The sequence below is a fragment of the Limnohabitans sp. genome, assembly GCF_040401495.1.
Lineage (GTDB): Bacteria > Pseudomonadota > Gammaproteobacteria > Burkholderiales > Burkholderiaceae_C > Limnohabitans.
Map to the genome: position 1 here is coordinate 1 of NZ_JBBAOI010000018.1, position 48,084 is coordinate 48,084.

Consider the following 48,084-nt stretch of genomic DNA (forward strand, 5'->3'; position numbering starts at 1 on the left):
TCAAGCCTTATCTAACCGCTTCACACTTAATCCACAGCCAACAACCTGACATCTTTCAGCGCATCCTTCATCTCAATTTGCGCCAGCTTCAAGTCGTAGGCAGTTTGCAGGTTCAGCCAATATTGGGGGGTTTGCCCAAGGGAGCGGCCTATGCGCAATGCCAATTCGGCGGTTACAGGTCGGTCACCTTTCAGCAGATGAGACACACGCATCGCCGACACGCCGATGGCGTCCGCAAAAGCGACCTGGGTCAAGGCCAGTTCTTCCAACGTTTCGCGAAGAAATTCGCCGGGGTGAATAGCCGGCAGGCCATTCTTTGGTTTGGGGCTGGTCATCTTCATTGCTCCTCAGTGGTAGTCCACAATTTCAACTTCAAAGGCATCTCCGCTGGAGAATCGAAAACACAGACGCCAGCGGTCATTGATGCGAATACTCCATTTACCGGCCAAGTCGCCAACCAGTGCTTCAAGCCTGTTGGAGGGCGGCATACGTAAGTCATCAATATCAGTTGCCGCATGAAGTTGGGTCAACCTCATCAGCGCTCGCTTGAGAATTTCTGGCGGAAAGCGACGCGACTTGCCCGTGGCAAACAAGCTTTCGGTTTCATCGCTGGCAAAGCTTTCAATCATGACTGAATCATAAACAATTTGTTTATAAAAAACAATCAATGATTCAACTGCCCCCAAGCCTTCTCCAACCGCTTCACACTCACAGGCTGCGGGGTTCTCAGCTCTTGCGCGAAAAAGCTCACCCGCAATTCTTCCAGTAGCCACCGAAATTCCAGCATACGCGCGTCCGTCTGGCCTTTGCGATCGGCCACCAAGCGCCAGTACTTTTGCTCCAAGGGTTTGAGTTCTGCCAAGCGCAGAGCATCTCGGGCGGGATCGGCTCGCACTTTGTCCAGCCGCAGGGTGATGGCTTTCAGGTAGCGCGCGCAATGCTGCAACTGCGGCCACGGGGTGGCAACAAGAAAGTTTTTAGGCAACAAGCGTTGCAGCTGCTGGGTGCAGTCTGCGGTGGTGTCGGGGGCGTTTTTGGTGTCTTTGATTTTTCGGGTGGCCGTGCCAAACTCCAGCAACACGCCGCCTGCCAACCGTGCCACCTCGTTGGCAATCAGCGTGAGCCGTCCCCGTCCCTCGTCCACACGGCGTTTGAAGCTGACCTCGTCATTAGGCAGGGGTTCCACCAAAAAGGCGCGCTCCAGCGCCACATCCAGTATTTGCTGCTTCAGTTCTTCCGATGTGCCCAGGCTCATATAGGCCACCGCCATTTTTTGCAGATCGGGGATGTTTTTCTCAAGGTACTTCAGTGCGTCTTTGATTTGCAGCGCAAACAGCCTGCGCAGACCAGCGCGGTGCTTGGTGGCGGCGACGTCGGGTTCGTCAAACACCTCGATGCTCACACCGTCGCCCAAGTCCACCAGCGCGGGGAAACCCACCAAGGTCTGGCCGCCTTTGCTGATTTCCATCAACTCAGGCAGCTCGCCGAAGGACCACGTAGCGTGTTTGACATTCTTCAGCGAAGAGCGAGGGGGGACTTTAAGGCCAGCAATCTTGGGGTCAGCTCCAGAGTTTTGCTTCGCAAAATTGGGGTCTGACCCCAATTTCTCGGTATCGGTATCTGACCCCAATTTCACCTTCAGGCCAGCCAGCGCCTGAAACGCACCCCGCGCCTGAGCGCCGAGTTCAGCTTTCAGCGCACCAAGGTTGCGGCCCATGCCCAGTTGCCGCCCGTGCTCGTCCACCACTTTGAAGTTCATGAAAAAGTGGGCACTGAGCATGTCTAGCTTGAAATCGTTGCGCTTGACGTCCAAGCTGGTCTCGTCCCGCACTTTTTTCAACAGCACGTCGGTCAAACCGCCCGCGCCAAACACCTCGGGGGCAGACAACTCGTCTGCCAAACGCTTGGCGCTCTCCGGCAAGGGCACAAAGCGAGAACGGGGTTTTTGCGGCAGGCTTTTCAAAAGCGCTTGAATTTTGTCTTTCAACATCCCCTGAACCAACCACTCGGCGCGGTCATCGCTGACTTGATTAAGCACAAACAAGGGCACGGTCACGGTGATGCCGTCTTTGGCGTCGCCAGGGTCATGCAGATACGTGGCTTGGCAGTCGGTGCCGCCCAAACGCACCATCTTGGGAAAGGCTTGCGCGGTAATGCCCACCGCCTCGTGGCGCATCAGGCTATCCCGAGTCATTAACAACGGCTCGGTCGTGTCCCCAGCAGCCGAGCGACGGCGCAGCTCTTCGCGGTGCCAACGCTCCAGCGTTTTGCAGCTACACACATCGTCTGGCAAATGCTGCTCGTAAAACGCCTGAATCATGGCCTCGTCCACCAGCACGTCTTGGCGGCGAGATTTGTGTTCCAACTCCATCACTTGGCTGATCAGCTTTTTGTTTGCGGCCATGAAGGCCAAAGGCGTTTGCCACTGTGCCTCCACCAGCGCTTCGCGAATGAAAATTTGCCGCGCCAGCACAGGGTCGGCCTTGGCAAATGGCACCCTTCGCCCGCTGTAAACCACCAAGCCGTAGAGCGTGGCACGCTCGAAGGCCACCACGTCGCCGTGGCGTGCTTCCCAGTGGGGGTCTAGCAGTTGCTTTTTCAGCAGATGCGAGCCCACCTGCTCTAGCCAAGTGGGCTCGATATTCGCAATGCCGCGCCCAAAAAGTCGGGTGGTTTCCACCAACTCGGCGCATACCAGCCACTTGCCAGGTTTTTTGCGCAAATGCGCGCCCGGATGGCGGTGAAACTTGATGCCCCGCGCACCGAGGTAGATGTCTTCCTCGTCTTGCTTCCAACCGATGTTGCCCAACAAGCCACTCAGCATGGCCAAGTGCAGTTGCTCGTAACTGGCAGGTTTGTCATTCAGTACCCAACGCTGCTCTTTCACCACTGTCAACAGTTGACTGTGCACATCGCGCCATTCCCGCCAGCGGCGGATGTTGATGAAGTTTTGCCGCAGCAAGTTATCGTGTTGGCGGTTGCTGAGTTTGTGGGTTTCACCATCGCCGCCTCTTGAAGCCTGCAGCCAATCCCACAAACGCAAATAGCCGCTGAACTCGCTTTTATCGTCCTTGAACTTGGCGTGGGCTTGGTCGGCTTGAGTTTGAGCTGCCAATGGACGGTCTCGCACATCTTGCACACTCAGCGCCGAGGCGATGATGAGAGCCTCGTTCAAAGCCTGTTGCTCGCGAGCGGCCAAAATCATGCGCCCCACCCGTGGGTCTAGCGGCAATTTGGACAGCTCTTTGCCCATGGGCGTTAAGCTGTTGTCCTCAGTGACCGCGCCGAGCTCATTCAGCAGTTGAAACCCGTCTGAGATGGCCTTGGGCCGCGGCGCTTCCAAAAACGCAAAGTCCGCCACATCCCCCAACCGCAGCGACATCATGCGCAAAATGACGCCCGCCAAGGAGCTGCGCAAAATTTCCGGTTCGGTAAAACGTGGGCGTGCGTTGAAGTCTTTCTCGTCGAACAGGCGTATGCAAATGCCATCGGCCACACGGCCACAACGACCCGCACGTTGGTTAGCTGCGGCTTGGCTGATGGGCTCCACCAGAAGCTGTTCGACCTTGCTGCGAAAGCTATAGCGCTTGACCCGCGCCAAACCGGCATCGACCACATAGCGGATGCCCGGCACGGTGAGCGAGGTTTCCGCCACGTTGGTGGCCAGCACGATACGCGGTGCGCCGCCGGTTTCAAACACCTGTTCTTGCTCGGCTTGCGACAACCGAGCAAAGAGCGGCAGCACCTCCACATGGCGGGTGTAGGCGTTGTGGGCCAAGTGGCCTCGCAGGTGTTCGGCAGCATCACGGATTTCCCGCTCGCCTGGCAAAAACACCAAGATGTCGCCGCGCGGTGCGCCTGTCCACAACTCGTCCACTGCGTCTGAAATCGCGTTGCCTAAGTCATACTCGCGGCTTTCTTCCCAAGGGCGGTAGCGCATCTCCACCGGGAAGGTGCGCCCCGACACCATCAGCACTGGCGCGGGGCCGTGCCTGCTGGCGAAATGCTGGGCGAAGCGGTCAGCGTCGATGGTGGCCGAGGTGACGATGATCTTCAGGTCGGGGCGGCGCGGTAGTATTTGCTTGAGGTAGCCCAAAAGGAAATCAATATTCAAGCTGCGCTCATGCGCCTCGTCGATGATGAGGGTGTCGTAAGCCTGCAGCAGCGGGTCTGTTTGGGTCTCGGCCAGCAAAATGCCGTCGGTCATCAGCTTGACCGAGGCGTCACGCGACAGCTTGTCTTGAAAACGCACCTTAAAGCCCACCACCTCGCCCAGCGGGGTTTTCAGCTCCTCGGCAATGCGCTTGGCAACCGATGTGGCAGCAATGCGGCGCGGCTGGGTGTGGCCAATGATTTTCTTGCCACCTCGCCCAAGCGACAAAGCCATTTTGGGTAACTGGGTGGTTTTGCCCGAACCGGTTTCGCCGCAAACGATGACCACCTGATGCGCCTCGATGGCCGCCATGATGTCCTCGCGCCGCTCGCTGACGGGCAGGTTCTCGGGAAAGTCAATGACCAAGGGCTTTAGTGGGGTGGGCAATGTCACGCGGCAAATTATCCCACGACACAGTTTCACGTGCTACACTTGTTTATGTGAAACCGTGTTGAAGGAGCCCCTTATGGCCAATCTCACCATTTCGTTGGACGAAAACCTCATCAAACAAGCCCGCATCAAGGCTATTCAAGAAGGCACATCGCTCAGCGCGAAAGTGCGCGAAATGCTGGCGGCCTATGTGCGGCAAGACCTGCCCACTGCGCCGGCTGTCATCCCCAAGTTGCCCACGGGTGGCAGTGGCGGTTTGATGCCAGGCATCGACCCCAGCAGCAACCGTTCCTTCTATGAAGCCATGGACGCCGACATGGACATCCTCAAACTCAGATGACACCTGATGTCAATTTGCTTGTGGCGGCCATGAGGCTGGATCATCCGCATCACGCCATGGCCTTCAACCATTTGCAAGCGCAATTGAAACTGGCTTCAGAGCGGCCAAACCAATCGTCCATCATGCTGTTTGGTGTGGTTGTGGCAGGCTTTATTCGTATCGTTACCAATCGCAGAATTTTCCAACTGCCCAGCAGTTTGCTGCAGGCCATTGATTTTGTGGAAGCGCTGCTGAGCGCACCCGGCGTGGTGTTTCAGGGTGCAGGCAGTGACTGGCCGAGCTTCAGAGACCTGAGCCTGCAAACGGACGTGAACCCAGATTCATCAACCGATGTGTGGATCGCCGCCTGTGCTTTGCAATGGGGTCAAATACTGCACACCTTTGATCGTGATTTCAAAAAAATCTTGCCCGCTGAAAACCTTTACCTTGTGAGCCGATAAACCATGTCCACTGTCTTCAATTTCACCTTCGTCCCTTGGTTCCGCTCGGTCGCGCCCTACATCCATATGCACCGCGGCAAAACCTTTGTGGTGGCCATTGCAGGCGAAGCCATTGCTGCGGGCAAGTTGCCCAGCTTGGTGCAAGACTTGGCGCTGATCCAAAGCATGGGCGTGAAGGTGGTGTTGGTGCATGGCTTTCGCCCACAGGTGAATGAACAACTGCTGGCCAAAGGCCATGCGCCCAAATACTCGCACGGTATGCGCATTACCGACAGCGTGGCGCTGGACTGCGCCCAAGAGGCAGCGGGTCAACTGCGCTATGAAATTGAAGCCGCTTTCAGCCAAGGCCTGCCCAACACGCCCATGGCGGGTGCCCCCATCCGCGTCATCTCGGGTAATTTCATCACCGCACGCCCCGTGGGCATTGTGGATGGCGTGGACTTCCAACACTCGGGCTTGGTGCGCAAGGTGGATGTGGCGGGCATTGTGCAAACCCTCAACCTTGGTTCGATGGTGTTGCTCTCGCCCTTTGGCTTTTCGCCCACAGGGGAAGCGTTCAACCTGACCATGGAAGAGGTAGCCACCTCGGTAGCCTCCGCACTGCTTGCTGACAAGCTGATTTTTGTCACCGAGGTAGCGGGCATTCGCAGCAATCCCACGGAACCTGCCAGCGAAGACAACCCCATCGACACCGAAATGCCTTTGGATGAAGCAGAAAAACTGCTGGCCCGTCTGCCCATGGCTACCCAGCCTACCGACATCGGTTTTTACTTGCAGCATTGTGTGAAAGCTTGCAAGTCCGGCGTTGAGCGCAGCCACATCTTGCCCTTCACAGTCGACGGCGTTCTTTTGCTAGAAATTTATGTGCATGACGGCATTGGCACCATGGTGGTGGATGAGCGGCTTGAGAGTTTGCGCGAAGCCACCTCGGACGACTTGGGCGGCGTGCTGCAACTCATCGAGCCGTTTGAGAACGACGGCACCTTGGTACGCAGAGAACGCACTGAGATGGAACGCGACATTGGCGAGTACACCGTCATCGAACACGATGGCGTTATTTTTGGTTGCGCCGCCCTTTATGCCTACCCCGAAAACCGCACCGGTGAGATGGCCGCCCTCACTGTTTCGCCCCATTCGCAAGGTCAAGGTGACGGCGAAAAAATTCTGCGCCGCATCGAGCAACGTGCCAAAAGCAAAGGGCTGGAGAGCATTTTTGTGCTGACCACCCGAACCATGCACTGGTTTTTAAAACGCGGCTTTGTGCAAGCGACCATCGACTGGTTGCCCGAAGCGCGTCAGCGCAAATACAACCTCGACCGTAGAAGTGTGGTCTTGGTTAAAAAACTGACTTAACTTAACCCCAAGCCTCGTCATTAAGTCTTCATATAGATGAACTAACACTCTAAGGGTCAGTTAACTCAACCCATCCAAGGAGTCATCACATGGAAGCCACACAGCCAGAAGAATTTGCGCAATTGGTTGATGAATATCAAGAAGAGTTTGAAACGCCTGATGAGTGCCACCGAATGGCGGCCTACCACCTGACCCAAGCAGCCAAACACCATGAAATTGCGGCTGAAGCCTATGCCAATGACGACCAAGTGAGCTGTGATCTCCATGCCCACCGTGCTTACAAGCACCAACTCAATGGCCAACAATATGCCGAAATGGCAGCGATGGATACGAGCGATATCGACGATATTGAAGTCAGCACAGCAGAGTGATCAGTGCAGGATCTCCCGAAAACGCTGTTTCATACCGTTAACTCGGGCAGCTCCTCACGTCGAATAGCCTATACCCAGCAGGGTGAACTCAGCGCCAAGCATGTTTTTTTGTGTCTGCCGGGGCTACTCGAAACTGGCTCGAGTTTTTATTCGCTTTTTGACCATGCCGTTAATCTAGATGATTGCTGTTGGTTGGCGGTGGATTACTGTGGCAGAGGCAAGTCGGATCCATTGCCAATCCATGAAAATTATTCAACCTCCGTATACCTAGCGGATACGCAAGACTTGATTGCAACTCTTTTCAGGTCGATTCATCCAAGTTCAAGCAGAAAGTTGCACCTGATAGGAACCAGCATGGGGGGCATCTTGTCCATGCATTTGGCAAAGCACTTGAATGGACAGGTTGACAGCTTGGTCCTCAACGATATCGGAATGAGCCTGCACTGGTCTGCATTGATTGACCTCTACCGTCAATTGAATGCGACGTCATCTGTATTCGATGATATTCAAATTGATCCTCGTGCCATTGAGGCGGTCAGCGCTGCAACCCACTTTGACTTGCCTTATGACTTTGATTTAATCAGCATGCAATTTCACCCACTGCTAAAAAATCACTCTGGCAAAGTTGCTTTGCTGCACAACGAAAACAGCACAATTTGTCCAACAGGGATTGCAGAGCAAGCAAAACGCCGAATTCCTCATTTGAAAATATGGACCCAAGCCGGCGATAGCCATCCAGCCGTGTGGACTTCTTCATCGGTCAACAAGTTGAGCCAATTACTAAAATTAAAGTCCAAGACCACTGAGGTCACCCAGTTGATTGTCGATAAAGCTTCATCTGCTGACACGACAGAGCTTGCACCATCAGACCCAAGTTTTGTTCCTTCTTTTTTGCGAACAAGCGAGGCCTACCTGACAAGCACCCGCAAACCCAGCCATGGTCTATTAAGTTCATTGAGACATTGGCTCAGGGGAGCAAGCCGCAGTTTCTCTTGACAGTCACACCTGATTTCAATAGATTGCCTTAACTTACCAAGGTTTAAGGGGCTCTTATGAAAATCGCATCTTTTGTGGGTCAAAAAGGGGGCGTTGGAAAAAGTACGCTTGCGCGGGTATTGGCCGTTAAAGCAGCGCACGAGGGACGCCGCGTTTTACTGGGCGACTTTGACCTCGAGCAACTGTCCTGCATTGAGTGGAGTGCCACACGCTTGCGCAACGGTATTGAGCCTGATATTGAAGCGCGGGCCTTCAAAAGTTTGAAGAAGCTTAGAAAAACCGTTGAAAATTTTGATTTGGTGGTAGTTGATACCCGCGGCTTGGCCGATGAACTGACCACCGATGTGAGCCAAGAAAGCGATGTGGTGTTCCTGCCCACAGGTACTTCCATGGACGATTTGAGGCCTACATTGGCGCTTGCACGCCGTCTCGCCAAGTCCAGCAAGGTGGGCAGCAAAGTTGTACTGGTGCTCTCGAAAGTGGGGCGCTCAGAGCGATTACTTGAAAATGCAAGAATCGTTATCGATGAGGCTGGGTTTGATGTACTCAGCAATGTTTGGCCAGAGCGTGACGGTTTTCAAGCCGATCTGGACATGGGGCGAGCAGGAAGTGAAAGCCACAATCCGCATTTGCGTGAGTCCGCTCAAAGGATTGAAGCTGAGCTATTCAAATTGGTAATGGGTGTGAAAAAACAGGGGCAATGAAAAATTTTTCCTGCTTTAACAATCTAAGGGCGGCGTGCTGACACGGTTAAACGCCTTAGCCCTTCCTTTGTAAAAGCGGTCAATACGCCAATCCCGCAAAAGTTCCATAGCCAAATCAAAATGCTCAGTATTGAGCTTGTACAGATCGCTCAAACTCAAATCTGCCTCTGCTTGTAGCGACAAAATCAATTGGGCAAGCGCTTGTGCGTCAACTGACTCAGGAGAACATTCAATGAATGTTTGAATTTTTTGAATCGCCCGCATTGCTATTTTTTTTACTGCTGAAAACATGCTAAAACTAAAGTGATGTGAAGCCTAACTGAATTAACAGGCGTCATAACATCAGGGCTGACATTAAGAGGTAATTCGTTGATTAATTTGAAATTGAACTCACATTTTGAAACCGAGTTGAAATTGCATGTACCCCAAACTGGCTGCGCCTCTTTTGAAAAGGCGCTCAAGCGCGGTGCGGTGCAAACCATCCATTTGCGAGCGATGTATTTTGATACGCCACAGCGCCACTTGGCGAAGCAAAAAGTCGCTCTGCGTTTGCGACTTGAAAATGAGCAATGGGTTCAAACTCTCAAAATGTCGGGCGGCGATTCAACGCTGACCCGCATCGAACTGAACCACCTCAGGCCTGGCCCAGAGTTAGATTTGGCTGTCTACACAGGCTCACCAGCCGAGTCCATCATTTCAACACTGAATGGCCCACTGACGATGTGTTACGAAGTTCAGGTCTTGCGCCTGATGCGCCACAGCCGCATTCCATCCGGAACCGTTGAAATTGCTTATGACACAGGCTTTATCCGTTCAGAGGGACTGGAGTTACCCCTGCGCGAGGTTGAATTCGAACTCAAGCGTGGGGATGTGGGCGCACTGTTTGCCATGGCCGCCAAATGGCAACGCGAGCATGGACTTGTATTGGATGCTCGCAGCAAGTCAGAACGGGGGGATCTTTTGGCCAAAACGGGGCTGAGGTTGAAAGCCTTGGAATTGACGAAAGATGCTGGCGATGTGTTGAACGCCAAGGCACAGCAAATAGAAAAGTATTGGACGCCCCGAAACGCAAAAGCAGTGCAGCTGATGCCAAACATGAGCGCTGATCAAGCCTTGCGGTTGGTGATGGCAGAGTGTTTAGACCAAATCGTGCGCAACTCGGCTGTGCTTGCAGCGATTGACACCCAAGGTGTTTACAGGGTTGACACCACAGAGCATGTGCATCAATTGCGTGTGGGAATACGACGAATGCGCACCGCCTGGTCGGTATTCAACGGTTTATGCGCCCTGCCGTCTGAGGCGCAACGAGCAGAAATCAAAACATACTTCAGCCGCTTGGGTGGCTCGCGTGACAATCAGGTTCTTTTCAATGATTTATTGCCCTCTTTGCAAGCTGCTGGTCAGCCTGCATTGATGTTTGAAGCAGACACTGTTCAAGATGACTCTGGGGAGGTTGTGAAAGACCCGCTCTATCAATCTTGGCTGTTGAGAATGTGCGAGTTTGTCAACACTTCACCAGAGGCACCCATGCCCCCTGCTGCGCAAGTTGCGCCGCCACCTCGCGTGAAGAAACGCCTGATGGCCAAGCTGGCCAAATGGCAGAAAAAAATTATTCGCGATGGCGTCCAATTTGCACAGCTTGAGATGCAAGCACGACACGACTTGCGCAAGCGGGTGAAAAAACTCAGGTACGCCATGCAATTTGCCGATGCATTGCTGCCTTTAAAAGGGCTTAATCCTTATTTAAAAGGTCTTTCGCAGGTGCAAAACATTCTTGGTGATATGAATGATTTGTACACCGCTTTGGAAAAATTCAGCTTACTTCGAGACTCGCAACCCAGCGCTTGGTTTGCCTGCGGTTGGATTACCCACAAACTAGACCAGTTGCAAACCGATGCGGTGAATGCATTCCAAGATCTGTCCAAAGCCAGCTACTGGGATTGAGGTTGCTGCTTGTAACGCAAAAATGCAAATAACAGCAGCCATAAGGCCATCGCCACAAAAGCCACAAACGACCAATTGGCAATTGAGCCGCCTAAAAACGTCCAATCGATTTTGGTGCAGTCACCGCCGCCGCGAAAAATCATGGGAATGGCGCGTTGCAAGGGAAACGATTCCACCATGCCGTAAAAATCACGGCCGCAACTGAGCACCTCGGGCGGGTACCACTGCAACCAACTTTGCCGTGCGGCAACAAATGCGCCGCCAGCTGCCAAGACTGTCCCCAACCCAGTCCAAACATAGCCTAGCCAACCGGTATGCCAAAACACCGCCAGCAAGGCCACCAAGGCAATGCCGGTCATAGCGTAGCGTTGCACGATGCACATGGGGCAAGGCTCCAAGCCCACCACATGCTGCAAATACAGTCCAAAACCCAGCAAGCCCATGCAAGCCAAGGCGACCAAGGCCCATGTTTGGCGGGGGGACAATTCAAGCAGCAACTTTTTCAACATGGTGTTCAAGAAATAAATAAGTTCTCAGTCTAGCGCTTTGGCAGAACCCCGTTGCAAAGCTTGCTAAAGTCAGTCCTTTTATCGAACCCCTTCAGAGGAACAACATGGCACGCACCGTCCACTGCATCAAGCTTGAAAAAGAGGCCGAAGGCCTGGACTTTCCCCCTTACCCCGGCGATTTGGGCAAGCGCATTTGGGAAAACGTCAGCAAAGACGCTTGGGCGGCATGGCTCAAACACCAAACCATGCTGGTCAATGAAAACCGCCTGAATTTGGCCGATTTGCGTGCCCGCCAATACCTGGCGCGTCAAATGGAAAACCATTTTTTTGGCGATGGCGCTGACGCTGCGCAAGGTTACGTTCCCCCGCCTGCTGCTTAAACCGTGACCGCTCCTCGCCACGGCTTGGTGGTGGGTGCAGGTGTGGCCGGTGCCGCCATGGCCCGCGCCTTGGCGGACAAGGGTTGGCAAGTGGATGTGGCCGATATTGCCCACGCCACTGCAGCCGGTGCCTCAGGTGTTCCGATTGGCGTGCTGTCTTGCCATGTGTCGGTGGACGACAACCCCTTGTCGCAACTCACCCGCGCAGGGGTGCAAAAAGTGATGGCGTTTGCTGAGAAACAACTTGTCAAGGGTCAAGACTGGCTGGACTGCGGGGTATTGGAGCGTCGCTTAGACGGGCACACCAAGAAAAAACCATGGCAACCGTTGGAAGTGGGCAGTGTGTGGCACGGCTGGGTACAAACACCCACCGACCTGCAACTGTCGCAGGCTGGCCTGAACGAGATCAATCCCCACGAACAACTGTGGCAACCCCATGGCGCTTGGATCAAACCCAGCGCCTTGGTGAATGCTTTGATGGACCACCCCGCCATCCATTTTCAAGGTGGTCAAACGCTGATTGCCACGGAGATACAAGTCTTGGGCTATGACGCGGTGGTCTTGGCCTTGGGCGCCCACACCAGCAACTTTTTGGCAGACCTGCCCTATGCGCCTGAATTGCCTTTGATACCTGTGACGGGGCAAGTCAGTTGGGGCTATCACGCCGCAGGCACTGCCACAGCATTCCCTCCTTTTGCAGTGAATGGCTTTGGCGGCTTTGTCAGCGGTGTGCCTACCCCGCAGGGCTTGGCTTGGTACAGCGGTGCCACCTTTCACCGTGGTGAAGCGAAAGCTGAGGTCACCCCACAAGACCATGCAGAGAACTTGGCCAAATTGCAGCAGTTGCTGCCCCGCGCCGCAGAAGAACTGAACGCTCAATGGCAAGCCCCAGACCAACTGCAAGGCTGGTCTGGGGTTCGCTGCACCTCGGTTAACCGAATGCCTGTGGCGCGTGCTTTGCAAGCTCAGCACTTACCCAGCTGGTATGTGCTGACCGCCATGGGTTCACGTGGACTGACCGTGGCAATGGCTTGCGCTGAACGATTGGCTTTAGAAATGGATCAGCGTTTGATGGATTGAAAAATTTGGTCGTAAATCGCGCCATCGGCAAAATGGTCTTTGGCTGCTTTGTCCCAACCACCAAAGGCTTGCTCGATGGTGAACAAAGGTATCTTGGGTAAAGACTTTTCAAACTCTGCTTTGATCTTCTCGTTGATGGGGCGGTAAAAGTTTTTGCCCGCAATGTCTTGGCCTTCATCGCTGTAGAGATATTGCAAATAGGCCTCAGCCACTTTGCGAGTACCCTTGCGGTCTGCGTTTTTATCGACCACGGTGACAGGTGGTTCAGCCAAGATGCTGATGGACGGATAAACGATGTCCACCTTGGAGCCAAATTCTTTTTCCAGCAAATACGCTTCGTTTTCCCAAGAGATGAACACGTCCCCCTGGTTGCGTTGGGCAAAGGTCACCGATGAACCTCGGGCGCCAGAGTCCAAAATGGGCACGTTGGTGAACAGCTTGGTCACAAACTCTTTGGCTTTGGCGTCACCACCGTATTTGCGTTTGGCGAATTCCCAAGCAGCCAGGTAGTTCCATCGCGCACCGCCGGATGTTTTGGGGTTGGGTGTGATGACGCTGATGCCAGGCTTGACCAAATCGTCCCAATCCTTGATACCTTTGGGGTTGCCTTGGCGCACCACCAAAACGATGGTGGAGGTGTAAGGAGATGAGTTATGTGGCAGGCGTTTTTGCCAGTTAGGTGGGATCAGATAGGCCTGCTTGTTCAAGGCGTCCACGTCGCCCGCCAAGGCCAAGGTGACTACATCGGCGTCCAAACCATCGATGACCGAACGGGCTTGTTTACCCGATCCGCCATGAGACTGTTTGATTGCCACATCTTGACCTGAGGTGGCCTTCCAATGCTTGGCGAATGCGGCATTGAACTCCACATACAACTCCCGTGTGGGGTCATAAGAGACATTCAATAAAGTGATGGGCGCTTGTGCGTGGCTTTTGTGAATAGCACCTGCCAAAGCAATGGCAGACAAGGCTTGCAAAACAAGGCGGCGATTTTTCATGATATTCCTTCAAATGCAATGCAACAGTGCAATGAAGGAATTCTGATTTCTTAATGCATAAAAGGGAACGATTGAATAGTCAGTTGCTTATGCAAATACCAACTTAGACAGAAGCGTTATTTGCTTATGCAGACTGCGCCACAAACACCTGCGACTTGCGAGGCGTCAACACCAATAACTCACCTTCCACATAGTTTTGATCGCGGAATTCATTGGCGGGAATCTCAGCTTCAATCACATCGGGCTTGGCGCTGTCGTCATGTGGCACCAACTCCAAACGCGCAACCGAACCCACCACCAATGCTCGCTCCAATCGCGCCACGATGCCGGTGTCACCCGTGGCATAGCGCCGCACATCTAAATCATGTGGACGAATGTAGGTGTGCGTTTCACCCTCGGGTGTACGGCCTTTGAAGAGGTTGACGTCACCCAAGAAACCATAGACAAAAGGGTTGGCAGGGTTGTCCCAAACTTGCTGGGGTGAGCCCACCTGCTCCACCTTGCCGCCATTCATCAGTACCACGCGGTCAGCCACTTCCAGCGCTTCTTCTTGGTCATGCGTGACAAAAATACTGGTCACATCCAAATCGTCGTGCAAACGACGCAACCAACGGCGCAGGTCTTTGCGCACCTTGGCATCCAAGGCACCAAAGGGCTCGTCCAACAACAATACGCGCGGCTCAACCGCCAAAGCACGCGCCAAGGCAATGCGTTGACGCTGACCGCCAGAGAGTTGAGAAGGGTAACGGTCGCCCAGCCAATCGAGTTGCACCAAATTCAGCAGGTCGTGCACTTTCTTTTGAATCGCGGCTTCCGTGGGGCGTGTGTGCTTAGGTCGCACGCGCAAACCAAACGCCACATTTTCAAACACGGTCATGTGACGAAACAGTGCGTAGTGCTGAAACACAAAACCCACTTGGCGCTCGCGCACATGGATGTGGGTGGTGTCTTCGCCACTGAAAGCGATGCTGCCTTGGCCAGCGGTTTCTAAGCCCGCAATGATGCGCAGCAAAGTGGTTTTGCCACAACCTGAAGGGCCAAGAAGCGCCACCAGTTCGCCCGAGGCGATGTCCAAGTTGACGTTGCGCAGGGCTTGGAAGTCGCCAAACTGTTTGCTGATGTTGCGGATTTCTATGCTCATGATCTTCCTCAGATAACGGGGCGTTCAGGTGACAGTGCGGCCAACTCGGCCATCAGGCGTTGCTGCTGCCACTCCACCACGGTCTTGATGACCAAGGTCACCAAGGCCAATAAAGCCAACAATGAAGCCACAGCAAATGCGGCAACCGACTGGTATTCGTTGTACAAAATTTCTACGTGTAATGGCATGGTGTTGGTCTGACCGCGAATGTGACCCGACACCACCGACACCGCCCCAAATTCGCCCATGGCCCGTGCATTGCACAAAATGACGCCATAGAGCAAACCCCATTTGATATTGGGCAAAGTCACCCGCCAAAAAATTTGCAAACCACTGGCACCCAAGACCATGGCGGCTTGCTCCTCCTCGTTGCCCTGCGCTTGCATAAGGGGAATGAGTTCTCGGGCAATGAAGGGGAAGGTGACAAACACGGTGGCCAAGACCATGCCAGGCACTGCAAAAATGACTTTGATGTCATTCGCTTGCAGCCAAGGGCCAAACCAACCTTGCGCCCCAAACACCAAAACATAAATCAAACCCGCCACCACGGGCGACACGGAGAACGGCAAGTCCACCAAGGTGGTGAGAAAGGCTTTGCCGCGAAACTCAAACTTGGCAATCGCCCAAGCCGCGCTCACACCAAACACCAAATTCAGAGGGACAGCGATGGCGGTAATGAGAAAGGTAAGTTTGATGGCAGACCAAGCATCGGGTTCTTTCAAGGCTTCCAAAAAAGCGTCAAAGCCTTTGCGCAATGCCTCGGTGAACACCGCTGCCAAGGGCAAGACAAGAAACAAGCCGACAAATACCAAAGCCACACCGATCAGGGTGCGGCGCAGCCACACAGGTTCACCTGTGCTGTTGATGGCGTGAGTGGGCGTTCTGTGTTGAACACTCATGAAGAAGCCCCCGAACGCGCTCGCTGCCAAGCTTGCAAGCCGTTGATCAGCAACAACATGACAAAGGCAGCGCACAACATCACCAAGGCCACGGCAGTGGCACCCGCGTAGTCGTATTGCTCTAGCTTGCTGATGATGATGAGCGGGGTGATCTCTGACACCATAGGCATATTGCCGGCAATGAAGATGACTGAGCCGTATTCACCTATAGCGCGGGCAAACGCCATGGCAAAACCAGTGAGCAATGCAGGTGCAAGGGTCGGAAAAATCACTCGGCTGAAAGTTTGCCACCGCGTCGCACCCAAACAGGTTGCGGCTTCTTCCAGTTCTTTTTCTACATCTTCCAAAATCGGTTGAACCGTTCGCACCACAAACGGCAAGCCGATGAAGATGAGCGCGATCAACACGCCGTTGCGGTTAAAGGCAAGTTGTATTCCTAAGGGCTCTAAATATTGACCAATCCAGCCGTTGCCAGCCAAGAGCGCTGTAAGGGAAATGCCCGCCACGGCAGTCGGCAAGGCAAACGGCAAATCCACCAGCGCATCGATAATTTTTTTGCCAAAGAATTGGTAACGCACCAACACCCAAGCCAGCAACAAGCCAAAAAAGGCGTTCACAGAGGCGGCGATCAAAGACGCTCCAAATGTGAGCTTGTACGAGGCCACTACACGCGGTGCGGTCACGGCTTGCCAAAACTGCTCCCAAGTAAGGTTCAGGGTTTTGAAGACCAAAGCAGACAGTGGGATGAGCACAATCAAGCTGAGGTAAGCAATGGTGAAACCCAGCGTGATTTCAAAACCGGGCAAGACACGGGCTGGCTGGTGGCGCGGCGTAAACAAAGTCAAACTGCCCATTCATTGCGCCGTGTAAATTTTGTCAAACAAGCCGCCATCATTGAAATGCACTTTTTGGGCCTCGGTGAGAGAGCCAAAGTAGTCAGACACTTGGAACAAGTTGATGGGCTTAAACACCTGAGCGTATTTTTTCAACACAGCGGCGTTGCGCGGACGCAGTGCGTGTTTGGCGGCAATCTCTTGCGCCTCATCGCTGTAGAGGTAATCCAAATAAGCCTTGGCCAACTCGCCAGTGCCTTTCTTCGAAGTGGTGCGCTCCACCACCGCCACGGGGTTTTCGGCCACGATGCTGATGCTGGGGTGAACCGCGTCCACCTTGCCCTCACCAAACTCGCGGTCCACTGAAATCACCTCGGACTCGAAGGTGATCAGCACATCGCCTATGTTTCGCTGCAAAAACACATTGGTGGCGTCACGCCCGCCTTTGGCCAACACCGGCACATTGGCGTAGAGTTTTTTCACAAAAGCTTGAGCGTCAGCATCGGAGCCGCCTTTTTTGCGTACCTGACCCCAAGCAGCCAGATAAGCCATGCGCCCATTGCCACCCGTTTTGGGGTTGACCACAATCACCTGTACACCGGGCTTGATCAGATCGTCCCAGTCCTTGATGCCTTTGGGGTTGCCGTTGCGTGTCAAGAACAACATGGTCGAAGTGGTGGGCGCTGCGTTATGAGGAAATTTTTTCGCCCAATCTTTAGCGACCACACCGTTGCTGGCCAAAAAATCCACGTCCGAGGTGGTATTCATGGTGACCACATCGGCCTCCAAGCCGTCATTCACTGCACGGGCTTGGGCACTAGAGCCACCATGCGACTGGTCTACTTTGACATCCACGCCTTTGTTTTTTTTGTGATTCGCCACAAATGCAGCGTTAACATCTTTGAAAAACTCGCGGGATACGTCGTAGGACACATTCAACAAGGTTTGTGCCCCTGCCTGATTGCTCAAGGCCAAACCGAGACACGCCAGCAGGGAAAACAAGGCATGTCTAAGGGTATGGTTTTGGGTGGAGGGTTTCATAACGGCTTCAAAAAGAAAGAACAACCGGTGATTTTGTCCACTGCGGCCACATTCACCAACGATCGATTAATTGTTTACTTATAGCCAGATCGCATATACCCAAAACTAAAAAATAGTTGGGCTCTATATATTCAATCGTTATAGTCATATCCTTATGAACGAGTTTGCATTCATCTTGGCGGGTTTTGTTGTGGGCCTGATTGTGGGTCTCACAGGGGTTGGCGGGGGTTCGCTCATGACGCCCCTGCTGATTTTTGGCTTTGGCATCAAGCCTGCCTTAGCAGTTGGCACGGATTTGCTATTTGCCGCTGGCACCAAAGCTGGTGGCATGTTGAACTTTGCACGACAACGCATCATCCCTTGGCGGGTGGTATTGAGCCTGAGCTTGGGAAGCATACCCGCCGCCTTGCTCACACTGTGGGTGTTGCACAACTTGGGTACCACCAACCCCTTGGTACAAAAGGCCATCACCTTCACTTTGGGTATTGCCCTGATGCTGACAGCGGCAGCCACTTTGTACAAAGCCATTCGAGGTCCCCAACGAACTGAAGCTGCCAACGATGAATCTTTGGATCGCCCTATCGACCAAGCCAAGCACCCGCTGCTGCCCATTGTTTTTGGCGCAGTGATTGGCTTTTTGGTCACACTCACCTCTGTGGGCGCAGGTGCGATTGGCGTGACTGTGCTGATGCTTCTTTATCCCCAGCTTCCCCTCTACCGCATCGTTGCCGCTGACATTGCCTACGCCGTGCCGCTCACCTTGGTGGCGGGCTTAGGCCATGCTTCACTGGGAACAGTGGATTGGCAACTGCTGGGTTTATTACTCACAGGTTCCATCCCCGGTATTTGGCTGGGTTCACATTGGGTCAGCCGTGTACCCGAACGCTTTATCCGCTCCGCCTTGTCTGTGCTGTTGGCATGGGCTGGCAGCAAACTGGTTTTTATCTAAACATCTTATGTACCAATACACCGACTTCGACCGCCGCTTCATCAAAGAGCGTGCCGCCCAATTCCGCGATCAACTCACCCGCCGCTTGAATGGCCAGTTAAGTGAAGATGAGTTCAAACCTTTGCGTTTGCAAAACGGCTGGTATGTGCAACGCTATGCGCCCATGCTGCGTGTGGCAGTTCCCTATGGAGAATTGAGCAGCGCCCAGCTGCGGGTGTTGGCGCGTATTGCCCGTGAATACGACCGCCCCAGCGACGCCTTGTTTCAAGAAGCTCAAACCAAGCAAAACGCCATTGGCGGCATTGCTGCGCCCCCTTTGAGTTATGGCTACGCCCACTTCACCACCCGCCAAAACCTGCAGTACAACTGGATACCGCTGGAAAAAAGCGCTGATGTGATGGACCTGTTGGCCAGCGTCAATATGCACGGCATACAAACCAGCGGCAACTGCATACGCAACATCACCTCCGATGAACGTGCGGGTGTGGCGGTCGATGAAATCGTCGACCCCCGCCCCTATGCAGAAATCATGCGCCAGTGGAGCACCTTACACCCCGAGTTCGCCTTCCTGCCGCGCAAATTCAAAATCGCCATCAGCGGCGCAATCGAAGACCGCGCTGCCACCGCGTGGCACGATGTGGGCTTGCATGTGCTGCGCAATGATGCTGGCGAAGTGGGTTTTCGTGTCATGGTGGGCGGCGGCATGGGCCGCACACCCATCATCGGCAGCGTCATTCGTGAGTTTTTGCCTTGGAACCAAATTCTCAACTATTTGGAAGCCGTGGTTCGTGCCTACAACCGCTTTGGCCGTCGTGACAACAAATACAAAGCGCGAATCAAAATTTTGGTCAAAGCCGAGGGCCAAGCCTTTGTGGATCAAGTCGAGGCTGAGTATCAGCGCATCCTCACCCAAGATGGCGCACCCCACACCATCACCCAAGCCGAGTTGGACCGCGTCAGCGCCAGTTTTGTGCCGCCTGCATTGCTGGGTACATCTCACCAGTCTGCTGAGACAGTTCACGCATTGCTTGCCAAGACCGCTGATGAAGACAACAACTTCGCACGTTGGTTGCAACAAAACGTGGCACCCCACCGCGACCCGCATTTGCGTGTGGTCACCCTGTCATACAAGCGGCTAGGTCAAGCCCCAGGAGATGCCACCGCTGACCAACTCGACGCCTCTGCCGTGCTGGCTGAGCAGTTCTCTGCTGGCGAAGCCCGCGTCAGCCATGACCAAAACCTGGTCTTGCCATGGGTGGCCGCTGAGCAACTGCCCACCCTTTACCAAGAAGCCAAGGCCTTAGGTTTGGCCAAACCCAATATCCGCATGTTGACTGACATGATTGCCTGCCCAGGCGGCGACTATTGCGATTTAGCCAATGCGCGGTCTTTGCCCATCGCTGCGGCCATCACAGAGCGCTACCAAGACCTTGACGAATTGTTTGACCTCGGCGAAATTGATTTGCACATCAGCGGCTGTATCAACTCTTGTGGTCACCACCACAGCGGCCATATCGGCATTTTGGGCGTGGACAAGGACGGCAAGGAGTGGTACCAAGTGACTTTGGCGGGGTCGGATGGTTCGGCTTTAAGCGGTACGCCGCAACCGGGCAAAGTGGTGGGTCCATCGTTCTCATCTGCCGAGGTGGTGGACGTGATTGATGCGGTTTTGCAGGTCTACACCGACCAACGCCAGCATGGCGAAACCTTTATTCATGCTTTGCAACGCGTAGGTTTTGAGCCTTTCAAAGCAGCTGCCAATGCGGCACGCCACCCTTCTGACGATGAAGCTTTGAGCCCTGCAGCCTGAAAGACTGTCATGAAATTACTCTCTCACACCGATGCATTGCGCACTGCAGATTTGCAACTACCCAACGATGCAGATCCGCTGGTACACAACCTTGCAGGTGTCCAAACCATCGAATTGAACTTCCCCTCTTTCAGTGATGGCCGCGCCTTCAGCCAAGCGCTGATGCTGCGCCGACGCTGCGGCTTTACAGGCGACATTCGTGCGGTTGGCGACGTGCTGGTGGACCAACTCAGCCAAATGCAACGCTGTGGTTTTTCCAGTGCTGTGCTTCGCGCTGACCAAGACCATGCCAAGGGACGACAATTGCTGGCTCACTTCAGCGCTTTCTACCAAGGCGATGTCGATCAACCCCAACCTTTGTTTGCACGATGAAACCGCACGCCAAAGCCACCACACTGCATGCCAAGCCCAGCGCCAACTTCGCTGACAAATTGGCCGCCACGCAAGCACAGCTAAAGGCTGCTGCTGCCGAGTTGCAGCCCATAAAACAGGCTTCTAGCCTGGGCGCTGAAGACGTGGTCATTACCCACCTCATCAACCAATTGGCTTTGGATATTCCCGTGTTTGTACTGGAAACCGGTGCATTGCACAGCGATACTTTGGCATTGCTAGAGCGTTTGCAAGCGACTTCAAGTGCCCCGATTGAGGTTTACAAACCTCAGCATGAGGCGGTCATCGCTTTTGTGAAGCACCCAGGTCAACAGGCTATTTTCGAGAGCATGGCCAACCGCAAAGCCTGCTGCGGTATTCGCAAGCTCGAACCCTTGGGCCGTGCTTTGCAAGGGCAAAAGGCGTGGATTACTGGTTTGCGCCGCGAGCAGTCGCAAGCCCGCGCCGAAGTGTCTGCACAAGAAGCCGACATGACCAACGGCGTGGCCATCACCAAGCTCAACCCACTGGTGGACTGGACTTGGGGTGACGTGTGGCACTACATCGCTGAAAACCAAGTGGACTACAACCCCTTGCATGACCAATTTTTTCCAAGTATTGGTTGTGCGCCTTGCACCCGTGCCATCAGCTTGGGTGAGGACTTTCGCGCCGGTCGCTGGTGGTGGGAAGACGAAGCCGCTAAAGAGTGTGGTTTGCACGTAAAGGCTTGAACAAATGAACGCTATCAACAATAACGAAGTACATCTTCTTAGCAACGCCCATTTGGATGGGTTGGAAGAGGAAACCATTTTCATCTTGCGTGAAGTGGCCGCTGCCTTTGAACGCCCCACCTTGCTTTTCTCAGGTGGTAAAGACTCCTTGGTCATGCTCAAGTGCGCTGAAAAAGCCTTTGGCATTGGGCGCATTCCCTACCCCTTGCTGATGATCGACACCGGCCACAACTACAGTGAGGTTACCGATTTCCGCGACAGCCGCGCCAAAGAGTTGGGGGCAAAGCTCATCGTGCGAAGCGTGGAAGACTCGATGAAACGCGGAACGGTACGCCTGTCTCGCCCTGACGAACCTCGCAACGCCCACCAATCTGTCACCCTGCTAGAAGCCATTGAGGAATTTCGCTTTGACGCTTTGATGGGTGGTGCCAGGCGCGATGAAGAAAAAGCCCGAGCCAAAGAGCGCATCTTCAGCCACCGTGACAGCTTTGGCCAATGGCAACCCAAGTCGCAGCGCCCTGAACTTTGGAACCTCTTCAATACCAAGTTGCAGCCCGGCGAACATTTCCGCGTCTTCCCCATCAGCAACTGGACAGAGCTTGACGTGTGGCAATACATTGCCCGCGAAACCATTGCCTTGCCCTCTATTTATTACACGCACACCCGGGATGTGGTCGACCGCAAAGGCTTGCTGGTACCTGTCACTGAACTCACCCCGCCTCGTGTTGGCGAAGAAGTGGTGCAACGCCAAGTGCGTTTTCGCACCGTGGGTGACATCACCTGCACCTGCCCCGTGCAAAGCACAGCAGCCACACCTGAAGACATCGTCATTGAAACGCTGGCAGCTGACATCAGCGAGCGCGGAGCCACCCGTATGGACGACCAAACCTCAGACGCCTCCATGGAAAAACGCAAAAAGGAAGGGTACTTCTGATGTTGAGCACCGCTACACGCCCTGCCCTGAAATTCATCACCTGTGGTTCTGTTGACGACGGCAAATCCACCTTGATTGGCCGTCTCTTGGTTGACACCAAAGCAGTTCTGCAAGACCACTTGGCGGGTGTGCAACGCCAAGGCGAAACCGATTTGGCGCTGTTGACCGATGGTTTGTCGGCTGAACGCGAACAAGGCATCACCATCGATGTAGCCTACCGCTATTTCAGCACCGAGCAGCGCAAGTTCATCATCGGAGACGCACCAGGCCACGAGCAATACACCCGCAACATGGTCACAGCCGCCTCTAGCGCTGATGCGGCTGTGGTGCTGGTAGACGCTACCAAAGTGGATTGGCAGTCTGCTGATCTGACTCTGCTGCCCCAAACCCGCAGGCACAGCCTGTTGCTGAAGTTACTGCGGGTGCCGACCATCATCTTTGCCATTAACAAACTTGATGCCGTTGACAAGCCCGAACTGGCTTTCATGCACATCGCACAAGCCTTGCAGCGTTTTGCAGACGAAGCGGCCATCGATATCCATGCCATGGTGCCCATGTCGGCGCTCAAAGGCTGGAATGTGGTCAGCACCTTGCCTGATTGGTGTGGCTACAGCGGACCCAGTTTGCTGAGTCTGCTAGAGCAGATTCCCATCACGACCAGCGATGAAGAGGAGGAACTCAGCTTTGCGGTGCAATGGGTGGAGAAGTTCCACGACAGCGCCACCACCTTGCAAGGACGCCGTGTTTACTGGGGTCGTGTTGCAACAGGTGTGGCCCAAGTTGGCGACTCGGTGCGCGTCTTCCCCAGTGGACAGCAAGCTGTTGTGAAAGAAGTGTTGACTGCGGTTCGACTGCCCACTTCGGTGGCTGCAGGACACAGTGCTGGCATTGTTCTCGATCGTGAAGTGGATTTGTCCCGCGGCGACTGGTTGTTGGCTGGTCAAAGCAGCTTGCAGCCTATTAAACAACTCGACGTCACCGTGGCATGGCTTGATGACGAACCCTTGGTGGCAGGCCGCGTGTACTGGGCTTTGCATGGTCACCAATGGGTGAAAGCCAAAGTGGCAAGCATTACCGATCGGCTAGATATTCACAGCTTGGAAAGTTTGCCTGCCACCGAGTTACCCGCCAATGCAATTGGTCATGTGCAACTGAGCTTTCAACAAGCGCTGATCACACTGCCCTATAGCCGCTCAAAGGCGTTGGGATCCATGGTTTTGGTCGATACCGCAAGCCATAAAACATCTGCCGCCGTCATGGTTCAAGGCTGAGCCAGCCTTTACCCTAAAATGCAACCAATCTTCTTTTTAGCCTTTCACGATTTCTCATCATGACCCACGTAGTTACCGAAGCTTGTATCCGCTGCAAATACACAGATTGCGTCGATGTTTGTCCTGTGGACTGTTTTCGTGAAGGTCCAAATTTTTTAACCATCGACCCCGATGAATGCATCGATTGCGCTGTGTGCATACCCGAGTGCCCAGTGAACGCGATTTATGCGGAAGAAGATGTACCTGCAGACCAAATGCACATGGTCAAGCTCAATGTGGAACTGGCCCGAAGTGGCTGGCCCAGCATCACCAAGCGCAAAGCCCCTATGGCCGATGCAGATGACTGGAAAGACAAGACCGATAAGCTGTCCGAGCTTAAGCGCTAAGTCGGCCAGTTACAGTCGGCACAGATGTCTATGCCAGCTGCCTCAAAATCCTCCCCTATTGAAATCGACTGCTTGGTCATTGGCGCGGGACCGGCAGCGCTGTTTCTCATTTTCGAGTTGGGACTGCTAGAAATACCGTGCCATGTCGTCGATGTACTGCCCTATGCAGGTGGTCAATGCGTGGCTTTGTATGCTGACAAGCCGATTTACGACATTCCAGGTACCGTTCGAAGCACAGGGCGAGCATTGGTGAACGCTTTGTTAGACCAAGCAGCACCGTTTAAAGCGCAATTTCACCTTGGACAGCAAGTCACCTCCATTGAGCGTCAAGCAGATGCCCGTTGGCTGGCTGTTAGCTCTAGCGGTCAAGCCTTTCTTTGTAAAACCATGGTGATTGCAGCAGGTGTGGGGGCCTTCGCGCCGCGAAAATTGGCCCAACTAGACTTATCGCCCTGGGAAGGCAAACAGGTTTTTTATGAGCCTACTCAAGGCATAGCTCATCAACACATCGTCATTCACGGTGGTGGCGAAGAGGCGGTACAAGCCGCTTTGGCTGCTGTGGCACTTGAGCCTGCAAGCTTGACCTTGTTACACCGCAGAGACAAACTCGACGCCTCTGACGACTTGCTGGCAGCCTTTGACCACGCAATGCAAAAGGGACAGATTCAATTCAAAGTGGGGCAAATTCAAAACCTGTCGCAATCCTTACTGACATTGGCAACCCCCAATGAACACACTGAACAACTCGCCTTTGACCAGCTTTGGATTCTGCAAGGTTTATCGCCTCAGTTGGGCCCTGTTGCAGAGTGGGGCTTGGACATGCAGAAGAAACAAATCAAGGTTAATACGGAAAACTTTGCTACCAGTGTGTCTGGTATTTTTGCAATTGGAGACGTCAACACGTATCCAGGCAAACGCAAGCTCATTGTCAGTGGCTTTCATGAGGCCACACTGGCTGCGTATGGGGTCGCCGAGTTGGTTTACCCTGGTCAAAAAATTGCACTTGAATACACCACCGCCTCACCACGCTTACACAAGCTCTTAGGTGTCACGAACCCTTGAGCCTAGCGCAGCTGAAAATAATTTTTGCGCACAACACGCCGTTCATTCATTGGAATTTCAGACAGCTTTTCTTTGAAGCCCTTGAGGTTGTAATTTGATTGCCAAGCGATGGGCTTGAGTGTGCCCACCACGATCAACCACTCATCCACTACTTCCTTGCTATTGGGGTAGGACGGCTGCCAAAAGGACTCCAAACCATAAGACTGTTTGGCTTTATGGCTAGGGATGCGGGTGAATTCTGATAAGAAGTTGTTGGTATCAAAATTGTTGGGGAATATTTGAACCATGTTTTCCCCGTCTAAATGGGGATACCACGCAAAAATGCTGACATACATAGGTGCACTGGGCTGCAGTTCAATCTGCATTGCTTCACCCTCACGGTAATTTTTCTTATTAAGCGTGACCTTGATATCGAAATAGGGGTTGGTCTTGGCCTTGGGATTGGCAATGTCCACCACCAAGGTCACTTTGCAAACACTGGCTCCGTCTAAAACCTTCACACTCTCAGAAACTTTTTCAGCGGTACGGATATTGCCATCCAAAAAGACCCAGGTGTTTTTGTTCATCTCGCACGAGGCTGTGCTGTCACGTCCCGTGCTTTGCTGGCAGGTGAGTTTTTCTTCCGAAGTGACTTGCTCTCCCACGACCAAGCTCAAAGCGTTAAATTTTGCCCGCTCGGCTGCCAAGTGACAGGCTTGGTTGCGCGAAGTTTCAGGGCCAAAATGGTATTCGCCTTGGGTGTCTAGCACCACTGCATGAATAATTCCATGCGACAGTACAGCAGCCAAGCAGGCAAGCCTTGCCAATTGACTTAAGAGGCAAGTGCGAATCTGAATCACGGAAAGACAGCCCTTTGTCTATCCCCTATCAACTGAGGTTGCTGGCGCCGGTTCATTGACAATGCTTTTTTGTCAACTTTTTGCGATAGGTAGTCAATCAACTCACCATGGGTAATGTGTTGGTTGCCATCAAAATCTGCTTGACCTGCAAGACCTCGGACCAAGAAATAGCTGAAGATGCCCTGCTTGAAGTCATCTGAAGCCAGCGCGGTTTGATTGGCAGCTGAAGCACTGACCATGGTGAAATTGGTTGGCAAATGAGCCACAGCCGATTTGAACTTCACGCCACGGGTTTGAGGGTCAAGTGACTCGCCCTTTCTTGCCAAGCCACTATAGCAACTGTCTAAAAAAATCGTGATGGATTTAGCCTGTAATTTTTGTAACTCAGTCACTACCCATTCTTCGCTGACCGCGGTTTCTACCAACAATTCTTTGTTGACATCAAAGGGTAACCAGTATTTTTGGGCGTCCTCGTCTGATGTCAAGCCATGCCCGCTGAACAAAATATACACATGACTCTTGCCCGCCTTGACCTGTGCAGGAAGCCAAAACTTCAGAGCAGACAAAATTTCACTGCGCGTGGCTTTGCTATTGCTCAACATCTTGACGTTCTCTGATGGAACACCCATACCGTCTCGCATCAAGTCATGAAATAAATTGGCATCGTTGGCTGCGTAAAGCGCCTTGTTCAAACCTTGGTAGGACTCGATACCAATGATCAAAACCACCATGTCAGGGGCGTGTGCACTGGTGGCGCCTCTGGACTTCATCTCAGAAGCAGTTGGCTCAAGAGCAATTGGTTTACTGTTTTTTTTTTCAGCCCGATCTTCGCTAACGGGGGAAGCTTTTCCTGTCCACTGGTTGTTAGACCACAAACCCGAAAGCGGCGCTCGTCCGTTGTTGAAGGTATAGGTGCCCAAGCCGTGACGCATACCGTTCAAATAATGGCCGGCATATTTTTCACCATTGGAGAATAAATAAATACCAAACCCATGCTTCAAACCTGATTTGAATTCGCCTTGGTAGTGGTCGCCTTGGTATTTTTCACCTGTAAATTCAAGTATGCCTCTACCTTCAAACTTACCGTTTCGAAAGTCACCCGCATACGAAAACTCAGCATCATCCAAAATGCCGCGACAGTTGTGCCATCGACTGGTATCCGTCCCCCGACAAGTGGGCAAGGTGTCTTGTGCCCAGGTCAAAGAAACAAAGACCCAGCTTGCTAGCCATATCCAGCGCAAGCGGATCATGACTTCGCTTTCAAAGCCAATCCTTGGCTTTTAAGGAGTCTGGCCTCATCTTCGAGTTTTTGTCGGTTTTTGGATGTAGTGCGGAACTCTTTGTTGTAACTGACTAACTGGCGACTGAGTTGCGACTTGGCTTGTACCAAGGACTGCTTGTCTATGGCCCATTGCTTTCGCTCTGCTTGAAGCTGGGTATGCCTGTCTTGCAAGGACGAATAATCTGGCGGAGCATGAACTGCCTCCGAAGGAAACTCGAAAGGTGTTTCGCCATGTAAATCAACAGCTGGCTTGTTGACTTTAGACGCAATCACTGCAACCAACTGAGGGGGCTGGGGCTTACTGATAGGTCTGTCGTCCACCGCCTTGACCATCACCTCCAAACCCAACACTTTTTCGTCTTGGTCCAGCCTGTGTTTGGTCAAGTCCGATTGCTTTTGCCAAGCGTCAATTCGCGCTTGCTCTTTGGATATCTGTTCGTGAAGCAAGCTCAGGCGGTAGTCTTCGCTGTCGACGTGTTGCATTTTGGTCTGTAAATTGCTGACCCGCGAAAGTTGGGGTGTGCGATCTGCGGCATTTGACACAAGTTCTGATGACTCACTGCTGAGTTGGCGCAAAGCCTCCTCGGTTTTGCTCAACTTGGCCTCTTGGTCTTGAATTTTTTGACTAAGCTCAAGAACCAAGAGGTCGGAAGCGACGGTGGACCGTGAAGTTTGCGACAGCAACGATCCGACCGCAGCAACCACTGCCACAAGCAAAGACACTGCTAACGCTGCCAATTTCATATACCAACCTCGAAATTAGATCACCCCATCACGCAGATTACTCTGCGTCTTGACTTGAGCGATTTTTGGTTTTTGATTCTCTGGATAACTCAATTTCTTTTTCCAACTCTTCAAAAGCCTTGGTGCGTCTGATCTTGGTATTGAGCACTTCGTTCTTTTGAATTTCTTTCGTCATGATGCGCTTCAAATCTGATGTGGAATAACTCAGACGAACATAGGTGCGAAAAGTTTTGCCATTGGGAAGTACTTCAATTTTTTCTCTTTGATAGCCACCCAACTGAACATCTGCCACCACACTTTTGGTTACTCGTTCGACTTCCTTGTTCACTGCGCCGTCTTCAAGACCACCACTTTGCGCTGCAAAGTCTGTCATGCGGGATGAGACCATTTCCCCCAAGATCTGAGCAAGTTGACGCTTGCCAGACAACATGGCCATGTCGATCGATAGCTGAATATCAGCAGAAGTTTCTGTGGCATTCGCGTAAACAAAATCAGGCGAGGACTCGTTGTTGAAAAACCAAGAAGGCACTTTGCTGATCGTGTTCTGCACCGTTTTTTGAGCCTCTAATTCGCGCGCCGCATCTTCTTGTTTGTCTAAAGACCGGCGATCGACCAAAGGTTTAGCTTGAACCAAAGACTCCACCACCTTGAGCTTTTCGCTTTGCTCATTCAAAGTGGAATTCATTTCCTCCATCTTTTTTTGTATAGCTGCTTCTTGCTGTTTTTTTTGTTCGTCTAGTGCGGTAGGCTGGCTTGCACAACCGGCCAAAACAAGCATCGCCACACCCAAAGAACCTTTAATGTATTTGAACTTTTTCATAAAATCACCTTTATTGAAAATATTATTGTTAAATTTCAGTATAGAAGTGAATCTCAAATTTACATAAGTAATTCAACGGAAGTTCTTGCCATTACAGCTCTTTTGATCAGCTTCAAACACATAAAAACCCATAACTCATGCACTAAGTTCCCAGAAACTGGCCAGCTCCTCGTAAGGGAATACAAGGCAAAGGGCATAATGGACTCCACTTGTTGAAAAACAAGCCGCTAGGGGTGCTGAGGTCTTTTCTAGGACCAATGCTGAGAAAGTCCCTTTGAACCTGATTGAGGTAATCCTCGCGCAGGGAAGCACGGCAAAGCTCAGATTCTTTTTTCAGAAGTTATCAGGCTACCGCGCCGATCTGCCATTCTTTGAAAGAAAACAATGGCGCTCCTACCCACTCGATCTAACGCTGTCTTGGCTCCGGTGACGGCTTCTGATCGGGTTTTTTCTGGTTTCAGTCATGCCTCTTTGTGGTTTAGCTTGGGCGTGGGTCTTTTGGTCATACAGATTGGTGCTTATTTGGTGCCTGCCATGGGCACACAAGATGCCTTGTTGGCAATCTTGCTGGGCTCACTGCTTGGTTCAGGTTTGGTCGCGTGGGTCGCCAAACTGGGGTGCGACTCAGGACTGTCCAGCGCTGGGTTGATGCACCAAGTCTATGGCAGTGGATTTGCCAAACTTCCCATTGTTCTCAATGTCATTCAATTGGTGGGGTGGACATCTTTCGAGTTGGTCATCATGCGAGACGGCACACTCGCCATGGGGGAGCAACACTGGGGATGGTCCAGCAACTATTTGGTCATTGCAACGGTTTTCTGGGGGAGTATTTTGACTTTGCTCATGGCCAGTTCCATGCTGGGTTTGGTCCGTCATTTCATGAGTAAATTTGGTTTGCCTTTGGTCGTCATTTCACTGGCTTGGTTGACATGGCAATTCCTTGGTGTTTTACAAAATCAAGATGTTTCTGCTTTTTGGCTCAGACCTGGTAACAACAGTATGGGTTTTTTATCTGCCATCGATTTGGTCATCGCCATGCCAATTTCATGGTTACCCTTGGTCGCAGACTATGCGCGTCACGGCAAAAACAGCCGTACCGCTATGTCTGGCACTTGGTTGGGTTACGCCATTGCCAATATCTGGTGCTATAGCCTTGGCGTACTGGTTGTGAGCGTGTCTTCACCGGACGTCAACTTGGTCAGTACCCTGTTACTGGCACAAGGTGGCTTATTGGCTCTTGGTTTGATTTTGATCGACGAGTTGGACAACGCTTATGGCGATGTGTACTCGGCCTCACTCAACAGTCACAGCTTGTTGAGCCATTGGAGCATCAAAAAATGGGGACTGCTGATTGCAGTGGTGTGTACCTTGCTGGCCATTGTGCTGCCAATGCACAGCCTAGAGCCTTTTTTGCTCATGCTGAGTTCCATCTTTATCCCACTGTATGGCGTTATTTTGGGTCGTGTGAGCCTTGCCCAACTGCCCAACGAATCACGCAGCATCTACTTTTTACCTGCTTTGATTTGGCTGATTGGCATTGCTGTATTTCATTTATCAGCGCAACTCACCCCTCAATGGGGTTCTGCCCTGCCCAGTTTGGCTGTAAGCCTGAGCTTGGCGTGGTTAAGTCGAGCAATCGAGGCTAAGAAAGACGCCTCACATGCATGACCTGGGGGGCAAAGCCATGATTCAAGGGGCCGTGGCCATGTCCGGTGGTCACGCTTGCTCCGGCTTGAATGGCGGCCAAAATATAGTTTCTGGCCTGCGCCACTGCCTCTGTCAAATTAAGCCCAAGCGCCCAGTGACTGGCAATCGCAGAAGACAAAGTGCAACCCGTTCCATGCACATTTTGGCTGCTGATGCGCTTGCTGCGCAAAGTATGCGAGGTCCCGTCAGCCAACAAAAGCACGTCCACCACATCCTCGCCTTTCAGATGTCCTCCTTTGAGCAACACCGATGCAGCGCCCATGGCCTGCAAATCCGCACAAGCCTGAGACAAGGCAGCTTCGTCCAGCACAGGTTTGCCCAAGAGCAAAGCGGCTTCATCCAAATTGGGCGTGATGAGTTGAACGCGAGGGAACAACTCACGCATCAAAACAGCGACCGTTTCATCAGCGATCAATTTATCGCCACTGGTGGCAACCATCACGGGGTCCAACACCACCCTCTTAAGCTGGTAGTGGTCAATCGCCCAAGCCACGACCTCGACCACCTCGGGAGAATGCAACATACCAACTTTGACAGCATCGACCCCGATATCGTCCAACACAGATTGCAGCTGCGCTTTCAAAAAAGCTGCAGGCACCGATTGAATCGCTTGCACACCCAGAGTATTTTGTGCTGTCAAAGCGGTGATGGCGGTCATGCCGTAACAGCCAAGCGCAGCAAAAGTTTTCAAATCGGCTTGTATGCCTGCACCACCGCCAGAATCAGATCCGGCGATGGTCAAGACGCGGGGGTAATAGGCATGTGCAGCAGTGTTCATGGCTTGGATTATCCTCAGGTCAAGACAACACGTCATTTAAAGGCAGGGCTTTGATGTCTTTTCAGCACAGTGTGGTTTTAGGGGCTGGCTTGATGGGTCGATTAATGGCATGGGCATTGAGTGAGCAAGGCCATGAAGTGCAGGTTCATGAAGCACAGACAGCGTCCTCCCATGGATCTGCCGCATGGGTCGCTGCTGCCATGTTGGCGCCTTTGGCAGAGTCAGCGATCACGGAACTGAATGTGGTCAAGATGGGTGCTTATGGCCTGACGCGGTGGCCCAGCATACTGGCCAGACTCGAACAGAAGGTCTATTTTCAACAGCAAGGCACCTTGGTGGTATGGCACAGACAGGACTTGCCTGAAGCCCACAGATTTGCCAGCAAGCTAGGCGAGACACGCCAACAGTTACCAGAACTTGAGGCACCGGTTTCTTTAGACCGACAAGCACTGCATTCGCTGGAACCTTCGCTGTCCGAATCATTTCAGCAAGGACTGTATTTGCCTGGTGAAGCTCAATTGGACAACCGTCAATTGCTTGATGCATTGCTGCATCAACTCAACAACCCTTTGGTGACCCTTCACTATTTAAGCCCTGCCTCACCTGCCCAATTTACGCAAGCTGATTGGGTCTTCGACTGTCGAGGCATAGGCGCAAGAGCAGATTGGAACCATTTACGTGGCGTCAGAGGCGAGGTGGTGCGGGTCCACGCACCTGAAGTTCAGTTGAGCCGCCCGTTAAGGCTGATTCATCCGCGCTACCCCCTGTACATTGCGCCCAAAGAAGATGGCGTTTTCGTCATTGGAGCCACTGAAATTGAAAGTGAGGACACATCCCCCGCCAGCGTTCGCTCTGGACTTGAACTGCTGAGCGCAGCCTACAGCGTACACAAAGGGTTTGCGGAAGCTCGTATTTTGGAAATCAATGCCCAAGTTAGACCCACACTGGCAGATAACCTTCCAGCCATACGCTTGAAGGGTCAAGGTCATGTCCATATCAACGGTCTTTACCGCCACGGATTCTTGATCGCACCGGCCATCTTGGACGCCGCCTTGGGACTGATGGCAGGAAACCATGAAGTCGCTCAATCTTTAGGTATTCGTGTTGTGCAGGAGAAGCAGGCATGATGGTTTGGATCAATCAACAAAGCTGTGAATTACAAATGGGTGCTACCCTGAAAGATGCGATTGCGTTTGCCAATATCACCCCACCATTTGCCGCCGCCGTGAACGCTCAATTTGTACCCAAAACGCTGTATACCCAAACATCGCTGAATGAAAACGACAAAATTGAACTCATTGTTCCCATCACTGGAGGCTAAGTCATGACGACAACACCTGACGAGTGGAAGCTTTACGGAGAGACATTCAAAAGCAGGTTGCTGTTGGGAACTTCACGCTACCCATCGCCTGATATCTTGGCCAAGGCGGTGCAATTGGCGCAGCCAGCCATGCTGACGGCCTCTTTGCGACGGGAGAGTGCCCACGCAAAAGACTCGCCTGTTTTTTGGAAACTTCTGCAAAACATGAAGATACCTGTGCTGCCCAATACCGCTGGTTGCCACTCTGTCGATGAGGTTTACACCACCGCACAAATGGCTAGAGAAGTGTTTGAAACAGACTGGATCAAGCTGGAGTTGATCGGCGACGACTACACCTTGCAACCTGACACCTTGAATCTTCCCTTGGCTGCGGACAAGTTGATCAAACAAGGATTCAAAGTATTGCCCTATTGCACAGAAGATTTGGTGCTGTGCCAGCGGCTGGTGGATGTGGGTTGTCAGGCTGTGATGCCATGGGCCGCACCGATTGGAACAGGCAAAGGTCCTTTGAATGCCTATGCCATGCGAACGCTGCGTGAACGATTGAATGTGCCATTGATTGTCGATGCAGGTTTAGGTTTGCCCTCACACGCCTGTACCGTGATGGAATGGGGCTATGACGCGGTTTTGCTCAATACCGCTGTCGCTTTAGCCAATGATCCGGTTCACATGGCAGAGGCATTTGCCAATGCAGTCAAAGCGGGTAGATCTGCATTTTTATCGGGTGCGATGCACGCGCACGAATCGGCACAACCCAGCACACCCACATTGGGTACTCCTTTTTGGCACCACGCATGAACGACATCCTCCATCACGCAACATTGATTGCGTCCATTCACCCACTATTACAAATAGATCAGCCGCAACCCTGTGAGTTGTTTCTGTCGGAACTTCAAACAGGTCATTCCCCTGAATATCAGTCTGCTTGGCTGGGGGCTCGCAGTCTGGGCTTTATCGCTAAAGATGCTGAATGCGTAGCGAATGCATGGCAAGCACAAAGCCTTCGTTTGGGATCGTTTGATACCTCTTTATGGCCTTGCCATGCACAAGACTTTGGTATGTCAGTGGCAAAGGATGTACCCAGCTTTGCGCCCTGCCCCGACAAATTAGGACTGTACGCAGTTGTGCCAGACGCCCAATGGGTAGAAAAGGTAGTGCAACTGGGCGTTCCAACGGTGCAACTGCGCTTCAAATCCGATGACCCACGTGCCATCAGTCAACAAATCGCCCAATCCGTCAAAGCGGTGACAGGCACCCAAAGTTTGCTGTTCATCAACGACCACTGGCAACAAGCCCTAGAGGCTGGCGCTTATGGCGTTCATCTGGGACAAGAAGACATGCAAGAAGCCCCGCTTCAAACCCTGCGCTCGGCTGGCTTACGACTGGGTTTAAGCTCGCATGGCTACAGCGAAATGCAGTCAGCTTTCGAATGGCGTCCAAGCTATGTGGCTTTAGGCGCGGTTTTCCCGACCACGCTTAAGAAAATGCAAACCGCTGCGCAAGGCTTGGGCCGCTTGACAAAGTACGTGCAACTGATGAAGCACACCCCCTTGGTGGCTATTGGTGGCATCGATTTGCAGTCGCTTCCTGCAGTCATGCAAAGTGGGGTTGGCTCTGCTGCCGTGGTCAGAGCCATTACGGGTGCAGAAGATACTGCTCAAGCTATCCACGATTTAATGTATTGCATGAGGTAAACCTCCCTGCCTGCCACTCTCCATACTTATAGTTATGTTCCCATCTCACTATCAATCGCTGTTTAGCCATACAGCATTCATGCGGTTTTGGCTGGCCCGTTTGATGGGTATTTCTGCCAACCAAATGCTCATGCTTGGCATTGCTTGGCATATGTACGACATCACTGGCAGCGCTTGGGACTTAGGTTTGGTGGGTTTGTTTCAATTCATCCCCGCCCTGCTCATGGCCCTGCCAGCAGGGCAGTTGATCGACCGCCTTCACCGAGGTCGCATCTTTGCCAGTTGCATGTTGCTACAGGGTTTGGTCGCCCTTGTGCTTTTATGGGCAACCGTTAATCATGTCGAAAGTCGTGAATTGATTTTTGCGATTGCCTTAGTGTTGGGCATTAACCGATCCTTTCAAATGCCCTCGCAACAGGCCATCACGCCCTTGCTTGTGCCCAAAGAATTATTGCAACGTGCAACTGCGCTGAGCTCAACAGGTGTAGAAATCGCCATCATCGGTGGCCCTGCGGTGGGCGGTGCTATCTACACGCAAGGCGCGGCAAGTGTCTATATTTGCTGTGCGGTTTTGTTTGTCTGCGCTTTTGTTTTAACTTTGTCGGTGCGATACAAACACCTTCCCTCTTACTTGGCAGCGTCTTGGCATTCCCTTTTTGCGGGCATTCGCTTTGTCATGCAGCGAAAAGTCTTGTTGGGCGCTATTTCATTGGATTTATTTGCAGTCCTTTTAGGTGGAGCAACAGCTTTACTGCCAATTTTTGCCAAAGATATTTTGCATGGTGGTCCACAAGCCCTTGGTTTTTTACGCGCCGCACCGGCAGTGGGCGCCCTGTTGATGTCCATTGCCATGACACGTTGGCCCATCGAAAAAGCCATAGGCTACAAATTGTTGGCAGCAGTTGCAGTTTTTGGTTTGGCCAATATTGGTTTTGGGCTGTCAACGAATCTAGGCTTATCAATTTTCTTTTTAGCCATCGCAGGAGCGGCCGACAACATCAGCGTGGTCACACGATTGACCTTGATGCAAATAGAGACACCTGACGAAATGCGCGGTCGCGTTGCAGCGGTCAATGGTGTGTTCATTGGTGCGTCCAATGAATTGGGCGAGTTTGAATCTGGTGCCACTGCCGCACTGCTGGGCCCCGTAGGATCGGTGGTGTTGGGTGGTGTGGGAACGATGTTGGTGGCACTCGCTTGGCTCAAGCTGTTTCCAGCCTTGGCCAAACGTGACACCATGGCGTCAACTTAGGGGGCCTACTCGATCAATCAAACAGATCGGGCTGATCCTTGGAAATGCGAGCCAACAAAGGTTGAAATTGAAACCATCCCGCATATGAAGAGCCCACGATGGGAGAAGCTTGTTCTGCGGCAGCCTTGCTAACCATCTTCAAGGGTTTGCCGTGCGAGGCCGCTTCGGCCATCAACTGCACTTGGCAGCTACGTTCCATGGCGATATACCACCAAGCTGCTGCTTCGACAGAATCGCCCACCGTCAATAGGCCATGGTTTTGCAAAATCACACCCTTGTTTTTACCCAAGGCATTGGCAATACGGACGCCCTCTTCGAGTTCAAGGACAACGCCGTCAAAATCGTCATAGACCACGTGGTCGTTGTAAAAAGCACAGGAGTCTAGGGAAATAATATCCAAAGGTTTGCCAAGTGTGGACCAAGCACGGCCATGCGGCGCATGGGTATGTGCTGCGGCCACCACATCGGGTCGGGCATGGTGAATCCGAGAGTGAATCGCAAAGGCCGCCTCGTTGACAGGCAGCACCCCCTCCACCACGTTCCCGCGGTGGTCTACACGGATCAAATTGGAGACCTTGATCTGACTGAAATGCACTCCAAAGGGGTTGACCCAAAAAGTGTCGGTGAACTCTGGGTCACGTGCGGTGATGTGTCCGGCAACTCCTTCATCAAAACCAAAACGTGAAAACAAACGAAAAGCTGCAGCCAGCATTTGTTTACGGTGAATACGTTCGTCTTGAACATTGCTGAATTTTTGGGGCTGGGGTAAGGGTGGCGACATACCATCGCCGAGTTTTTGGTGACGGTCATGCATCATGGAAACTTCTGCGGGTGAATTCATGTTGTTTTTTCTCCTAGGGTGAGGGTCGCTTCATTTGACACGATGTGGGCTGTGAACTGATGTAGGCGTCCCAAACCGCCTCGGTACGAAAACCATAGCCTGTATTTTCAGAGTCATGCTTGACGCCTTTGCTGCCTTGCTTGGCCCAAATACCCAAATACAAGGGTGCTTCAAGTTGATGGTCAGTTTTTCGCATTTTGACTTCACCCAGTGGGCTTTTGTAACTCATACCTTCCAAGGTGAAAGCAACTTTTTTGGGGTCTGTGGACTTGGCCAGTTTGATAGCTTGGAAAAGCATATTCATGGTGTTCCAATGCGCTGCAAAAATAAAGTCTTCGTTGTATTTCTTTTTGTAGGCAATGTGAATTTTCTCGAGTTCAGGGGTGTTGGCATTGGTGTTCCAATTCCAAATGACGCCTACTTTGTTTTCTCCCCAAGAACCTAGCTGTGTGGGCGTTCCAGGATTGTTGGCATTCAGTGTGAAGAAGTTCACATTCAAACCAAAGTCTTTGGAAGCTTTCAGCAAAAGCGTGAGGTCGCTTCCCCAGTTTGAAGTGATGACGGTATCGGCACCCGTGGCTGCAATTTTGGCCACATAGGGGGCAAAGTCACGGATTTGCGCCATAGGGATGAACTCATTGGCAACGATTTGAATATCGGGTCGTTTGCGAGTGAGATACTCTTTGGCGGCTTTCGAGACCTGTTGTCCGTGGGTGTAGTCTTGGTTCAAGAGATAGACTTTTTTGATGTCTTTTCTGTTCACCAAATAGGTCGTCAACGCTTCCATCTGCATTTCGCTAGACGGATAGAAACGAAAATGCCAGAAGCTGCAACGGTCATTGGTCAGCAAAGGGTCCATGGCTGAGTAGTTCAGATACACCATGGCACGCTCGGGTTCACGATCGGCCAATTTATTGAGGGCATCCACCAAGGTCAAGGCCACCCCTGAGCCACCGCCTTGGGTGATGAAATGTATGCCTTTGTCAGAAGCAGCTTTAAGCATATTGATGCTCTCTTGGGTTGATCCCTTGTTATCGAATTCAACCACCTCAAATTTAGGATCGGCAGGGTCAGACTTGGCATTCAATTGCAAGACTACTTCTTTGAGCTGCTTTAACGATCCTTGCCCTGTCAAAGCGAACGGTCCCGACAGCACATCGATGAAGCCAATCTTGACTGTTTCACCAGCTTGCACAAAGCTGCAGCAAAAAAGGAAAATTGCAGCCAAAAGGCATCGATACAGTGTTAAAAAATGCATATTGCCGCCTTTGAAAAATAGTTAGCCACTTATTCGGAAAAGATGCTGCCATATTGAATACGCAGTTCAGCCTTTTGCACTTTACCCGTTCCACCCACAGGCAAGCCAGCAACGAAGATGATGTCATCTGGCACCCACCACTTGGCCACACGCTCAGACAGGAAGTCAAGAATTTCTTGCTTGTTAGAAAAATCTTCCTGTTTACGCACGATCAAAAGCAAAGGTCGCTCATCCCACTTAGGATGCTTTACACCAATCACCGCTGCCATCGCCACCTGCGGATGCGCCGCGGCAGCGTTTTCAAGTTCAATCGAACTGATCCATTCACCGCCAGACTTGATCACATCCTTCGTTCGGTCACGTATTTGCATCACTCCATCGGGGCTGATGGTTGCAATGTCACCTGTTGGGAACCAACCATTTACCAGGGCTGTGGCTTCGGCCTTGTGGTAGTTGTCAACAATCCATTGCCCACGCACCATCAGCTCGCCTTGAGCCTGACCATCACGTGGCAGGGTATTGCCTTCCTCGTCCACAATTTTGAGCTCAATGCCAAACACAGACTTGCCCTGTTTAGCAATCAAATCATGTCGCAAGGCATTAGGCAAAGCTTGCTCTTCATTGTTTAAATTGCTGATGGTGGCAACAGCTGTGGTCTCGGTCATGCCCCAACCGTGTCGCACATCCACCTGATACACATCGCTGAACTTTGCAATCAATGCTTTGGGCATGGCTGAACCGCCCACGCCTGTTCTGCGCATGGTGGTGAAGCGAAGATTGTTTTGCTCCAAGTGCTGAACCAGGCCCATCCAAATGGTTGGCACACCAGCGCTTAAGGTGACTTTTTCGGACTCCATCAGTTCATACAAACTGGCGCCATCCAACTTCGGCCCAGGCAATACCAATTTGGCTCCGGCAATCAAACAAGCATAAGGTAGGCACCATGCATTAATATGAAACATGGGAACAACAGGTAAGACCGTTTCTTGCGAAGAGATATTCAAAACATTAGGCAAACAAGCCGACAAAGCACTCAGCGCAATGGCTCTGTGCGAATACATAACCCCTTTAGGGTTTCCGGTGGTGCCTGAGGTATAGCAAAGCGCTGCGCCTGTGTTTTCGTCTAAGTCGGGCCAAGTTAAATCACTGCTGTGAGGCGAAATTAAGTCTTCATAATTTTGAACGTCAAGCCCCTCAATCTCAGGGGTATGGGCTTTATCGCTCATGCAAACCCAGTGCTTCACATGGGGGCACAGTTTGGCAATCACTTGAACCAAAGGCGCAAAGGTACTGTCAAACAGAATGACTTGATCTTCTGCATGGTTAATGATGTAAGACAGTTGATCGGGGTGCAAACGAGGATTACAGGTATGCATCACCATGCCCAACCCAGACACCGCGTAGTAAGCCTCCAGGTGCCTGTAATTGTTCCAAGCTATGGAGCCGATCACGCTATACGGTTTCAAGCCAAGAGACCGCAATGCATGGGCCAACTGCCTTGCTCGGTGAGCTAACTGACGAAAGGTGTAAGTGTGCAAGGGTCCATGCGTTTCACGACTGACCACTTGCTGAGCGCCAAATTGACCAGCGCCGTGCTCCAAGATGGCCGATACCAGCAAGGGCCGGTTCATCATTTGCCCAATCAATTGCATGTTTATCCTCTCAACAAACCAACCGTTCATCCTCTCATCAAATGCCCCTCCCGAAGATCAAGGCATTCCCCATGTTCTAAATCCGCCTAAACATACACAATAGTATTCAAAATAAGTAATTGAATAGATTTTGAATCGATATATTTCAATTATTCTTACAATTGAATCAATTAAAAATGTTTTTTAGGGTAATATTCGTTTCGTTGAATCACTTATTGAAGAACAAAATTTATTCATCAAAGGGTTCAAGCAACATTCACCCAACAGGAGTTACCCATATGAAAACATCTATTTTTAAACTGATCGCCATCTCTTCCTTGTCCATGCTCGCATCCGTTTCGCATGCAGCATGGGATATCAGCATTTCTCAAGGCAAGAGCCAATTGCTTGTTGCCTCAAATTCTTTCGCTGCTGACGGTGAACTTCGATTCGCCTCACAAATGATCAGCACCAACGAACCTGATTCCAACGGCTTTGTCTATGTTGAAAACATCGCTCAATACAACTGCCAAAAAAATGCTTACCAACTGGTCAAGTCCGTTGGTTTCAAAAGCTGGGACGACAAAGGCGTGAGTGTTGACCAAGCTATGGGTAAATGGAACGTTGTCAAAGTCGGTTCTCCTGAACAACTCATGATCAACCAACTTTGCAAGCAGTCAGTGGCTGATGCTTCCAGCTTCATTAACAAGTAATTCACCCCAATTAAAAAAACCTCTGCAGCGAAAGCTGCAGAGGTTTTTTTAATGTCTACAGTTCTTAGCTCAGTGAAAGTTCTTCAACAGGTACAGCATTGGGAGTTCGAATCAAATAATCAAACGCACTGAGCGCCGCTTTAGCGCCCTCGCCTGCTGCAATGACAATTTGCTTGTACGGCACGGTGGTCACATCCCCTGCTGCAAAAACACCGGCCAAGTTGGTATGGCATTTGGCATCCACCACAATTTCGCCGAACTTGCTCAATTCGACCGTACCCTTCAAGAACTCGGTGTTGGGTACCAAGCCAATTTGTACAAACACCCCTTGAAGTACCACAGTGTGTTCTTCTTGGGTGACGCGGTCTTTGAACCGCAGACCGTTGACTTTTTGACCATCGCCCGTGATTTCAGTGGTTTGCGCATTCACCTGTATGGTCACATTGGGCAAACTTTTGAGCTTGCTCACCAACACCGCGTCGGCCTTTAAGGCATGGGCAAACTCGACCAAAGTCACATGGGCCACCACGCCCGCTAAATCGATGGCGGCCTCCACGCCGGAGTTGCCCCCGCCGATGACGGCCACACGCTTGCCTTTGAACAAAGGACCATCGCAATGCGGGCAATAAGCCACACCTTTGTTTTTGTATTGCTCTTCGCCCGGTACATTCACATTGCGCCAACGCGCTCCAGTGGACAAGATGACACTGCGTGAGCTGAGTACCCCACCATTGGCCATGTGCACCTGTACCAAGCCACCCACCTCTTTGGCAGGCACGATTTTTTCAGCTCTTTGCAAATTCATGATGTCTACTTCATAGTGACGCACCTGCGCTTCCAAAGCAGCTGCAAACTTAGGGCCGTCGGTTTCAAGTACCGAGATGTAGTTCTCAATCGCCATGGTGTCATTGGTTTGGCCGCCAAAACGCTCGGCCGCGACGCCCACGCGTATCCCTTTGCGAGCAGCGTACACAGCAGCGGCTGCACCTGCTGGCCCGCCACCCACGATCAACACATCGAAGGGCTCTTTTTCGCTCAGCTTGATCGCTTCACGCTCAGCGGCGTTGGTATCGAGCTTGGCCAAGATTTCTTCCAAACCCATACGACCCGAACCAAACACTTGATCGTTCAAATAGACCATGGGCACCGCCATCACCTGGCGTGCCTCCACCTCGGCTTGGTTCAAACCGCCGTCAATGATGGTGGTTTGAATGCGCGGGTTGTAAATCGCCATCAAGGTGGCCGCCTGCACCACATCGGGACAGTTGTGGCAAGACAAAGACATGTAGACCTCTAAATGCATGTCGCGGTCCAAAGCCTTGATTTGCGCCATCACCTCTGGCTCGACTTTGGGCGGGTGACCACCCGTCCAAAGCAAAGCCAATACCAGTGAAGTGAACTCATGCCCTAAGGGAATGGCCGCAAAACGCACACCGCGGGTGTCGTTTTCTTTGGCCACCACAAATGAAGGCACGCGCTGGTCTGCTCCCTTGTCCTCAAAACTCACTTTGTCCGACAGTTGAGCAATGTCGGTCAAAAGCTCGCGCATTTCTGCACTTTTATCGCTGCCATCCAGGCTTGCCACCAAGCGAATGGGTTGGCGCAAGTTTTGCAAATAAGCTTGCAACTGGGCTTTCATTTGTGTATCGAGCATGGGGTTTCCTTGTGCGCTTAGATCTTGCCGACGAGGTCGAGCGAGGGCGTCAAGGTTTTGGCGCCTTCGTTCCACTTGGCTGGACATACTTGGCCAGGGTTGGCCGCGGTGTACTGGGCCGCTTTGAGTTTGCGCAGGGTTTCTTTGACATCACGTGCGATTTCATTGGAATGCACTTCTGCCGTTTTGATGATGCCCTCTGGGTTGATGACAAAGGTGCCGCGCAAGGCCAAGCCCTCTTCTTCAATGTGCACGCCAAAAGCACGTGTCAATTGGTGTGTGGGGTCGCCAATCAAAGGAAACTTGGCCTTGCCAACAGCAGGCGATGTTTCATGCCAGACCTTGTGGGCAAAGTGGGTGTCGGTGGTGACGATGTAGACCTCTGCACCTGCTTTTTGAAATTCGGCGTAGTTGTCAGCGGCGTCTTCCACTTCGGTGGGGCAATTGAAGGTGAAAGCAGCGGGCATGAAAATCAGCACCGACCACTCGCCTTTGAGCGACTCATTGGAGACTTGAACGAATTTTCCGTTGTGAAAAGCTTGTGCCTTGAAGGGCTGAACTTGGGTGTTGATGATGGACATGGATGATTCCTTTCAATGGTTGATAAAAACTATCTAATGAGCGAAACTCATTGAAGGCAATCATAATGGAATATCGGGTTTACCCTGATTGTTTGTATCAATGCACAGCATTGACTCAGCCTAATGCGGCGCTGATTAACGCTAGGGAACCAAGGTTAAAAACAGGAAAGCTATAAACAAAACCAAGTGAATGGCGCCTTGCATCACATTGGTTCTGCCAGAGCCCAAGGTAATCGAACCCACTAAAAAGGTCAAGCCCAGTAAAACCACATCTTTAACTTCAATGCCAAGCATCAAATCAAATTTAAAGACCACCGAACACAGCACTACCAGCGGAATGGTTAAACCAATGCTTGCCAAGGCGGAACCCACTGCCAAATTCATACTGGTCTGCAAACGATCCGCTCTTGCTGCGCGTAATGCGGCCCAAGTCTCAGGGAGTAACACAATGATCGCAATCAAGATACCCACAGTGGCATCTGGCGCCTTATAGACAGTGACCAAGGATTTGATGACTGGTGAAAGTAACTTGGCAAAACCCACGACACACACCAGCGATACCATCAAAAAAACAAAACTCAACCATGCTTGCCGTGATGAGGGTGGGGCTGCGTGAACAGATTCGTCTTGAAAATCCTCGGCAGGAAGAAAGTAGTCGCGGTGGCGCACAGTTTGGATAAAAACAAAAACCAACCAAAGCGAAAGCGAAGAAAGTGCCACAAACAGCAATTGAGCGTTTGTGTAGGTTCCCTCAGGCGAACTGACGGTGTACAAGGGCATGACCAGCACCAAAACAGACAAAGTGGCCAGCGCAGCAAAGCCAGAGCCTGTGCCTTCAATTCGAAAAAGCTGTTCTTTGTGGTGAAAGCCCCCAATCAATAAAGACAAGCCAACAACCCCATTGCAAATAATCATCACAGCAGAGTAAATGGTGTCTCTGGGTAAAGCCGCGTTTTTGCCCCCCTCTGTGAACATGATGGACAAGATCATGGCCGTCTCGATCACGGTCACAGCCAAAGCCAAAACCAAAGTGCCGAATGGCTCACCAAGACGATGGGCAATCACTTCCGCATGATGAACCGATGCGATTACCCCCAAAATCATGATGGCAAAAGCAAAAAACGCCATGGCACCCATCAGGGAGACCGACAAAAGAGCGTAAAGCACTACGCCGCATAACAAAGGAGAAATTTCAGGCCATAGATTGAAAACAGCTCTAAGTTTCATTGCGGTGCTTCTGGTATGAATGCATGCGCAATCAAAGCATCAGTGTAAAAATGCGTGCGCAAAAACCCACACTGAACACCATACTCAATAAGCCAATGTATTGCTTAGATCCAGACATACAGAGACTCCAAAAATTAATTCATCATCACATAGATGAAATCCCATTTTATTCAATATGGAATCGATTTTGGAGTGCGCTTGTGGGTCACGCAGTATGGATGAGACTCTAGCTTGAATAATGCGCAAAAAGTGAGGCGTAACGATTGGGAGCGACTGAAGACAGGTTTTTTCCTGTCAACTCCTCTTTTCTCTTTCGAATCCAAGTCATGGGCGTCATGAGTTTTTGTTTTGAAAACTCTGATTGCAAAGTTAAATGGTCTAAGCCACTCACAGTCATCAAATCAATCCAGTTGATTTGCTGATCAATATGCGCATCAATCCACGAACACAAATCGTCTATAGATTTGAGGTTGAGGTGTGCGCCTTCATGCGTAAATTGTTTAGTCAACATTTGTCAGTTCACCAAAATAGTGCAAAATCAAGTCTATTGCAAATAGGGTAATTAAGTGTTCGGTTTATTTAAATGCATTGAATATCTTGAAAAAAACACCTTTACCAAGGAAGAAACCCAGCCAAAGTCGATCCCAGATCACTTTGCAATCCCTACAAGAAGCATTTGTTCGGGTTTTGATTGAGCGCGGGTATGAAAAAATGACAATCCGTGAGGTTGTTGCTGTCGCTGGCGTTGGAATTGGTACTTTTTACGATTACATGCCAAATTTACGGTCATTGGCAGGTTCGGCGATCAACAGAAGATGCACTGAATCTGCGGCAGTTCTGAGTTCGACCATGACCCATCACGAAGGACTTTCAATTGAGTTAACGGTCGAGCATTTGCTAAAGGCGTTGGTTAAGGAAGGTTTTGGCAACCCCAAAGAATGGACGGCACTGTTGCTGCTTGAAAGACAAGTATCCTCGGCTGACGCATTGAAAAAAATTCATGATCTGTATGTACAAATATGGGCAAGTGCGATAAGGCATTCAAATTTTGAAATCGACGAAGACAAACTCATTGGAGTATCCAGAATGGCCCATGCCATCAGCTACGGCTGGTACTCGCATGACCTGCTGTTCTACATAGACGATCCTCGGTACAGAAGATCAATTGATGAAATTACTCAGGGCATTGTTGGCATCATCAAGCTTACGGTTACTCCTCAATTAGTGCCTTAGATAAACGACAACGCAAGAAAACGCAATGATGAAGATCCAAACCACCAAAGCGTTATTACCCAAAAAATTGATGGCCTTTTCTTCCATCAATAAATGAGCAGGAATATTGGGATTTCCTTCAGAGACAGAAGCGATAAATGGTTGTCGAACTGGGTCTGCGTTAACGCACCAATCATCAATTGTTGCACCCAAGAAAGCGGATGAATCTTTAGCCAATTCTTTTTCCAACAAAATGCAACGCGAAGCCAGCACGTAAGCCGCATGAGGGTGAGAAGACATCACCTCATTGATCAGTGTGTTTGCTTGAGCGTCCACTTCGAGAGGACGAGTCTGTTGTAAATCGCGGAGAAACTGTGTCAATGTTTCACGTTCATTTCCTGTCATTTAATGCTCCTTGAGATGATTCCTCAACTTGAAAATGAGGATGATTTTCTGGAAGTTCAAAAAGAATAACCAAAAGTGGGAATAGAATAAATCAAACCAAAATCCAGCTAAAAAAACCACCTATACCAATATTGATGGTGATGAAAAGAGCCAATGCAGCTCCCCACTTTGCTGCGAAATTGAGCATGAACAAGAGGCCAACACAAAGCTCTCCCAAGGTCAATACATAAGCAATCAAAAAGGCATTGGGTATGGCAAAGGTGGTCAAGTATTGATGCGCAAAAGTTTCAGCAGGAATATCTAGCAGTCGCTCAAGAAACATGGATTTCAAAATATCTGACCACAGTAGACCTACCAGTAACTTGAAGCAGCCGCCCAAGAAAAAATAAAGCCCATAAAGCTGCCTTCCCCTTCTCAGTAGCACCCAAGGAAGTGGCAGTTGTGTAACCGACATTGAGTCAACTGTAGGTTCATCTGGAGACGACATTTTCCATCTAGCTAGTAATAAGTTGCAATAATACGAATCTCCTACCAATGTAATCGGATAACTTGGTGCCAAATCACAGTAAAAACCCGCGGAATTCGTTGGGATGAATGAAGTAACTCTCTTAAATGACAAGCTGAAAGCTCATGCTAATTGTGCTGCTGCATTTTTAGTTTTTGGGCATATCGCCATGATTGCAGACATGCTTGACCAGACCCTTCTTGGCTTTCAAGCAGATACCTCTTCTGCAATGCCAATCAAGCACGATCACTAGACGGATCGCTCTGGTTTTGCTGTTGACACCTAAAACGTCAACAGCAAAATAAAATTATCTTTTACAAACAGATTGTCGCGTTTTTTCAAGCGCTTCTTGCTGGGCAATTTCTTTCCAATTTTCATCAGCGTCAGAGACTCTTTCTAGCACTTTTCCCATAGCGCCTTTTTCATTAAAGAAAAAAGTTGTGATGTTGGCATAACGAGAATTTTCACAATCAAACTTATAGTAAACATTCAGCGACAGCGCTTGCCCTTCAGCAGAACTAACTGGCTTTGCTAGGTTGTTCAGCAGCCATACCTTGCGTGTAGATCCATATATTCCTATCGATAGCGGATCATAAAAATAATTGTCTTTACCGTTATCGTTATTGACAGAAATCCATTCGGCGCAGGCAGCACAGCTTATGAACATTAAGCCGATCAACAGTAGTTTTTTCATAGAGTTACACCAGGGGTTGTTTAAAAAAGAATTAACAAAGGCGGTTGAGCCAAATGCTACAGCGCTAAATCACATTTCAACAACTAATGTAACTTCGCCATTAGCCGCAACTCACAGTAAAAACCCGAAAAATTAGCTGCTTGATGATTGCATTGATTGAAATGACACACCTTTGAAAAAATAGAAAATTAAGGGAATGATTATTTTTTTGCTACAATCGGGGCCAAGTAAATGAGCATGAGTCAACCCATACAGGTGACACCCCTCAAGCATGTTTCTTGCTAGAAAAAACCGAATACATTCCTCGATAGCTCAGTTGGTAGAGCACCGGACTGTTAACTCCGCAGAAACAGTTCCCTACTTAAAAATACCCCTAAAAAACCAATATAAATCAACAATTTATAACAAATATTTAACGTAAAGTACCAATTACACGGTTATTACACGAATACATCGTAGGCTTCTCACATTATGGGAAGTTGCATATTGCAACTGACGATTTGAAAACCTAGTTTTTGCTGCTGGCACCCTCCTCTTAACGTGCCAAAACAAAGTTGGCTTTCATTACCCCAAACTTTGATTTGAGTGCTTATTCAATTTCTGTTTATCCAAGCTGCTTGAGAGTCCGTCCAATGCTTAGTGACACTCACTGAAGCGGTTGCCCAAACCGTGGTGCTGAAACTAAATTTATGTGAAGTCCAAAGAATTGCTGCATTTGCTTAGGCTGTGCACCTTTTAAGAATCACATGACACATGAAATTCAAATTGCACCACGCACTTATCTCAACACCAAGATCACAAGGCGCATCAACGTCAGCGGTATCGACGTTGATGAGGACTTGATCAAGGAGTTGCTGATCAAACACCTTCAAGACTTCAACAGCAAGCAACGCCCCAAGTTGTCGGATGCGTTTGAAATCTACATGACTGAGAACACCTCAGCCCACAGACGCAAATTCAAACTCAATGCCAATCAGTACTTCAAACGCTTTGTGGCGCAGTTTGGCGACATGTACTTGGATGAACTCAGACATTGGCATATCACCGAGTACCGAGATCACCGTTTGGCTGAAGGCCTTCATCCCAACAGCGTTCGAAAGCACAACAACATCCTCAACGCCATGATTAACATGGCATTCAAGCATTTGGATATTGACAGACTCAGCCCATTCAGAGGCCTGCAGATCCGAGGCGAAGGTGAAAACACGAGACCTATCCCCAACATCACCAAAGAACTGATGCATGAGGTCAAGGCGTTTCTGATTGCCCACTCTACACCGGCCAGTATGGTGGGGTTGATTCAACTCAATACAGGCTTTCGAATCTCTGAGCCCACGCTTGCAAGACTGGAGGATTTGGTTCTGGACCATGACATTCCGCACCTGTGGATCAGAAAGAACGAGTTATCTGACCGCAAGACCAGAGCCAGCATCAGGGCTGTACCTCTATTGGGTATATCGCTTGAAGCCGCCAAAGAGTTGCACAGCCGCGCAAAGCGTAAAAATTCACCTTGGCTGCTGCCTCAATACGCCAAGGAGTTTGGTGGCTGCTCATGCTCAGCCATCCTGAACAAGAACCTGAAGCCACTCAACTTCAGAAGCCACATGTTCAGGCATGCTTTCATTGACCGGCTTAAAGCTTGCAATGACATTCCACTGCCCTTGGCTGAAAGCATCACTGGACACGGGCGCGGGCAATCTGATTTTGCTGTGTATGGAACAGTTGGCTATTCATTGGAACAAAAGCTTGAGGTGATTCGCAAGGTTCTGATCTAAGAACCCTGGAAATAGCCCCGACGAAACCTGTTGGGGCTATTCCAAAAATTGGATACTGGACTCGGAG

At 51.2% G+C, this 48,084-nt stretch carries 52 protein-coding genes and 1 riboswitch; of the genes, 27 read left to right on the plus strand and 25 right to left on the minus strand.

All coding sequences use genetic code 11. The annotated features are described in order from the left end of the window. Window positions 1-26: 26 nt before the first annotated feature. Genes AC9UEO_RS10500 through hrpA form a run of 3 tightly spaced genes read right to left on the minus strand, consistent with a single transcriptional unit; the run spans window position 27 to window position 4,465 of the window. The gene (locus AC9UEO_RS10500; protein ID WP_509532939.1) at window positions 27-335 is read right to left on the minus strand and encodes a HigA family addiction module antitoxin; all 309 of its coding nucleotides are present in this window, start codon (window positions 333-335) and stop codon (window positions 27-29) included. Between the two features lie 12 nt (window positions 336-347). Further along, window positions 348-629 (minus strand): type II toxin-antitoxin system RelE/ParE family toxin, encoded by a 282-nt coding sequence (locus AC9UEO_RS10505; protein WP_509532942.1) that lies wholly within the window; start codon window positions 627-629, stop codon window positions 348-350. Window positions 630-664: 35 nt separating this feature from the next. Beyond that, a complete protein-coding gene (gene hrpA, locus AC9UEO_RS10510; protein ID WP_509533081.1) occupies window positions 665-4,465 on the minus strand; it encodes an ATP-dependent RNA helicase HrpA in 3,801 nt (1,266 codons plus the stop codon). A gap of 154 nt (window positions 4,466-4,619) precedes the next feature. Between hrpA and AC9UEO_RS10515 the strand changes: the two genes are divergently transcribed. The 6 genes from AC9UEO_RS10515 (at window position 4,620) to AC9UEO_RS10540 (ending at window position 8,747) form a co-directional block, all read left to right on the plus strand. Further along, window positions 4,620-4,883 carry a hypothetical protein gene (locus AC9UEO_RS10515; protein WP_509532945.1) on the plus strand — a complete coding sequence of 88 codons (264 nt, stop codon included), beginning with the start codon at window positions 4,620-4,622 and terminating at the stop codon, window positions 4,881-4,883. Beyond that, entirely contained in the window at window positions 4,880-5,323 is a 444-nt protein-coding gene (locus tag AC9UEO_RS10520; protein ID WP_509532948.1) for a TA system VapC family ribonuclease toxin, read from the plus strand. The genes AC9UEO_RS10515 and AC9UEO_RS10520 overlap by 4 nt, the downstream gene beginning before the upstream one ends. 3 nt (window positions 5,324-5,326) lie before the next feature. Continuing rightward, entirely contained in the window at window positions 5,327-6,676 is a 1,350-nt protein-coding gene (argA, locus tag AC9UEO_RS10525; RefSeq protein ID WP_509532951.1) for an amino-acid N-acetyltransferase, read from the plus strand. Between the two features lie 89 nt (window positions 6,677-6,765). Continuing rightward, entirely contained in the window at window positions 6,766-7,047 is a 282-nt protein-coding gene (locus AC9UEO_RS10530) for a hypothetical protein (protein WP_509532953.1), read from the plus strand. A 3-nt stretch (window positions 7,048-7,050) separates the two neighbouring features. Further along, complete coding sequence (locus AC9UEO_RS10535; protein ID WP_509532956.1) at window positions 7,051-8,043, plus strand: alpha/beta fold hydrolase; 993 nt, start codon at window positions 7,051-7,053, stop codon at window positions 8,041-8,043. A gap of 56 nt (window positions 8,044-8,099) precedes the next feature. Beyond that, complete coding sequence (locus AC9UEO_RS10540; protein ID WP_509532959.1) at window positions 8,100-8,747, plus strand: ParA family protein; 648 nt, start codon at window positions 8,100-8,102, stop codon at window positions 8,745-8,747. A gap of 15 nt (window positions 8,748-8,762) precedes the next feature. Here the strand turns inward: AC9UEO_RS10540 and AC9UEO_RS10545 are convergent, their stop codons facing one another. Continuing rightward, window positions 8,763-9,038 (minus strand): hypothetical protein, encoded by a 276-nt coding sequence (locus tag AC9UEO_RS10545; protein ID WP_509532961.1) that lies wholly within the window; start codon window positions 9,036-9,038, stop codon window positions 8,763-8,765. An 87-nt stretch (window positions 9,039-9,125) separates the two neighbouring features. Here AC9UEO_RS10545 and AC9UEO_RS10550 point away from each other — a divergent pair, with 87 nt between their 5' ends. After that, entirely contained in the window at window positions 9,126-10,691 is a 1,566-nt protein-coding gene (locus tag AC9UEO_RS10550; RefSeq protein ID WP_509532964.1) for a CYTH and CHAD domain-containing protein, read from the plus strand. Here AC9UEO_RS10550 and AC9UEO_RS10555 read toward each other — a convergent pair. Then, window positions 10,679-11,200, minus strand: coding sequence for a disulfide bond formation protein B (locus AC9UEO_RS10555; protein ID WP_509532967.1), 522 nt, complete (start codon window positions 11,198-11,200; stop codon window positions 10,679-10,681). The two genes, AC9UEO_RS10550 and AC9UEO_RS10555, sit on opposite strands and share 13 nt — an antisense overlap. A gap of 104 nt (window positions 11,201-11,304) precedes the next feature. On the opposite strand from AC9UEO_RS10555, the gene AC9UEO_RS10560 reads away from it, so the two are divergent. Then, window positions 11,305-11,580 carry an oxidative damage protection protein gene (locus AC9UEO_RS10560; protein ID WP_509532970.1) on the plus strand — a complete coding sequence of 92 codons (276 nt, stop codon included), beginning with the start codon at window positions 11,305-11,307 and terminating at the stop codon, window positions 11,578-11,580. A 3-nt stretch (window positions 11,581-11,583) separates the two neighbouring features. Next, on the plus strand, window positions 11,584-12,660 hold the full coding sequence (locus AC9UEO_RS10565; protein ID WP_509532973.1) for an FAD-dependent oxidoreductase: 1,077 nt from the start codon (window positions 11,584-11,586) through the stop codon (window positions 12,658-12,660). Here AC9UEO_RS10565 and AC9UEO_RS10570 read toward each other — a convergent pair. From AC9UEO_RS10570 to AC9UEO_RS10590, 5 genes are all read right to left on the minus strand, one after another. Next, window positions 12,642-13,658: a sulfate ABC transporter substrate-binding protein gene (locus tag AC9UEO_RS10570; protein WP_509532976.1), complete on the minus strand. Its 1,017-nt coding sequence runs from the start codon at window positions 13,656-13,658 to the stop codon at window positions 12,642-12,644. The genes AC9UEO_RS10565 and AC9UEO_RS10570 overlap by 19 nt on opposite strands. 124 nt (window positions 13,659-13,782) lie before the next feature. Next, entirely contained in the window at window positions 13,783-14,799 is a 1,017-nt protein-coding gene (locus AC9UEO_RS10575; RefSeq protein ID WP_509532979.1) for a sulfate/molybdate ABC transporter ATP-binding protein, read from the minus strand. An 8-nt stretch (window positions 14,800-14,807) separates the two neighbouring features. Continuing rightward, window positions 14,808-15,698: a sulfate ABC transporter permease subunit CysW gene (gene cysW / locus AC9UEO_RS10580; RefSeq protein WP_509532982.1), complete on the minus strand. Its 891-nt coding sequence runs from the start codon at window positions 15,696-15,698 to the stop codon at window positions 14,808-14,810. Then, a complete protein-coding gene (cysT, locus tag AC9UEO_RS10585; protein ID WP_509532985.1) occupies window positions 15,695-16,552 on the minus strand; it encodes a sulfate ABC transporter permease subunit CysT in 858 nt (285 codons plus the stop codon). The genes cysW and cysT overlap by 4 nt, the downstream gene beginning before the upstream one ends. Next, window positions 16,553-17,572, minus strand: a complete 1,020-nt coding sequence (locus tag AC9UEO_RS10590; RefSeq protein WP_509532988.1) for a sulfate ABC transporter substrate-binding protein — start codon at window positions 17,570-17,572, stop codon at window positions 16,553-16,555. Between the two features lie 154 nt (window positions 17,573-17,726). Here AC9UEO_RS10590 and AC9UEO_RS10595 point away from each other — a divergent pair, with 154 nt between their 5' ends. Genes AC9UEO_RS10595 through AC9UEO_RS10630 form a run of 8 tightly spaced genes read left to right on the plus strand, consistent with a single transcriptional unit; the run spans window position 17,727 to window position 25,084 of the window. Continuing rightward, on the plus strand, window positions 17,727-18,521 hold the full coding sequence (locus AC9UEO_RS10595) for a sulfite exporter TauE/SafE family protein (protein WP_509532991.1): 795 nt from the start codon (window positions 17,727-17,729) through the stop codon (window positions 18,519-18,521). A 7-nt stretch (window positions 18,522-18,528) separates the two neighbouring features. Next, window positions 18,529-20,331, plus strand: a complete 1,803-nt coding sequence (locus AC9UEO_RS10600) for a nitrite/sulfite reductase (protein ID WP_509532993.1) — start codon at window positions 18,529-18,531, stop codon at window positions 20,329-20,331. Between the two features lie 9 nt (window positions 20,332-20,340). After that, the gene (locus AC9UEO_RS10605; protein ID WP_509532996.1) at window positions 20,341-20,703 is read left to right on the plus strand and encodes a DUF934 domain-containing protein; all 363 of its coding nucleotides are present in this window, start codon (window positions 20,341-20,343) and stop codon (window positions 20,701-20,703) included. Continuing rightward, window positions 20,700-21,431: a phosphoadenylyl-sulfate reductase gene (locus tag AC9UEO_RS10610; RefSeq protein WP_509532998.1), complete on the plus strand. Its 732-nt coding sequence runs from the start codon at window positions 20,700-20,702 to the stop codon at window positions 21,429-21,431. The genes AC9UEO_RS10605 and AC9UEO_RS10610 overlap by 4 nt, the downstream gene beginning before the upstream one ends. Before the next feature lie 4 nt (window positions 21,432-21,435). Then, entirely contained in the window at window positions 21,436-22,365 is a 930-nt protein-coding gene (gene cysD, locus AC9UEO_RS10615; protein WP_509533001.1) for a sulfate adenylyltransferase subunit CysD, read from the plus strand. Beyond that, window positions 22,365-23,636, plus strand: coding sequence for a sulfate adenylyltransferase subunit 1 (locus AC9UEO_RS10620; RefSeq protein ID WP_509533004.1), 1,272 nt, complete (start codon window positions 22,365-22,367; stop codon window positions 23,634-23,636). Before cysD ends, AC9UEO_RS10620 begins: the two co-directional genes overlap by 1 nt. 59 nt (window positions 23,637-23,695) lie before the next feature. After that, complete coding sequence (gene fdxA, locus AC9UEO_RS10625; RefSeq protein ID WP_509533007.1) at window positions 23,696-24,022, plus strand: ferredoxin FdxA; 327 nt, start codon at window positions 23,696-23,698, stop codon at window positions 24,020-24,022. Window positions 24,023-24,052: 30 nt separating this feature from the next. Then, window positions 24,053-25,084 carry an NAD(P)/FAD-dependent oxidoreductase gene (locus AC9UEO_RS10630; RefSeq protein ID WP_509533010.1) on the plus strand — a complete coding sequence of 344 codons (1,032 nt, stop codon included), beginning with the start codon at window positions 24,053-24,055 and terminating at the stop codon, window positions 25,082-25,084. 2 nt (window positions 25,085-25,086) lie between these two features. Here the strand turns inward: AC9UEO_RS10630 and AC9UEO_RS10635 are convergent, their stop codons facing one another. The 4 genes from AC9UEO_RS10635 to AC9UEO_RS10650 are packed head-to-tail and all read right to left on the minus strand — an operon-like array spanning window position 25,087 to window position 28,826. Then, window positions 25,087-25,872: a DUF4384 domain-containing protein gene (locus tag AC9UEO_RS10635; RefSeq protein ID WP_509533013.1), complete on the minus strand. Its 786-nt coding sequence runs from the start codon at window positions 25,870-25,872 to the stop codon at window positions 25,087-25,089. 47 nt (window positions 25,873-25,919) lie between these two features. Next, window positions 25,920-27,173 carry a caspase family protein gene (locus AC9UEO_RS10640; RefSeq protein WP_509533016.1) on the minus strand — a complete coding sequence of 418 codons (1,254 nt, stop codon included), beginning with the start codon at window positions 27,171-27,173 and terminating at the stop codon, window positions 25,920-25,922. Continuing rightward, a complete protein-coding gene (locus AC9UEO_RS10645) occupies window positions 27,170-27,949 on the minus strand; it encodes a hypothetical protein (RefSeq protein WP_509533019.1) in 780 nt (259 codons plus the stop codon). The genes AC9UEO_RS10640 and AC9UEO_RS10645 overlap by 4 nt, the downstream gene beginning before the upstream one ends. Window positions 27,950-27,986: 37 nt before the next feature. Next, a complete protein-coding gene (locus AC9UEO_RS10650; RefSeq protein ID WP_509533022.1) occupies window positions 27,987-28,826 on the minus strand; it encodes a hypothetical protein in 840 nt (279 codons plus the stop codon). Between the two features lie 162 nt (window positions 28,827-28,988). Then, window positions 28,989-29,093, plus strand: a riboswitch (TPP riboswitch). Between the two features lie 60 nt (window positions 29,094-29,153). Between AC9UEO_RS10650 and AC9UEO_RS10655 the strand changes: the two genes are divergently transcribed. Then, window positions 29,154-30,437 carry a purine-cytosine permease family protein gene (locus tag AC9UEO_RS10655; RefSeq protein WP_509533025.1) on the plus strand — a complete coding sequence of 428 codons (1,284 nt, stop codon included), beginning with the start codon at window positions 29,154-29,156 and terminating at the stop codon, window positions 30,435-30,437. Here AC9UEO_RS10655 and thiD read toward each other — a convergent pair. After that, window positions 30,412-31,254, minus strand: a complete 843-nt coding sequence (thiD, locus tag AC9UEO_RS10660) for a bifunctional hydroxymethylpyrimidine kinase/phosphomethylpyrimidine kinase (protein WP_509533028.1) — start codon at window positions 31,252-31,254, stop codon at window positions 30,412-30,414. The two genes, AC9UEO_RS10655 and thiD, sit on opposite strands and share 26 nt — an antisense overlap. A gap of 53 nt (window positions 31,255-31,307) precedes the next feature. Here thiD and AC9UEO_RS10665 point away from each other — a divergent pair, with 53 nt between their 5' ends. The 5 genes from AC9UEO_RS10665 to AC9UEO_RS10685 are packed head-to-tail and all read left to right on the plus strand — an operon-like array spanning window position 31,308 to window position 35,521. Further along, window positions 31,308-32,381, plus strand: coding sequence for an FAD-dependent oxidoreductase (locus tag AC9UEO_RS10665; protein ID WP_509533031.1), 1,074 nt, complete (start codon window positions 31,308-31,310; stop codon window positions 32,379-32,381). Beyond that, the gene (gene thiS / locus AC9UEO_RS10670; protein WP_509533034.1) at window positions 32,378-32,575 is read left to right on the plus strand and encodes a sulfur carrier protein ThiS; all 198 of its coding nucleotides are present in this window, start codon (window positions 32,378-32,380) and stop codon (window positions 32,573-32,575) included. Before AC9UEO_RS10665 ends, thiS begins: the two co-directional genes overlap by 4 nt. 3 nt (window positions 32,576-32,578) lie before the next feature. Continuing rightward, on the plus strand, window positions 32,579-33,373 hold the full coding sequence (locus tag AC9UEO_RS10675; RefSeq protein ID WP_509533036.1) for a thiazole synthase: 795 nt from the start codon (window positions 32,579-32,581) through the stop codon (window positions 33,371-33,373). Continuing rightward, window positions 33,370-34,269, plus strand: coding sequence for a thiamine phosphate synthase (gene thiE / locus AC9UEO_RS10680; protein ID WP_509533039.1), 900 nt, complete (start codon window positions 33,370-33,372; stop codon window positions 34,267-34,269). The genes AC9UEO_RS10675 and thiE overlap by 4 nt, the downstream gene beginning before the upstream one ends. Before the next feature lie 34 nt (window positions 34,270-34,303). After that, window positions 34,304-35,521 (plus strand): MFS transporter, encoded by a 1,218-nt coding sequence (locus AC9UEO_RS10685; RefSeq protein ID WP_509533041.1) that lies wholly within the window; start codon window positions 34,304-34,306, stop codon window positions 35,519-35,521. A 13-nt stretch (window positions 35,522-35,534) separates the two neighbouring features. On the opposite strand, the gene AC9UEO_RS10690 is transcribed toward AC9UEO_RS10685, so the two are convergent. The 3 genes from AC9UEO_RS10690 to AC9UEO_RS10700 form a co-directional block, all read right to left on the minus strand. Then, on the minus strand, window positions 35,535-36,302 hold the full coding sequence (locus tag AC9UEO_RS10690) for a class II aldolase/adducin family protein (RefSeq protein WP_509533084.1): 768 nt from the start codon (window positions 36,300-36,302) through the stop codon (window positions 35,535-35,537). Between the two features lie 73 nt (window positions 36,303-36,375). Next, window positions 36,376-37,620 (minus strand): branched-chain amino acid ABC transporter substrate-binding protein, encoded by a 1,245-nt coding sequence (locus tag AC9UEO_RS10695; protein WP_509533044.1) that lies wholly within the window; start codon window positions 37,618-37,620, stop codon window positions 36,376-36,378. Window positions 37,621-37,649: 29 nt separating this feature from the next. Further along, complete coding sequence (locus tag AC9UEO_RS10700; protein WP_509533047.1) at window positions 37,650-39,272, minus strand: long-chain-fatty-acid--CoA ligase; 1,623 nt, start codon at window positions 39,270-39,272, stop codon at window positions 37,650-37,652. Window positions 39,273-39,550: 278 nt separating this feature from the next. On the opposite strand from AC9UEO_RS10700, the gene AC9UEO_RS10705 reads away from it, so the two are divergent. Then, window positions 39,551-39,964, plus strand: coding sequence for a surface-adhesin E family protein (locus AC9UEO_RS10705; protein ID WP_509533051.1), 414 nt, complete (start codon window positions 39,551-39,553; stop codon window positions 39,962-39,964). 64 nt (window positions 39,965-40,028) lie between these two features. Here the strand turns inward: AC9UEO_RS10705 and ahpF are convergent, their stop codons facing one another. The 4 genes from ahpF to AC9UEO_RS10725 all read right to left on the minus strand — a co-directional run bounded on the left by ahpF (window position 40,029) and on the right by AC9UEO_RS10725 (window position 43,937). Continuing rightward, on the minus strand, window positions 40,029-41,618 hold the full coding sequence (gene ahpF / locus AC9UEO_RS10710) for an alkyl hydroperoxide reductase subunit F (RefSeq protein WP_509533054.1): 1,590 nt from the start codon (window positions 41,616-41,618) through the stop codon (window positions 40,029-40,031). A gap of 17 nt (window positions 41,619-41,635) precedes the next feature. Beyond that, complete coding sequence (gene ahpC, locus AC9UEO_RS10715; RefSeq protein ID WP_509533057.1) at window positions 41,636-42,199, minus strand: alkyl hydroperoxide reductase subunit C; 564 nt, start codon at window positions 42,197-42,199, stop codon at window positions 41,636-41,638. Window positions 42,200-42,340: 141 nt separating this feature from the next. Further along, on the minus strand, window positions 42,341-43,426 hold the full coding sequence (locus AC9UEO_RS10720) for a calcium:cation antiporter (RefSeq protein WP_509533059.1): 1,086 nt from the start codon (window positions 43,424-43,426) through the stop codon (window positions 42,341-42,343). Window positions 43,427-43,652: 226 nt separating this feature from the next. After that, window positions 43,653-43,937, minus strand: coding sequence for a hypothetical protein (locus AC9UEO_RS10725; RefSeq protein ID WP_509533062.1), 285 nt, complete (start codon window positions 43,935-43,937; stop codon window positions 43,653-43,655). Window positions 43,938-44,023: 86 nt separating this feature from the next. Between AC9UEO_RS10725 and AC9UEO_RS10730 the strand changes: the two genes are divergently transcribed. Next, window positions 44,024-44,659, plus strand: a complete 636-nt coding sequence (locus AC9UEO_RS10730) for a TetR/AcrR family transcriptional regulator (protein ID WP_509533065.1) — start codon at window positions 44,024-44,026, stop codon at window positions 44,657-44,659. On the opposite strand, the gene AC9UEO_RS10735 is transcribed toward AC9UEO_RS10730, so the two are convergent. Then, window positions 44,648-45,043: a hypothetical protein gene (locus tag AC9UEO_RS10735; protein WP_509533067.1), complete on the minus strand. Its 396-nt coding sequence runs from the start codon at window positions 45,041-45,043 to the stop codon at window positions 44,648-44,650. The genes AC9UEO_RS10730 and AC9UEO_RS10735 overlap by 12 nt on opposite strands. Before the next feature lie 91 nt (window positions 45,044-45,134). Then, window positions 45,135-45,602, minus strand: a complete 468-nt coding sequence (locus tag AC9UEO_RS10740) for a hypothetical protein (protein WP_509533069.1) — start codon at window positions 45,600-45,602, stop codon at window positions 45,135-45,137. Window positions 45,603-45,633: 31 nt separating this feature from the next. On the opposite strand from AC9UEO_RS10740, the gene AC9UEO_RS10745 reads away from it, so the two are divergent. Then, window positions 45,634-45,801 (plus strand): DUF6803 family protein, encoded by a 168-nt coding sequence (locus AC9UEO_RS10745; RefSeq protein ID WP_509533072.1) that lies wholly within the window; start codon window positions 45,634-45,636, stop codon window positions 45,799-45,801. A 54-nt stretch (window positions 45,802-45,855) separates the two neighbouring features. Here the strand turns inward: AC9UEO_RS10745 and AC9UEO_RS10750 are convergent, their stop codons facing one another. After that, window positions 45,856-46,242: a surface-adhesin E family protein gene (locus AC9UEO_RS10750; protein WP_509533075.1), complete on the minus strand. Its 387-nt coding sequence runs from the start codon at window positions 46,240-46,242 to the stop codon at window positions 45,856-45,858. Window positions 46,243-46,988: 746 nt separating this feature from the next. Between AC9UEO_RS10750 and AC9UEO_RS10755 the strand changes: the two genes are divergently transcribed. Next, complete coding sequence (locus AC9UEO_RS10755) at window positions 46,989-48,017, plus strand: tyrosine-type recombinase/integrase (protein WP_509533078.1); 1,029 nt, start codon at window positions 46,989-46,991, stop codon at window positions 48,015-48,017. The last annotated feature ends 67 nt before the right edge of the window (window positions 48,018-48,084 follow it).

What these genes read in the sequence shown, in the direction of transcription:
- cysW (WP_509532982.1), bottom strand. Translation starts at nt 15,698, where the DNA reads ATGAGTGTTCAACACAGAACGCCCACTCACGCCATCAACAGCACAGGT.
- AC9UEO_RS10505 (WP_509532942.1), bottom strand. Translation starts at nt 629, where the DNA reads ATGATTGAAAGCTTTGCCAGCGATGAAACCGAAAGCTTGTTTGCCACG.
- AC9UEO_RS10530 (WP_509532953.1), top strand. Translation starts at nt 6,766, where the DNA reads ATGGAAGCCACACAGCCAGAAGAATTTGCGCAATTGGTTGATGAATAT.
- cysT (WP_509532985.1), bottom strand. Translation starts at nt 16,552, where the DNA reads ATGGGCAGTTTGACTTTGTTTACGCCGCGCCACCAGCCAGCCCGTGTC.
- ahpC (WP_509533057.1), bottom strand. Translation starts at nt 42,199, where the DNA reads ATGTCCATCATCAACACCCAAGTTCAGCCCTTCAAGGCACAAGCTTTT.
- AC9UEO_RS10750 (WP_509533075.1), bottom strand. Translation starts at nt 46,242, where the DNA reads ATGAAAAAACTACTGTTGATCGGCTTAATGTTCATAAGCTGTGCTGCC.
- AC9UEO_RS10745 (WP_509533072.1), top strand. Translation starts at nt 45,634, where the DNA reads ATGAATGAAGTAACTCTCTTAAATGACAAGCTGAAAGCTCATGCTAAT.
- AC9UEO_RS10600 (WP_509532993.1), top strand. Translation starts at nt 18,529, where the DNA reads ATGTACCAATACACCGACTTCGACCGCCGCTTCATCAAAGAGCGTGCC.
- AC9UEO_RS10595 (WP_509532991.1), top strand. Translation starts at nt 17,727, where the DNA reads ATGAACGAGTTTGCATTCATCTTGGCGGGTTTTGTTGTGGGCCTGATT.
- AC9UEO_RS10560 (WP_509532970.1), top strand. Translation starts at nt 11,305, where the DNA reads ATGGCACGCACCGTCCACTGCATCAAGCTTGAAAAAGAGGCCGAAGGC.
- cysD (WP_509533001.1), top strand. Translation starts at nt 21,436, where the DNA reads ATGAACGCTATCAACAATAACGAAGTACATCTTCTTAGCAACGCCCAT.
- AC9UEO_RS10700 (WP_509533047.1), bottom strand. Translation starts at nt 39,272, where the DNA reads ATGCAATTGATTGGGCAAATGATGAACCGGCCCTTGCTGGTATCGGCC.
- AC9UEO_RS10735 (WP_509533067.1), bottom strand. Translation starts at nt 45,043, where the DNA reads ATGACAGGAAATGAACGTGAAACATTGACACAGTTTCTCCGCGATTTA.
- AC9UEO_RS10500 (WP_509532939.1), bottom strand. Translation starts at nt 335, where the DNA reads ATGACCAGCCCCAAACCAAAGAATGGCCTGCCGGCTATTCACCCCGGC.
- AC9UEO_RS10645 (WP_509533019.1), bottom strand. Translation starts at nt 27,949, where the DNA reads ATGAAATTGGCAGCGTTAGCAGTGTCTTTGCTTGTGGCAGTGGTTGCT.
- AC9UEO_RS10630 (WP_509533010.1), top strand. Translation starts at nt 24,053, where the DNA reads ATGCCAGCTGCCTCAAAATCCTCCCCTATTGAAATCGACTGCTTGGTC.
- AC9UEO_RS10540 (WP_509532959.1), top strand. Translation starts at nt 8,100, where the DNA reads ATGAAAATCGCATCTTTTGTGGGTCAAAAAGGGGGCGTTGGAAAAAGT.
- fdxA (WP_509533007.1), top strand. Translation starts at nt 23,696, where the DNA reads ATGACCCACGTAGTTACCGAAGCTTGTATCCGCTGCAAATACACAGAT.
- AC9UEO_RS10520 (WP_509532948.1), top strand. Translation starts at nt 4,880, where the DNA reads ATGACACCTGATGTCAATTTGCTTGTGGCGGCCATGAGGCTGGATCAT.
- AC9UEO_RS10590 (WP_509532988.1), bottom strand. Translation starts at nt 17,572, where the DNA reads ATGAAACCCTCCACCCAAAACCATACCCTTAGACATGCCTTGTTTTCC.
- AC9UEO_RS10620 (WP_509533004.1), top strand. Translation starts at nt 22,365, where the DNA reads ATGTTGAGCACCGCTACACGCCCTGCCCTGAAATTCATCACCTGTGGT.
- AC9UEO_RS10755 (WP_509533078.1), top strand. Translation starts at nt 46,989, where the DNA reads ATGACACATGAAATTCAAATTGCACCACGCACTTATCTCAACACCAAG.
- AC9UEO_RS10610 (WP_509532998.1), top strand. Translation starts at nt 20,700, where the DNA reads ATGAAACCGCACGCCAAAGCCACCACACTGCATGCCAAGCCCAGCGCC.
- AC9UEO_RS10640 (WP_509533016.1), bottom strand. Translation starts at nt 27,173, where the DNA reads ATGATCCGCTTGCGCTGGATATGGCTAGCAAGCTGGGTCTTTGTTTCT.
- thiE (WP_509533039.1), top strand. Translation starts at nt 33,370, where the DNA reads ATGAACGACATCCTCCATCACGCAACATTGATTGCGTCCATTCACCCA.
- AC9UEO_RS10655 (WP_509533025.1), top strand. Translation starts at nt 29,154, where the DNA reads ATGGCGCTCCTACCCACTCGATCTAACGCTGTCTTGGCTCCGGTGACG.
- argA (WP_509532951.1), top strand. Translation starts at nt 5,327, where the DNA reads ATGTCCACTGTCTTCAATTTCACCTTCGTCCCTTGGTTCCGCTCGGTC.
- AC9UEO_RS10570 (WP_509532976.1), bottom strand. Translation starts at nt 13,658, where the DNA reads ATGAAAAATCGCCGCCTTGTTTTGCAAGCCTTGTCTGCCATTGCTTTG.
- AC9UEO_RS10555 (WP_509532967.1), bottom strand. Translation starts at nt 11,200, where the DNA reads ATGTTGAAAAAGTTGCTGCTTGAATTGTCCCCCCGCCAAACATGGGCC.
- hrpA (WP_509533081.1), bottom strand. Translation starts at nt 4,465, where the DNA reads ATGGCGGCCATCGAGGCGCATCAGGTGGTCATCGTTTGCGGCGAAACC.
- thiD (WP_509533028.1), bottom strand. Translation starts at nt 31,254, where the DNA reads ATGAACACTGCTGCACATGCCTATTACCCCCGCGTCTTGACCATCGCC.
- AC9UEO_RS10515 (WP_509532945.1), top strand. Translation starts at nt 4,620, where the DNA reads ATGGCCAATCTCACCATTTCGTTGGACGAAAACCTCATCAAACAAGCC.
- AC9UEO_RS10695 (WP_509533044.1), bottom strand. Translation starts at nt 37,620, where the DNA reads ATGCATTTTTTAACACTGTATCGATGCCTTTTGGCTGCAATTTTCCTT.
- AC9UEO_RS10720 (WP_509533059.1), bottom strand. Translation starts at nt 43,426, where the DNA reads ATGAAACTTAGAGCTGTTTTCAATCTATGGCCTGAAATTTCTCCTTTG.
- AC9UEO_RS10575 (WP_509532979.1), bottom strand. Translation starts at nt 14,799, where the DNA reads ATGAGCATAGAAATCCGCAACATCAGCAAACAGTTTGGCGACTTCCAA.
- AC9UEO_RS10690 (WP_509533084.1), bottom strand. Translation starts at nt 36,302, where the DNA reads ATGTCGCCACCCTTACCCCAGCCCCAAAAATTCAGCAATGTTCAAGAC.
- AC9UEO_RS10605 (WP_509532996.1), top strand. Translation starts at nt 20,341, where the DNA reads ATGAAATTACTCTCTCACACCGATGCATTGCGCACTGCAGATTTGCAA.
- thiS (WP_509533034.1), top strand. Translation starts at nt 32,378, where the DNA reads ATGATGGTTTGGATCAATCAACAAAGCTGTGAATTACAAATGGGTGCT.
- AC9UEO_RS10685 (WP_509533041.1), top strand. Translation starts at nt 34,304, where the DNA reads ATGTTCCCATCTCACTATCAATCGCTGTTTAGCCATACAGCATTCATG.
- AC9UEO_RS10675 (WP_509533036.1), top strand. Translation starts at nt 32,579, where the DNA reads ATGACGACAACACCTGACGAGTGGAAGCTTTACGGAGAGACATTCAAA.
- ahpF (WP_509533054.1), bottom strand. Translation starts at nt 41,618, where the DNA reads ATGCTCGATACACAAATGAAAGCCCAGTTGCAAGCTTATTTGCAAAAC.
- AC9UEO_RS10665 (WP_509533031.1), top strand. Translation starts at nt 31,308, where the DNA reads ATGTCTTTTCAGCACAGTGTGGTTTTAGGGGCTGGCTTGATGGGTCGA.
- AC9UEO_RS10725 (WP_509533062.1), bottom strand. Translation starts at nt 43,937, where the DNA reads ATGTTGACTAAACAATTTACGCATGAAGGCGCACACCTCAACCTCAAA.
- AC9UEO_RS10545 (WP_509532961.1), bottom strand. Translation starts at nt 9,038, where the DNA reads ATGTTTTCAGCAGTAAAAAAAATAGCAATGCGGGCGATTCAAAAAATT.
- AC9UEO_RS10705 (WP_509533051.1), top strand. Translation starts at nt 39,551, where the DNA reads ATGAAAACATCTATTTTTAAACTGATCGCCATCTCTTCCTTGTCCATG.